Here is a 56,482-nt window from a genome sequence, read left to right on the forward strand (position 1 = left end):
GGAAACGCCCGGTCCCATTCCGAACCCGGAAGCTAAGCCCTCCAGCGCCGATGGTACTGCACTCGACAGGGTGTGGGAGAGTAGGACACCGCCGAACACAACTTGAACCAAACAACCCCCGACCATCACGGTCGGGGGTTGTTTGCATTCGAAACCACCACCCACGCAACAGTATTCGCCGCTTTCGTTGACCTGAACGCGCAGGCATCCACACGTGCACCCCCCAGTCCCATCATCGCCATACGGACCGCCCCGTCCCCTCGCGTCGAGTCGCGAACGCGCGCCTGATCGCCGGACGCGAGCAGAACAGCGACACCAGACCGCGCGCACCTGACAAACGCGCGCGCATTCGCATAGCACCAGAGGTGCCGGCACCACGTCGCCTCCGACAGGGCCGGACGCTCACGCGCAACACCAAACCCCCGTCGCATACGCGAGCGCATCGCGCAGACAAAGGGGATCGGTGATCCCCAGCCGTGTCGGCCGCTGAGACGCCACCCCCACCCCGTTCGCACACGCGAGCGCGTTTGCCACACGCGAGCAGAACAGCGACACCGGACTGCGCGTACCTGACAAACGCGCGCGCGTTCGCGTACACCGGGAAGGCCTACCGACCGATCGAATCGAAGTAGTCGGGCCACACTCCACCACTCGTTCGAGTGCGCCCCTAAAAAGTCCAGCTGCACAACAATTCTCGAGCGCGGAATTTAATCAGTGGAGTTCGATGCCTCGGCAGTGCATGATCGTCGTACGGGTACATCGCATCGATCGTGGAGGTGGACAATGGCAGCAAATTTCGAGCTCGCAGGCCGGGGCGTCGTCTACACGCGATCCGCGGCTATTGCCGATTACGCTCTCTGAGTAGAGCTTTCGCGGATCGAGGCCGATGAGCCTCGACAACGACGCGTCGACTATTTTGCGCCGCACGGCTGTGCTCCGTGTGAGGCGTCCATTCTTTCTGTAGGAGAACAGATGTACTACGAACATGTCTTGAGTGAACATCGACAACGGGTTGCCCGGGGTGTCGAGAACTACGAACGGCGTCGCGTAGCAGCCGAGCGGGCTGCGGAAAGTGTTGCGGCACAGGAACGAATCGAACCCGTTCAGGAATCGGTCGGGAAAGCCACTTGGGACGACGAGGAAACACCCGGAAACGGTGACAGTTCTGAATCCGGTATCGGGTCCGGATTCGTCTCGGCACATCGCTGACCGGTCATCGTTTGACCAGATGTGAATATCGATCGCCGGCTGCGTCGATGAAGTCGCGCACGAACCAGCATGCAGGGACCACTTGGAGGCCCTGCGTGCTGGTGTCGTCGAGGGCGTATTCGGTGAGCGCGGCGGCCAGCCCTCGGCCGCGGAACCGAGGCAGTGTCACGGTGTGGTGGAAGGTTCGGACGCCGTTCGACTCGAAGTACTCGGAGTACCCGGCCGGCTCGGAGTCGACGTGAATCTCGAATCGGTGGGCGGCGGTGTCATGGGTGATCGTCACCGGCATTGCGGTACCTCCTGGCAGTATTCGATGTCTCCACGGTAACCGGCAGCCGAACGGCGATCTTCCGGTAGTTACTCGAGCACGCATCGACGCAGTAGGCTGAGGGAAACCGAGTCGTGCGAGCGCCACCCGTCGCAACACCTCTCTTCATAAGTACGGGGCGCTCGAGGCTTAAGGCGGCAAACCGTGGAAGACACATCCGACCGGGGAATCAAGGCTTTCATCAGAACCGTCGCGCAGCGCGGTGGACGCGCGGAGCGTCTGACCACCTCGCGTCGCAATCCCGTTCAGGTCTGGTCGATGGACGGTAAGTCCTCGTGCATCGTGCGGGTGCGATCGAAGGTGACGGGCGACTGGAAGGCCCGCAGGCAGGACGAGTCGCTCGAGAGCGACGACACGGGGTCGTCGTACTGGGTGTTCGTGGACCTGGCAACCGAGGAACCGCGGTTCTACATGGTGTCCTCCGAGGAGATGGCGTCGGATATTCGCGGAGAAGTGGATCTGTGGGTACAGGATTCACCGCTGCGGACGCGAACCGGGCATCACGCCATTGCAGTCGACAGGGTGGCTCACGGCAGTGAACGCTGGGAACTGCTGGGACTGAGCGCCACCCTGGACACGTCCGTCGACGTCGGACCCGAGCAGACGTGGGTTCGCACGCCCAGGGTCAAAGCAACGCGGAAGTCCAAGGTCGTCGTCGAAGAGGAAGTGATCGACAACCGGGTACGGGTGGTGGCCGATTGCGAGGGATACCGGCTCAGCGGGCGATTCGACCCGCACACTCAGCGCCTGGAAATCACGGCCGGGCCGATGGAGGGTCGACGCTTCGACAACCCGTCCGTCGCCGCCAGTGCCGTCGCCACGCATATCAGTGGAGATGTCGAGGAGCGGGACGGCTGGCAGTTCTGGCAGTTGGACACTCCCGATCGCGCCCCTCTCGGTTCCTTTCAGTAAGAACTAGCAGGTGAACGCGGTGATTTTGTGAGCTTTCACCAAGTTCGCGCAAGGTGCGGAAACCGTCGAAGTGTCTGATTAACCTGGCGCTTGTACGACGAGCTCCCTGTTTCAATCGCTGGGTCGAATCGATGCTCGAGAGTTCGTCTGTGCATCGGGTTTCGGGTCTCAGCGAGCTCGACGGTCGACAGTGCGAGGGGTGCTGTCGACCGTGGGGAGAGGTATTCACCATGGAGCAGTCATACCGAGCGGCATCCGCTCATTCGTCCCGCTTCCTTTTTCTCATCGCACAGTTCGTCGATCGGAGAATTCCGGCGGAGTTCTTCTCGACGCAGTTTCGAGAACTCCAGAACACGCGGGTGACGTACCTCGATGCAGAGGTGTCGTCGGTGATCGGGATGCTGTCGGTCGACGTCGGGGCGTATCTGGGAGACGTCGACCTTCGCGGCGTGGACTACATCGATGCGGAACAGCTGTGGCGTGCAGCCGGCCACGCGTTTCGTGACCTCATGACATTGCAGTCCGAGCAGTTCGAGCGCGAGGCCGGCTGATCGGCCGCCGCAGCCCGTCAGCGAAATCGATCACGGTGTCGCAGAAGGTCTTCCAGCCGGAAGCGTCGGTGGGTGCCTCGCATTTCGATCGGTAGGTCTCCGGCGTCTGCCAAGCGCCGGACGTAGGTGTCGGAGACACCGAGTACCTCTGCCGCTTGCGAGGTCGTCAGCAGTTCTTCGACGGTTCCGATGGCCACAGCCCTGGCGGTGGCCAGCTGGGTGAGCAGTTCGAGCACCGCAGCGCGCGCGGGGTCGTCCAGGTCCACCGACACTCCGCCGAGACGGACATCGACGTCCGTGTCCGTGTTCTCGTGCAGTGCCGTCGTGATTCGTGCGGCGGAGCGCGAACTCAGCGCGCGGGTGACGAATCGGAAGTCCATCCGACCAGGATAGGAGCGTCCGGTTCGCCTAGGCTCGGGACACCCACCATCCGAGGAGTGTTTCAGTGCCGCAGTTGTTGCACCTGGATTCGTCTGCCGACCTGTCCCGTTCGATCAGCCGTCGGGTGACAGCCCACTTCTCGGACGCGTGGCACACCATCGGAACCGATCATTCGGTGATTCGCCGTGATCTGCACGTCAATGCATTGCCACATCTGCCGACCTCGGCACTGCATTGGGCACCGCACCTGCGGACTGCCGACGAGACCGTGGACGCGGCAGCCGAGGCTCTTCAGGTCGAGCTGATCGAGGAACTGATCTCCGCGGACGTCGTACTGATCGGTGCGCCGATGTACAACTGGTCGATCCCGTCGACGCTGAAGGCGTGGATCGACTACGTGCACGTTCCAGGAATCACGGTGCCGTTCGACGGCGACACAGCACCACTCGTCGGCAAGCCTGCGGTTGTGGTCACCAGTCGGGGGAACGAGTACACCCCGGGCTCGGAGGCAGCGTCGATCGACCACACCACGGGGCAGCTGCGGCAGGTTCTCGGCGTTGCACTGGGCATGGACGTGCATTTCGTCCCGATCGACCTGACCCTTGCCGAGCGGGTTGCTGGTCTGGCACCGAAGATTCCGCAGGCTCGGGCCAGCCTCGACGCGGCATTCTCGGCCGTCGACGAGCTCGCGCGGCGTCTGGGCACGATCTCGCCCGTGTGAGAGCCGAGTAGCCTGTCAGGGTGCAACCGAACGGCCCTGGTAGCGGCATCGAACGTGGACCAGGACGCCACCGGTTGGCGCGTCCGTCCGGCGACCACGCTGTTGCGCTGCGGATCGGCCGGGTGCTCGTCGCGACGGCGGCGGTGGCGTCCGTCGCAGTCAGTGGCGTCGGATTCGCGGTGTACCGGGAGGCAACCACCGGACTGACCACCTCCGATGCGCTCGACGGTATCGCGAACAACGATCCGGATGTCAACGGTGCCGACACCAACATTCTGCTGATCGGGCTCGACAGTCGTAAGGACATGGACGGCAACGATCTGCCGGCCGCGTTCGTCACCGACACCCTGCATGCCGGTGACAGCGACGTCGGGGGATACAACACCAATACGCTTCTGCTGGTGCATCTTCCGGCCGGCGGTGGACGAGCGACAGCGCTGTCGATACCGCGCGACGACTACGTCGACGTTCCCGGGTACGGCAAGCGCAAGATCAAGGAGGCCTACGGGCTCGCCAAGGCCGATGCCGACACCCAATTGCTCGACGAGGGTGTCACCGACGCGGCCGAGCGTGAGCGTCGAGCACGCGAGGCGGGGCGCCGCTCCACGCTGACGGCCGTTCGCGATCTCCTCGATGTGCCCATCGACCATTTCGCCGAAGTCAATCTTCTGGGGTTCTACGACGTGGCGACGGCAGTCGGCCCGATCCAGGTCTGCCTGAACAACCCGGTGCACGATACGTACTCGGGTGCGGACTTCCCTGCGGGTGCGCAGGAATTGAGCGCGACTCAGGCATTGTCCTTCGTGCGTCAACGGCACGGACTCGACAACGGTGACCTCGACAGAACCAAACGGCAGCAGGCGTTCGTGGCCGGGGTGATGGCCAAGCTCAGCGCATCCGGCGTGCTGGCGAACATCAGCGAATTGCGTGCGCTGATCGCGGGTACCAAGAACGACATCGTCATCGACGCGGGCCTCGACCCGATCGGCCTGGCCGGGGGAGCCGGTGCCGTCATGAAGGGTGATATCGACTTCTACACGCTGCCGATCACGGGCTACGACACCGTCGACGGTCAGGACGTCAATCTCGTCGACGTCGACGCCATCAGAGCCGAGGCAGCGCGATTGATCGGTCCTGCGCAGCCGACGCCCGCAGCCCTCGATCCGACGTCGGATCCGGCACCACCACCGCTCGAGGTAGCCGTACCCGCGCCGTCCCAGGATCTACCGGCCGCCCCGGATCAGGGTGTGCACAGCAACGGCGGCATCCCCTGCGTCGACTGAGCCCTGCATCGGTCAATGGTTCGGGGTGCTCGACAGAACTTCGATCAACTGCTTCTCGACGGCGGCGAACTGTGGCGTCGTGACGATCTCGAGCTCCCGGGGTCGAGGCAGCGGTACGTCGACCTGCCGTCGAACGTGGGCGGGTCGTGGCGAGAGGACCACCACCCGATCGGACAGGTAGACCGCCTCGCGGATGTCATGGGTGATCATCAGCACCGTCCACCTGAACTCCGACCAGACCTGCTGCAGCCAGGCCTGCATGTCACTACGGGTCAACGAGTCCAATGCCCCGAAGGGCTCGTCCAACAGCAACACCGACCGTCCCTGCACCACGGTGCGCAGCAGTGCTGCTCGTTGCCGCATGCCACCGGACAGTTCGGACGGGCGAGCGGACTCGTACCCGTCGAGACCGAACACCGGGAACAACTCGCGTGCCCGAGCTCGTGCCGCCTTCTTTGCGACGCCTTGTACTTCGAGGCCGAGCGAGGTGTTGTCGAGCACCGATCGCCACGGGAACAACAGGTCCTTCTGCGGCATGTACGCGCACGGCGGGACTCTGACCGAGCCCGAATCGGGTGTATCGAGGCCGGCGAGCATGTTGAACACCGTGCTCTTACCCGAGCCGCTCGGACCGATGATCGACACGAATTCACCGGGCCGGACGCCGAACGACACGCCGTCGAGTACCGGTTTTCCGCCGAACGATTTTCTCAGAGCCGAGATGTCGATGCTGTGCTCGAGTTCAGACATTGTGGCCCGCCGACCCCTGACGTGCCCACGGGGCGACGACGCGTTCGACCACGAACGTCGAGACGAACAGGAGCACGCTGATCACCGCGGTGACGGCAACGGCTGCAAGTACCAAATCGGTACGGAACGAATTCTTCTGCTGACTCATGTAGATACCGAGCCCTGCTGTAGCTCCCGCGTATTCGGCAAAGATCGCACCGACGACGGCGTAGGTGATGCCGATGCGAAGCGAGGTGAAGAATCGAGGAAGTGCCGACGGTAGCCGCACGTAGCGGAACTGCTGCCAGCGGCCGGCCCCCATGGTGGACAGGAGGGCTCGCGCGTCGCGATCTGCGGCGGCGAACCCCTCGATGAGCCCGATGGCCATGGGAAAGAACGTCGCCAGTGCGATCACGAGAATCTTCGGTAACAGGCCGAACCCGAACCAGATGATGAGCAGCGGTGCGATGGCGATGATCGGCAGTGTCTGCGAGACGACGAACAAGGGTACGAACGCACGGCGCAGCCACGGCGAGAAGTCCACGGCGATGGCGAGCAGCCAGGCCAGCACGAGAGAGACTGCGAACCCGACGAGTGTCACCTGCAGTGTCGCTGCGGCATTCTCGGCAATCGCCTCGCGTTGGGCCCAGCCTTGCGTGAGAACGCGGCCGGGGGAGGGCAGTACCTGTGGCCTGATGCCGCTCACCTCGACATAGATCTGCCACACCGCGATCGACAGGACGACGACGGTCACCGCGGGCCACGCCCACCGCAACGAAGCTCGGACACCGCTGAGCGAGAACGTATCTCGCTCGGCGGTCACCGGCTCATCGATCGCCGAGGTAGTCATCGGTGAAATAGGTGGACCAGTCCGGTTCGGCGCTCAGCGGCGCACCGTTCTGATCGGTGAGTACCCCGCTGTCGTAGAGAAACTTCGAGTACGCGGTCCACGTGTCGATACTCTGTCGTCCGACCTCGCCCGCGGAATCCTTCATGTACTTCTCTGCGAGCATCTTCTGACTCTCGAACACCAACGACTCGTCGGTGAACGTGCCGGGATTGGCGTCGATCAGATCCTGAGCCGCCCTGTCCGGATCGTCCGCTGCGAGTTGGTAGCCACGCTGCAGCGCCTGCACGAACTTCTTCGCCTCGTCCGGATGCGCAGCCAGCCACGGCTCGTTCCCGCTGATGGTGATGGCGTAAGCGTCGGGGAACCCGTAATCGGTGTAGTCGAAGTACTTCATCGGCGTTCCGCTGTGCTCTGCCTCGATGCCCTCCCACGCGAGGTAGGACACGGTGAAGTCCGCAGTGCCGGAGTACACCGCCTCGTAGGCAGATGTGCCGAGCACTACGGTCTCGTATTCGCCTGTGCCACCGTCGTTCTCGATGACCTGCCGGAGCCCGGCCTGCTCGCCGGATTCACCGAAACCGGCGTAGACCTTGCCGTCGAGTGCGCGTGGGCTCGCGATGTCGTCCCGATCCGCACGCACTCCGATGCCGGTGGCCCAGTGCTGCAGTGGTGCGAGGACGGACACGGTCCGGGCGCCGGCCGATCTTGCGAAGACCGTCGAACTCTGGGTGCTGATACCGAACTCGGCGTTACCTGCATCGACGAGCGTGTCCGCGGCGGTGTTGTTGTACGGCAGTACTTCCACATCGAGCCCGGCGTCGGCGAAGTAACCCTCCTGAAGGGCGACGTAGAGGCCGGTGTGATTGGTGTTGGGAGTCCAGTCGAGGGCGAAACGGATGGTGTCGGAATCCGTCGACTGCGAGCAGCCGGCCATCACCGTAGTCGCGAGGACCGTCGCCACCATCACCGTGAGCAATCGAGACGTTCTCATGCGTGCACCGCGCTCTCGGTCGATGGCCACGGAGTGGGGTGTAATGCGCTGTCCCAGAACATCAATTCGTACCTCGACGCAACGACGAAGGCGTCGATCATCTGCTCACGCTGCAGTTCCGTCGCAGAGTCGGCCGCGTCGTCGACGAAGCCCTTTGCGGCATCGACGATGGCATGGAATTCGGGTGCGTCGTAGTTGGCCACCCACTGTGCGTAGGGATGACCGGGATCGCGTGCCAGCACGGCTTTCGCCGCTCCGGCGAGCGAGCGGCCGACGTCGGCGTAGATCCAGAAGCACGGCAGAACAGCAGCCGCCGCAACGGGATACGGCTCGGTCGCGGCGACGGCCGTCAGGTAGGAGGTGTAGCCGAGGCATGCCGGTGAAGGCGTCGGCGTCTCGGCGGAGGGCGGGAGAACGTCTCCGGTGAGCATGGCCTCGTGCGAGGCGGCCTCGTCCATCGCACTCGCTGCAGCGCCGGCCCAGAAGGCTCCGGCCACCGGTGTCGGCGCGTGCGCTGCCAGCAGGGACAGCGACTTCACGTAGCCACCGAGATACAGCGAATCCTGTTCCAGATATCGACGGAACGCGTCGAGTGGAAGGGTTCCCGCACCGAGTAGGCAGAGAAATTCGAGATCGTCGATCGCGCGTCTGATGTGCGCGGATGCGTCCCAGAGTCGATCGGTGAAGCGGACCGGGTCCGCAGATACAACAGGCGTCATCGCCTTGACATCCCTTCGTCAGTATTACCTGCATCAGGTTCGGCGGGTTTGATCTCAGCATCCGCATCGGCGGACACACCCCGTGTCAGAACGTCAGTGACAGTAACACCGGTCACCATGTGCCGGTGTTACTGCCCCTTCACCTCGGCCTGGGTCTAGCCCAGCATGTCCTCGAGCTCCATGCCCTTGGTCTCGCGGATGTTGGACTTGACGAAAAGGAACGACAACGCAGCGAAGAGCGCGAAGCCGGCGTAGATGACCCACAGTCCGACGGACGACGTCAGTGGTGGGAAGGCAAGCGTGACAGCGAAGTTGGCGATCCAGTTCGCAGCCGTACCGATACCGAGAGCCATGGCACGCATCCGGTTGGGGAACATCTCGCCGAGCATGACCCACATGATCGGTCCCCAGGTCGATGCGAAGAAGATGACGAACAGATTCGCCCCGACCAACGCGATCGCACCCCACGGCGACGGCAGACTGACCTCGTCGCCGCTGCCGGTCGCCTGCGAGAAGGCGACGGACGCCATGACGAGTCCGACGAACATTCCGATGGACCCCGCCATCAGCAGCTTGCGCCTGCCGATGCGATCGACGAACAGAATCGCCACGAACGTCATGGCCACGTTGATGACCGCGGTGATGACCGAGGTGGTGAACGACTGGTCCTCGGTGAACCCGACCGACCGCCACAGCGTCGTCGAGTAGTAGAAGATCGCATTGATGCCGACCAGCTGTTGCAGGACGGCCATCGTGATGCCCACCCAGACGATCGGCTGCAGACCGAACTTGGGGCCACGGATGTCGGCGAACGACGATCGGGCCTCCTTGCGCAGCGTCAGCCTGATCTCGTGCACTCGCTCGTCGGGATGCAGCTCGCCGGTGATGTTCGCCAGAACCGCGGCGGCTTCCTCGTCCAGATGCTGACCCACCAGGTAGCGGGGTGACTCCGGGATCAGGGTGGCCAGGATTCCGTAGACCAGAGCGGGGACCACACCGACGAGGAACATCCAGCGCCACGCCTCGACACCGAACCACAGGTCGTTGGAGGCTCCGTCGGCCGCACCCGCGAGAAGGGCGTCGGACAGCAGGGCAGCGAAGATACCGATGGTGATCGCCAATTGCTGCAGCGAGGCCAGCGCGCCACGCCATTTGGCGGGCGCGATTTCGGCGATGTAGGCCGGTGCGATGACCGACGCGATACCGATGCCGAGACCGCCGAGCACACGCCAGAGCATGAGATCGGGAACGCTGAACGCGAGCCCGGAGCCGACCGAGGAAATGACGAACAGGGCCGAGCCGAGCAGCATCACCTTCTTGCGGCCCCAGCGATCGGCGAGGCTACCGGCGAACCAGGCACCGATCGCGCAGCCGATCAGGGCGATCGCAACCACGAAGCCGGTGGTGAACGAGCCGAGAGAGAAGTGGTCTTCGATCGAATCGACAGCTCCGTTGATGACCGAACTGTCGAAGCCGAACAGGAAGCCGCCTACAGCGGCGGCGACGCTGACGCCGATGACCTTCGCTGTGTGACGGTCCGAGGTCTGATTCATGTGTGATGCACCTTCTGGCCGCGCGCGGGCGCCGGCCGCTGGGGAGACCGTACGGCAGGGATTGTCGTACCGTCCTGGGACATTACGCCTGGTCTTTCGCCGCGCGAACGACGCCGTCAGCGAAGGTCGAAATCGTCGTCCGAGACGGTGAATCCGTGGCCGACCTGATCGGTGCAGGTGACTCCGGTCTGCTCGTCGACGCTGCATCGAAGCCCGTTGGTGGATCCGCTACCCGCGACGGTGAGTTCTTCGCCGTACGGGAGTGCCGCCGCGGGTCCGTCGAATCGGTGGAACTTGGGATCGCCCAGGCTCTCGAACTTCGCCGGGGAGCCGGCGATGATCTGCACGGAATTGGGTTTCACCCGGTCGGAGGATGCACTGTCGGTCACCTCGGGGGCCGAGTCGGGCAGCGAGCCGTGGCAACCGGCGATCGACGTCTCTTGTACGGCTATACCGCACTCGAACTTGCCGCTGGGGCTCGTGAAGTAGTACCAGCCCGGAGCCTTGCCCGCGTACTGTGTCGGGTTCGCTTGATGCGCAACGGCACTCGGCGTGGTCTTCGCGGTGCTGGACGGTGTGGTGCTGGACGGTGTCGCGGAGGACGGCGTGGAAGGCACACTGCTCGACGGCAGGCCACGGTCGGTGGTCGGAACCGCGGTGATCGGCTGGGGGCGGTCGGTGATGACCGTCGCCATGGGTCCGTCACCTCCGCCGCTCGAACCGCAGGCAGACAACAGACACACTCCGACGACCGCCGCCAGGGCGGATCCAATTCTCTTCATGACTCGTTCCTCGGTTCGATGGGAGCGCTGGCGGGGGTTTCGAGGAGGCCGGCGTCGGGGATGGAGTTGGTACGTTGAGCAACGACCCGAAGGGAGGTGCGATGGACACGTCCGACTCCACCGTGCGTGTGAGCACGCCGTACGGCGACGTTCTCGGCTACCCGGTTACGGGCGATGCATCGCCGACCGTCGCCTGGAGGGGTATTCCGTACGCGACGCCGCCGGTGGGTGAGTTGCGGTTTCGAGCACCGCGTCCCCTGCAGCCGTGGAACGGCGTGCTCGACGGTCTGCACTTCGGTGCGATGGCACCTCAGGGCCGCGACAGCCCGGTCCCGATCGATCCGTCGTTGTCGATCTCCGAGGATTGCCTGTCGCTCAACGTGTGGGCGCCACGGCCCGACGGCGAACTGCGTCCGGTGCTGGTGTGGATTCACGGCGGCGCGTATTCGCTCGGTTCGTCCGCGCAACAGGTGTACGACGGGCGACATCTGAGCGAGAACGGCGACGTGGTCGTGGTCTCGATCAACTTTCGTCTCGGCGCATTCGGCTTTCTCGATCTGTCGTCCTTCTCCACCGACGAACACGTCTTCGAGACCAATCTCGGTTTGCGCGACCAGATTGCGGCGCTGCAATGGGTCCGGGAGTGCATCTCCGCCTTCGGTGGGGACCCCGACGAGATCACCGTCTTCGGCGAGTCCTCCGGGGGCGCGTCGGTCACCACTCTGATGACCTCGCCCAAGGCCGAGGGGCTCTTCCATCGAGCGATCGTGCAAAGTGCCCCGGCCACGTCCGTGTACGGTCCCGAACGCGGCGCTGCGGTGGCCGCCCGGTTCCTCGAGCTCGTGGGGGTCGACCGCGAGGACGTCGGCGAGTTGCTCGAGATGCACTTCAGCAGACTGGTCACCGCGGGGGACACTCTCTGCTACGAGATTCCGACCACAGTTCCTGGGACACTGGGACTTTCGCCCGTCGTCGACGGAGACATCGTGCCCCGCTACCCGGTCGCGGCCTTTCAAAAAGGTCTCTCGCACAGAATTCCGTTGATCATCGGTACCAACCACGACGAGCCCTCGATCTTCCGGTTCATGAAGTCCCCGTTGATGCCGATCACATCCGACACCGTCTCGGAGATGTTCCGGGCCATCGCGCACGATCACGCGGACATGCCCGCCTCGCGCATCGCAGAAATCATGGCCGCCTACCCGGACAGGAACAAACCTGCTGGGGCTCAGGCCATCTCGCGTGACGCAGGCTTCGTCATGCCGAGTCTGTGGATCGCCGACGGGCACAGTAGGCATTCGCCGACCTGGATGTACCGTTTCGATCACGCGACGCCGATGCTCAAGGCCGCGCGAGTAGGGGCCGGCCACGCGACCGAACTGCCGTACGTGTTCGGCAATTTCGGAACTCTCAACCGAGATCCCACCTTCTGGCTGGGGGGTCGGAAACCGGCGATGGCGGTGTCGGCCCGGATGCAGCGGCGGTGGCTGGCCTTCGCGCGGTACGGAGTACCGGCCGCGCTGGACGCGTCCAAGCACTGGGCCCCGTACACCGAGAAGAATCGATGGACTCTGGTGATCGATACGTCCGACACGCTCGTCGACGATCCCGACGGAGACATGCGCGCTGCCTGGGGCGACCGGGTGGTGGGATTCAGCTGACCCGTCGCCGGCCCGCCGCCGGGTCGTTCCGCAGGCTTCACTCCTGCTCGGGACGTCACAGGCATGCATCGAACGTAACAGCAAGAACACCGGCCGCTGGAGTCACAGCGGTAACAATTGAATGTCAGGCAGGAGTGGAGCCTGCGGAATGACCCGGTTGGGTAGGCCAGTCGGTGGGTGCGGTTATGTTCGATGAGTGCTGATGTCCAGGATTGTCGAAACCTCTCGGGCCGTGGCCGCGACGCGTTCGCGCAAGGTCAAGATCGAGGAGCTCGGTGCTGTGCTGTCCGAGGCACAGGCGGGTGACATCGAACCGGCGGTGTCGTGGTTGTCGGGCGAATTGCCGCAGGGACGGATCGGGGTCGGCTGGCGCACACTCGCAGATCTGGATGTCCCGTCCGCCTCGGAGTCGACACTGACGGTTGCCGAGGTGGACGAGAAGTTGTCCGAGGTGGCGGCGACGTCGGGCGCTGGTTCGGCTGCGCGACGTTCGGCCCTGCTGCTGGACTTGTTCTCGCGGACCACTGCCGACGAGCGTGCGTTCGTCATCAGGTTGGTCACGGGCGAGCTGAGGCAAGGTGCGCTCGAGGGCATCATGGTCGACGCTGTCGCCGCTGCCACAGCTCTGCCGCAGGCGTCGGTGCGGCGCGCGTTCATGCTGTCCGGTCGATTGTCTGCCACTGCCGTCGCCGCCATGACCGGTGGTGTCGAGGCATTGAACGCCTTTCGACTCGAAGTCGGTCGGCCGGTTCGCCCGATGCTGGCGTCGCCGGCGGAGTCTCTTCGGGGTGCGTGGGAGCAGCTGGCGGGGGATGTGACGGTCGAGTACAAGCTGGACGGTGCCCGAATTCAGGTGCATCGCTCGGGATCCGACGTGAGCATCTACACCCGCACCCTGCGCGATATCACCGCCGGTGTGCCCGAGCTGGTGGAACTGGTCCGTGCACTTCCCTGCGAGTCGGTGGTCCTCGATGGCGAAACACTCGCACTGGACGACAGTGGCAGGCCGCGTCCGTTCCAGGAGACGATGAGCCGGTTCGGTGCCGAGAGCGCACACGAATTGTTGCTGCAGCCCTATTTCTTCGACTGTCTGCATCTCGACGGCGTCGATCTGCTCGACGCTCCACTCGAAGAGCGTCTCGCAGCGCTCGACAAGGTGGCACCGGGCCATCGGATTCCGAGTGCCGTACGGCCCGACGCCGACGGGGCGGCTGCCCACTTCGATGCTGCGCTCGATGCCGGGCACGAGGGAGTCATGCTCAAGGCTCTGAGCGCCCCGTATGCGGCAGGCCGGCGCGGAAAGAGTTGGCAGAAGGTTAAACCCGAACACACTCTCGATCTCGTTGTTCTCGGCGCGGAGTGGGGATACGGCCGACGGACGGGCTTTCTGTCCAACCTGCATCTGGGGGCCCGCGATCCCGACGGCGGTGAACCGATCATGGTCGGCAAGACGTTCAAAGGCCTGACCGATGTGCTGCTGCAGTGGCAGACGGAGGAATTCCCGAAGCACGAACGCGAGCGAGATCAGCACACCGTGTACCTGCGGCCCGAGTTGATAGTCGAAATCGAACTCGACGGAGTGCAGGTCAGCTCGCGCTATCCGGGCGGGGTGGCCCTGCGTTTCGCCCGAGTGTTGCGATACCGACCGGACAAGAACCTGGCCACCGCAGACACCATCGATGCCGTCCGCGCGTTGTTGCCCAACTCGAACTCGTGAGTTCGCCGAGAACTGTGCACGATTAATACATACGAAACCGGACGAACGATCCCGTAACACGGCGCAAAATACCTTGAGGGTGCAAGCCAGCGAGAGATGGAGTGCCGATGATGTCCACAGTTCGAGCTGCGTTGGTCCAGAGCACGTGGACCGGTGACAAAGAATCGATGATCGAGGCACACGAGGGGTTCGCTCGGTCTGCCGCCGAGCAGGGCGCGAAAGTTGTCTGCTTTCAAGAGCTTTTCTACGGTCCGTACTTCTGCCAGCTTCAGGATGCGAAATTCTACGAGTACGCCGAATCCGTACCGGGCCCGACGGTCGACCGGTTCGCGGCGTTGGCGAAAGAGCTCGGGATCGTCATGATCCTGCCCGTCTACGAGCAGGAACAGCCCGGGTTGCTGTACAACACCGCTGCTGTGGTCGACGCAGACGGCACGTATCTCGGTAAATACCGCAAGCATCACATTCCCCACGTCAACGGATTCTGGGAGAAGTTCTATTTCCGTCCCGGCAACCTGGGGTGGCCGGTGTTCGATACCGCCGTCGGCCGCATCGGCGTCTACATCTGTTACGACCGGCATTTTCCCGAAGGCTGGCGTGCTCTCGGACTTGCCGGTGCCGAGATCGTCTTCAATCCCTCGGCAACCTCACGGGGTCTGTCGAATTATCTGTGGAAACTCGAGCAACCGGCCTCGGCCGTCGCGAACGAGTACTACGTGGGTGCGATCAACCGCGTCGGAATCGAATCCGAGTACGGCGACGACGATTTCTACGGCACCAGCTACTTCGTGGACCCCGAGGGCAAATTCGTCGGCGAGGTGGCGTCGGATTCCAAGCCCGAGATCGTCGTTCGAGACCTGGACATGGACCTGATCAAAGTGGTTCGTGACCGATGGGCGTTCTACCGCGACCGTAGACCCGACGCCTACGGCCCACTGGTGCAACCCTGATGACCACCACCTTCGTGCACGGCGGCACTGTCGTATCCACCACCGGCGCACAGGAACTGGATGTGCTCATCGACGGTGAGACCATCGTCGCAGTGCTGGCACCCGGCTCGGTGTCCTTGGCCGCAGATCTGAAGACATCGGCGGACGTCGTCATCGATGCCACCGGGAAGTACGTGATTCCGGGCGGCGTGGACGGACACACGCACATGGAGATGCCGTTCGGGGGCACGTTCGCCTCCGATACCTTCGAAACCGGGACGCGCGCAGCGGCGTGGGGTGGTACGACGACCATCGTGGATTTCGCCATCCAGACTCCCGGCCAACGCGTCCAGGACACTCTGGCGCAGTGGCACGACAAGGCCGCCGGTCGGTGCGCGATCGATTACGGGTTTCATCAGATCATCGGCGACGTCACCGATGATTCGCTGAAAGCCATGAGCGAGTTGGTCTCCGAGGGTGTCACCAGCTTCAAACTCTTCATGGCGTATCCGGGGGTCTTCTACTCCGACGACGGCAAGATCCTGCGAGCCATGCAGTCGGCGGCGGAAACGGGTGCGCTGTTGATGATGCACGCGGAGAACGGGATTGCCATCGATGTCCTCGTGGCCCAGTCCATCGCACGCGGCGACACGGCCCCGTACTTCCACGGGACATCGCGTCCGTGGCAGCTGGAGGAAGAGGCGACGCATCGAGCGATCATGCTGGCCGACGTCACCGGAGCGCCGCTGTACGTCGTGCACGTATCGGCAAAGCAGGCTCTCGAACAGATTGCGCAGGCTCGGGGCAACGGGCAGAACGTGTTTGCCGAGACGTGTCCGCAGTACCTTTATCTCTCGCTCGAAGAACAACTCGGTGCACCCGGCTTCGAGGGGGCCAAATGGGTCTGCTCGACGCCCCTGCGGTCGCGGGCCGAGGGCCATCAGGACGAACTGTGGCGCTACCTGCGCACCGGTGACGTGGCAACCGTCAGTACCGACCACTGCCCGTTCTGCATGAAGGACCAGAAAGAAATGGGAATCGGCGATTTCTCCAAAATTCCCAACGGAATCGGTTCGGTGGAACATCGCATCGACTTGATGTTCCAGGGGGTCAAGAGCGGCAAGATCACCCTCGAGAAGTGGGTCGACGTCTGTTGCACCACCCCGGCCCGGATGTTCGGTATGTATCCGAGAAAGGGCGTCATCAGCCCCGGAGCAGATGCCGACATCGTGATCTACGACCCGAACGGGCACACCAGCATCGGGGTCGAGAAGACCCACCACATGAACATGGACTATTCGGCGTACGAGGGTTTCGAGATCGACGGCCACGTGGACACCGTGATGTCTCGCGGGCGCGTCATCGTCGACAGTGGATCCTATTCCGGCACTGCGGGACACGGCCGCTTCGTTCGCCGCGACCTGTCACAGAATCTGATCTGAGCCATGGACATCGGGGTGGTGCTGCAGTGCAATCCGCCGGCGTCGCGGGTGATCGATCTGGCCAGACAGGCCGAGACGCATGGGTTTTCGCACGTATGGACGTTCGATTCGCATCTGCTGTGGCAGGAACCGTACGTCATCTACAGTCAGATTCTGGCCGCGACCAGGCGTGTGACCGTGGGTCCGATGGTCACCAATCCGGCTACCCGCGATTGGACCGTGACGGCGTCGACGTTCGCGACACTCAACGACATGTTCGGCAATCGAACCGTCTGCGGCATCGGTCGGGGTGATTCCGCGGTGCGCGCTCTCGGAGGGAAGCCGACAACGCTTGCCTCGCTTCGAGACTCGATCGAGGTGATCCGAAATCTGGCCAACGGGCGCAGCGCCCGGGTGGGTGAGACGACGGTGCAGTTCCCGTGGGCGGAGCATTCGACGCTGGAGGTGTGGGTCGCGGCGTACGGACCGAAAGCCCTCGAGCTCACCGGGCAGGTAGCGGACGGATTCATTCTGCAATTGGCAGATCCGGATATCGCTGCGTGGACGATCGGCCGGGTGCGTGCTGCGGCCGAGCAGGCGGGCCGAGATCCGGATTCGATCTCGATCTGCGTGGCAGCTCCCGCCTACGTCACCGACGGTACCGAGGCCGGTCTCGAACATGCCCGCGACCAATGTCGTTGGTTCGGTGGGATGGTCGGCAATCACGTCGCCGAGATCGTCGCACGCTACGGCGGTGACGGCGGCGGTGTTCCGCAGGCACTCACCGACTACATCGCGGCGCGCAAAGGGTACGACTACAACGAGCACGGTCGAGCCGGAAACTCGCACGCAGAATTCGTTCCGGACGAGGTGATCGACAGGTTCTGCCTACTGGGCACCCCGGCCGATCACATCGCCAAGCTGAAGGAGCTCGAGGCGCTCGGCGTCGACCAGTTCTCGGTGTACCTGCAGCACGACGCCAAGGCAGCGACGCTCGAAGCGTACGGAGAGAGCATCATCCCGCAGATTCGCACATCTGTCACGGCTACGTCGTGACGGGCGACGGGACTGTTGCCGTCGGCCAGTCGTACGCTCCGGTGAGTGTCACACCGAAGAAAGGCGGCAAGTAGATGGATCACGTGTTCTACTCCTGGTCGGCGCAGGCCGAACTGAACCCGATCACCGTCGAGGGTGCCGAGGGGTCGTGGTTCTGGGACGACAAGGGCAATCGGTACCTGGACTTCTCGTCCCAGTTGGTCAACGTCAATCTCGGGCATCAACACCCCGACGTGGTGGCCGCCATCGTCGAACAGGCCCAGGTTCTGACGACCATCTCTCCGACCGTGGCCAACAACAAGCGCAGTGAACTCGCTGCTCTGATCGCCGAACGCGCTCCGGGTGATCTGAACCGGGTGTTCTTCACGACGGGCGGTGCCGAAGCCGTCGAGCATGCGGTGAGGCTGGCGCGCCAGCACACCGGACGCACGAAGATGCTTGCCGCCTACCGCTCGTACCACGGCGGAACCGGAGTCGCTATCGGTCTCACCGGCGAGCCGCGGCGATGGGGTACCGAGCCGACCAACGTCGACGTCGTACGCTTCTTCGGGCCGTACCCGTACCGGTCGCCCTGGGGCACAACGACTCCCGAGGACGAGACAGCGGCAGCGCTGGCGCACCTCGAACAGGTCATCGTGCTCGAAGGCGCGCAGAACATCGCCGGACTGATCCTGGAATCGGTCATCGGTACCAACGGTGTGCTGATCCCGCCGCCCGGATATCTGGCCGGCGTTCGGGCACTGTGCGACAAGTACGGGATCGTCTACATCGCCGACGAAGTGATGGTCGGGTTCGGGCGAATCGGCGAATGGTTCGCGTGCCAGGCCTGGGATGTGACACCGGATCTGATCACCTTCGCCAAGGGCGTCAACTCCGGATACGTGCCCCTCGGCGGGGTCGTGATCTCGGAGAAGATCGCCTCGCAGTTCGACCACAAGCCGTATCCGGGCGGCTTGACCTACTCCGGTCACGTCCTCGGGTGTGCCGCGGGCGTCGCATCCATCGGGGTGTTCGAGCGCGACAAGATCCTTCCTCACGTGCGTCACGTCGGCGAGGACGTACTCGGTGCGGGCCTGTCCAAGCTGGCCGAATCGCATCCGAGCGTCGGTGAGGTGCGCGGCAAGGGATTCTTCTGGGCCGTCGAGCTGGTCAAGGACGGCACGACGCGGGAGCCGCTGGTGCCCTTCGCCGCGTCGGGCAAGGACGCGGCGGCGATGGGCAGCGTGACCGCCGCGGCGAAGTCACGGGGTCTGTGGCCCTTCGTCGCAGGCAATCGTCTGCAGATCGCACCGCCACTGACGACGACCGAGGACGAGATTCGTCAGGGACTGGAAATCCTCGACGAGGTATTGACGGTGGCGGACGGGTTCACCGTCTGACTCGGGGTCGTGCGCGGAAACTCGACTCCTGCTACGAGGCAGGAGTGGAGCCTGCGGAACGACCCGAAAACACTGCGTGCACGTGCGGCGTCAGCCGCTCTGATCAGAGCACAGCACCGGGGTTGAGGATTCCGGCCGGATCGAGAGCGGTCTTGATTCGCCGGGTCAGTTCCATGACGTCTTCGCCGACTTGATCGGGCAGCCAGGCCTTCTTGAGGCGCCCTACGCCGTGTTCGCCGGTGATGGTGCCGCCCAACGAAATTGCCAGATCCATGATGGCTCCGAATGCGACGTTGGCCCGGCGAGTCATGTCGGCGTCCTCGGGGTCGAACACGATCAGCGGGTGGGTGTTGCCGTCTCCCGCGTGCGCGATGACGGCAACCAACACGTCGTATTTCTTCGACAGTTCGGCGATCCCGTCGACGAGAGCCGGGAGGGCAGGCAGCGGAACACCGACATCCTCGAGCAGCAGGCTGCCGAGTCGTTCGACCGCCGGAATGGCGAATCGCCGTGCGGCAGCGAAGGCCTCACCCTCGTCGGGGTCGTCGGTGGTGAAGACATCCGAGGCGCCGGCCTCGGTGCACGCTGCGGCCATGATCTCGATCTCTCGCCCTCGATCGGCACCGGGGGAGTCGGACCGAGCGATGAGCATCGCAGCTGCCTCGCGGTCGAGTCCCATGTTCATGGCATCTTCGACGGCACCGATGGACGCACGGTCCATGAACTCGAGCATCGACGGCCGCAAGGTACGGGTGATGGCCAGAATGGCAGTCGTCGCATCGTGCACGGAGGCGAACGAGGCAACCACGGTGCTGGCCGGAGGTTGGGCCGGGATCAATCGAAGAGTGATCTCGGTGATTATGCCCAGGGTGCCCTCGGATCCCACGAAGAGCTTCGCAAGGGACAGTCCGGCAACATCTTTCAGGCGTGGTCCGCCGAGTCGGACGGCAGTCCCGTCGGCGAGGACGACCTCGAGTCCGAGAACGTAATCGGTGGTGACGCCGTACTTCACGCAGCACAGCCCGCCGGCATTGGTGGCCGCATTGCCGCCGATGGAGCACATCTCGAACGACGACGGATCCGGTGGGTACCACAGACCGTGTTCGGCGACTGCTTTCTTGACTTCGGCGTTGAGCAGTCCGGGTTGTACGACGGCTATGCGGGTCACCGGGTCGACGGTGATCTCGCGCATCAGCTCGGTGGTGAGCACGATTCCGCCGTCGACGGCCGTGGCGCCACCGGACAGGCCCGAGCCGGCCCCACGCGGGACGACCGCCACCGCGTGTTCGGTGGCCCACCGCATGACGGCTCTGACGTCGTCGGTGGACTGCGCGCGGACCACGGCCAACGGGGTACCCGCGTCGGGGTCCTTGGCCCAGTCGCGTCGGTATCCCTCGGTGATGTCGGGGTCGGTGACCACGGCACCGGCGGGAAGCAGCGCTTCGAGCTCGCTCAGGTGGGCATCTGCATCGGTAGTCACCGACATCCGGTTCTCCTCACGTCGTACATGTGACCGTCGCCACTCGAGTCTGTCACGACTCGCAGTGGGGCGTGAACGAGGACGCCGCTGGGATTGTCCGAGTCACATCAGTAACACCAGCCTCAGGCGTTACCAGATCGATGCGTCGTCGACACGCAATGTTGTAGTTCGCAGCGCTAGCGTCCAGCGCAGCGCATCTCGCACCCCATGCGGTGCGGGTCGACAAGGAGGCTGCACGATGATCGATCCCGGAAGTGACTCCTGGAACTATGTGGCGGCGATGTTCTCGTACGAATTCCTCGGGGGCGGAGTCGAATACGACACCATCGAGCGCATTCACCGCGGCGAGGTCGACGAGTGGGTGCACGCGTTGCTGCAATCCGGGATGTTCGAGAGCGCGACCGTCGCGGCCATCGCCGACTCGTGGCGTGCAGCACCCCGCCGACTGTTCGACATGCTCGTCCTCGATGCCGACGAAATGACTGCTCGGCGTTGCTCTCTCGCGTGGTCGTCCCTCGATCGGCTCGCGCCGCTCGCTCGGCTGGGCTGATCACGGGTCGCACATTCACAAATCACGGGTCACGCACCCAGAATTGTCGTCCCGGAGTCGTCGACCACGATTGCCTGGCTGTCGGTCAGTCCGTGAGTTTCGATTCCCTCGCGTCGCAGACGGCGCAGCGTCGCCCATCCCGCATCCTGCTCGTCCAGTACGGAATCGAGATGCGGGACGACGGAGAAGTCGACGAGACCGAGCCCGCTCCACACCGGATCGATGCCTGCGATCGGCCGTACCTCGTTGGGGTCGTCGGCATCCTCGACTCCGGCCAGTGACGGCGCAGCGACGCACGCTCCCGCGCTGTACCCGCCGTAGGCGATGGTGTCGGCCCGAACGCGCCCGCGGATGACCTCGTCCGCACCGGAACGAGCCATCTGAGCGCGCAACACGAACGTGTTGCCACCGCGGACCCAGATTGCGTCGAACGCTGCCAGGGCGCGCTCGAATGCGGCCGGTCTCCCGGCGAAATCGCGCAGATCCAACTCCGACGGCCGGTATCCCAACGCGCGCAGGGGTCCGAACTCGCTGCGGAGCGAGGATTCGCGGGCGGTGGCGGGCCAGGCATCGGCCGCATTGGCGATGACCGCGAGATCGGCGGGCGGGCCGGTGAGGCGGGCGAACTCGTCGGAATGGCCGCCGAATCGATACGAAGACAAGAACAACCTCACGAGGTCTGCTCCCCGGCGACCCTGGCCATTCCGGATCGGATTGCCTCGGCCACCCGCTCGGGTTCACGCAGGCGACGGGTGACGAACCCCGCCGCGAACTTCAGTCGGTCGCGGTCCCAGCGCGGCACCACATGCAGATGTAGGTGAAAGACGGTTTGGAATGCGGCGACGCCGTCGTTGATCACCAGATTTGCACCGTCGGCGCGGAGGTCGGACTCGCGCACTGCGCGCGCCAGCGTGTGCCCGACGCGGAAAACCTCGGCAGCCGTGTCCGGGCCGGTGGAGGTCAGGTCTGCGGAATGCTCGCGCGGAACCACCAGAACATGGCCCCTGCTGATCGGTCGAATATCGAGAAAAGCGACGGTGTGCTCGTTCTCGAACACGCGGTGGGCAGGTGCGTCGCCGGCGACGATGGCACAGAAGATGCAAGATTCCACGATTGTCACTGTAAGGTCCGATCATCACGGATAGACCTGTATGGCGTGCATCACAATTGCTCGCCCTGTAGTCGCGAAATGTCGAAACGGACTCGATTCAGAACGAATCGGACTGTGTTCTGGGTTACCCGCGCTCCATTACCTGTGGCTACTATCAGGAACCTCGTGCCTTGTCGCATGGGTTCGTCCACTCGTCGCAGATTTCGAGCCATTGGCCGATCGGTGGGCACCATTCAACGCAGGAAGACGGAGATTTGGATACATCGCAGAGCACTGAAAAGGGTTCGGGATCCACGACGGTCGTCGGTGTGGTCCGCGAATCGGGGGAAGGTGAGCGACGTGTCGCTCTGGTCCCGAAGATCGTTGCCGCGCTCACGGGCAAGGGCGTCGAGGTCGTCGTGGAATCGGGTGCCGGACTCGGCGCTCTGATCCCGGACGAGCTCTATGTCGCAGCCGGGGCCACGATCGGCGATCCCTGGGGCTCGGAGGTCGTGGTCAAGGTCGCACCGCCCACCGACGTAGAGATCTCGAGGCTGAAGTCGGGCTCGACGCTCATCGGATTCCTCGCCCCACGCAATGCCGAGAACAGTATCGGCGCGCTGAAGGCCGCCGGAGTACAGGCGTTCGCGGTCGAAGCCATCCCGCGTATCTCCCGCGCTCAGGTGATGGACGCCTTGTCTTCTCAGGCGAACGTCGCCGGGTACAAGGCCGTTCTGCTGGCCGCGTCGGAGTCCACGAGGTTCTTCCCGATGCTGACCACCGCCGCCGGAACGGTCAAGCCGGCGACTGTGCTCGTTCTCGGTGTCGGTGTGGCCGGTCTGCAAGCCCTGGCCACCGCGAAGCGTCTCGGTGGTCGACCCACCGGCTACGACGTGCGACCGGAGGTAGCCGACCAGGTCCGTTCCGTCGGCGCGCAGTGGCTCGATCTGGGGATCGATGCTGCCGGCGAAGGCGGCTACGCGCGTGAGCTGACCGAGGACGAACGCGTCCAGCAGCAGCGTGCCCTGGAAGAGGCGATCAAGGGATTCGACGTCGTGATCACCACGGCGTTGGTGCCCGGCCGTCCCGCACCGCGTCTGGTGACGGCCGCGGCCGTCGAGGGCATGAAGCCCGGCAGCGTCGTCGTCGACCTGGCCGGCGAGACCGGCGGAAACTGCGAACTCACCGAGCCCGGCCAGACCGTCGTCAAGCACGACGTCACCATCTGCTCGCCGTTGAACCTGCCTGCCACGATGCCCGAGCACGCCAGCGAGCTGTACTCGAAGAACATCTCGGCTTTGCTCGAGCTCATGCTGGTCGACGGCGCACTCGCTCCGGATTTCTCCGACGAAGTGCTCGCCGGTGCCTGCGTGACACGTGAGAAGGAGAACTGATGTACACCCCGCTTCTCGCGAACATCGCGATCCTGGTGTTATCCGGGTTCGTCGGTTTCGCGGTGATCTCCAAGGTGCCGAACACCTTGCACACCCCGCTGATGTCGGGAACCAACGCCATCCACGGCATCGTCGTGTTGGGCGCGTTGGTCGTCCTCGGGAAGGTGCACGACCCGTCCATCGGACTGCAGGTCATCCTGTTCGTCGCGCTGGTGTTCGGAACCGTCAACGTCATCGGTGGCTTCGTGGTCACCGACCGCATGCTCGGCATGTTCAAGTCCAAGCCGGTGCCCGCCAAGACCTCGAAGGGTGCTGACTCCTGATGGACAATCTCGTCAACATTCTCTACATCGTCGCCTTCGGCATGTTCATCTACGGTCTGATGGGTCTGACCGGACCGAAGACCGCCGTGCGGGGCAACCAGATCGCCGCGGTCGGCATGTTCATCGCCGTGGTGGCCACGCTGATATCCATTCGCGACACCGGTAACTGGATCCTGATCATCGTCGGACTCGTCGTCGGCGTCGCGCTGGGAATCCCGCCTGCGCGACGGGTGAAGATGACGGCGATGCCGCAGCTGGTGGCTCTGTTCAACGGCGTCGGCGGCGGCACGGTCGCACTGATCGCGTGGGCCGAGTTCCTCGACACGTCCGGATTCTCGAACTTCAACCACGGAGAGTCGCCGACGGTGCATATCGTCATCGGCTCACTCTTCGCGGCGATCATCGGTTCCATCTCGTTCTGGGGCTCTCTCATCGCCTTCTTGAAGCTGCAGGAAACTCTGCCCGGCTCGCCGATCACCATCGGTAAGTTGCAGCAGCCGCTCAACGCTCTGCTGCTGATCGGCGCTGTGGCCGCTGCAGTGGTCATCGGCATCAACGCCACTCCGGGCGGCGGCGTGTCGCAGTGGTGGATCGTCGCGGTTCTCGTACTGGCAGGCATCCTCGGTCTCACGGTGGTACTGCCCATCGGCGGCGCGGACATGCCGGTCGTCATTTCGCTGCTCAATGCTCTGACCGGTCTGTCTGCTGCGGCTGCGGGTCTGGCGCTCAACAACACCGCGATGATCGTGGCGGGCATGATCGTCGGCGCGTCTGGCACGATCTTGACCAACCTCATGGCCAAGGCCATGAACAGGTCCATTCCGGCGATCGTCGCAGGTGGATTCGGCGGCGGCGACGCGGCTGCAGGCCCGGCCGGTGCAGGTGGGGGAACCGCCAAGGCGACCTCGGCGGCAGACGCAGCGATCCAGATGGCCTACGCCAACCAGGTCATCGTCGTGCCCGGCTACGGCCTTGCCGTCGCTCAGGCACAGCATGCCGTCAAGGACATGGCCAAGTTGCTGGAGTCCAAGGGCGTGGAGGTCAAGTACGCCATTCACCCCGTCGCCGGTCGCATGCCGGGACATATGAACGTGCTGCTCGCCGAGGCCGACGTCGCGTACGACGCGATGAAGGAAATGGACGATATCAACGACGAGTTCTCTCGCACCGACGTCACGTTGGTCATCGGAGCGAACGACGTGACCAACCCGGCGGCGCGCAACGATCCGTCGAGCCCGATTCACGGGATGCCGATTCTCAACGTCGATCAGTCGAAGTCGGTCATCGTCCTCAAGCGGTCGATGTCGTCCGGCTTCGCCGGAATCGAGAACCCACTGTTCTTCGCGGAGGGCACGTCGATGCTGTTCGGCGACGCAAAAAAGTCGGTGTCCGAGGTGACCGAGGAGCTCAAGGCCCTCTAGTCGGTCGCCTTCTCGGCCCGGATGGGACGCTTCCGTGTCAACGGAAGCGTCCCATTCTGCGTTGGGCTACGAGGGCAGCGGTATCGAACGGGTTCTGAGCCTCGCGGGCAGCGGCTGCGGGTGAGAAGAGCATCACCACCGAGCACGCCGGCCACCACACGCCCGTGATCAGCAGTGCGCTGACAATCCCGACGGGGGAGACGGACCCGACGGCCAGTTGTGCCACTCCGACAGCGAGGGCGGCGACGGTCCCGAGTCCGAAGATCATCGGCCGCCACGTGGCCGATGCCACCATCGACGCGGCCCCCAACAGCGCTGTGACAGCGACGAGCTGCCCGCTCGGAAGGTCGGTGGCCGTTGTCGACGACGCCGCGAGGTGACGCACCAGAGCTGTGGTCACTTCCGCGCCGACGACGCAGGCAATCACCACCCCGATGCCGTAAGGCAGTTTTCGGACCAGGGCGACAACGGTGAGGGCGGCGAGGACGGTCAGCACGGCGGTGACGTCGATCGTGCTCAGCGCTCGCGAGGCCAGGGCGGCAGCCGGGCTCGTGGAGACGGGCCACACCGGTGCCATGTTCGGCGCCCATATCAGTAGTACCGACAAGAGCACCGCGCAGAGGCCCGACACCGTCAGCCGGGTGCGGATCGCCCGTCGGTGCGCCCGCTCGCTCGTGTTCGCCGAACGGCTCTCGTTGCCGGCTCCACGGGGTGACCGGATCGGTCCGCTGTCGAGACTCGGTGATCGCATGGACGCCAGACTGCCGCAGTCGGCTGAGCGTGAGGTGTGAGCATCGTGGGAGCCGGCTGAGCATCTGCGGTAACGGTCGGATCACGACGAAGAAGCGTCGATTCCTTGTTGTAGCCGCAACCTAGTAAAGGTGATCTGTCAAATTCCTGGAGTCTGCAAACAGCCGAAAAACCGAACCAGAAGTAGAATTTGACCCTACAACCAACCGATCGGTCGGAGTGTCTGGTCCAGTGCGGTGTAGAGGAGGCTACTCGACTGCGGCTCCGAGTAGTTGCTCTCGAGTGTCGCACCTCGCCTACCTGGACTTTTGTGCGGAGTTTGTCTCCTGTCACAGTATTTTGAAATGCGAACTATGAATTCGTTGCAAGTCGTTGATCGGATGGGCCGATCTGTGTGACTATGGTCACATAGTCCAGTTCACCCTGGGCGAGACCGTCGAAAAGGGCGTAGTTTCAGCCGCATCGGAAAACCGTATTCCCCCGTTACGGCCAAGTTGGTAACGATCTGAACACGGTCTGGTCGGCTCATCGCAACTCGTGAACGGGCATTCGGCACCAACAGAAGTCGGAAACTCGAAGGAGAAGAACATGACCACAATGTCGCAGGGGCAGCTCGATATGGTCCGCGCGTTCTTTTGCAACGAGTTCCAAGCGGACTCGCTGGACCGTACGGTGATGCCGGAGCCCACGGCCGATGCCGTTGCCGAATGGATCGACGCGCTGTCCACCAGTGGACTGTTCGCACCCGCGGAGGTGCACAACATCTCGTCCGTCTGGTGTGCCGAGCCCGAGTCGATGACCGCACTGCTCGTCGGCGAAATCGACGAAATCGCTGTCAAGCGGCACGAGGCCGCTGCCGTTGCTACTCCGGCGCTGATCTCCGCGTTCGGTCGCGCCAGCTGACCGTCTGTGCTCGTGCCACCGGCATCCGTTGGCACCGCTTCGTTACGATCACCCGAACCGGTGATGTCCGTCGGCAACGGTGCCGCACAACGAAGTGAGGGTTTTGTATGGGCGTGGTGGGCTTGGACGAAGATGCAGTGTCGACGTGGATCGCGGAGCTGGGGATAGGCGCAACATCGCCGCTCTCGTTTCAGCGCATCGGTAACGGCCAGTCCAACCTCACGTATGCGGTTCGCGACGCCGGCGGCAGTGCGTGGGTCCTTCGCCGGCCGCCGTTGGGCAAATTGTTGGCGTCGGCTCACGACGTCGTGCGCGAGCACCGGATTCTCTCCGGTCTGCAGAATTCGCCGGTCCCTGTGCCGAAAATGATTGCGATCACGCAGGATCCAGCCGTTTCCGAGGTCCCGTTGGTCCTGATGAGTTTCGTCGACGGGGTCGTCGTCGACTCGGTGTCGGCTGCCGAACAGTTGGACCCCGATCAGCGTCGACGTGTCGGACTCGGTCTGACCGCGGCGTTGTCCGACATACACCGTGTCGACCTAGAGTCGTCGGGTCTTGCCGACCTCGCCGGCCGCAAGCCCTACGCTGCGCGTCAGATCGCGCGGTGGACCACGCAGTGGGACTCCTCCCGAACCCGGGAGGTTCCTGGAATCGATTCGCTCGCAGCACGATTGACGGCCAAGATCCCCGAGCAGCACGAGGTGACGCTGGTTCACGGCGACTTCCATCTGAGCAACGTCATCACCGCTCGAAACGACGGCCGCGTGGTTGCCGTCGTCGACTGGGAGTTGTGCACGCTCGGAGACCCGTTGGCGGATCTGGGTGGTCTGCTCGCCTACTGGCCTCAGGCGGACGACGGGGTTGCCGGTCCTTTCATGGCATCGACTCTGCCCGGTTTCCCTACCCGGGCGGAGCTGGTCGAGTCCTACGCGCACAACACGGGCCGCGATGTGGCCGATGCCGGATTCTGGGAAGTGCTGGCGCTGTGGAAGTTGTCGATCATCGCCGAAGGCGTCATGCGCCGGATGGAAGCCGATTCACGCAACCGCGCCGTGGGCGGCGCGCCGACCACCACGCTGATCGACGACATCGTCACCCGAGCGCTGCAGCGCGCCGACGAAATCGGGCTCTAGATTCAGGCGTCTACTGACGTTCCGATCACCAAAGTGCGTGCTGCGGTTTCGATTTCGGAGGGAATGGGGACGGGACGGCGGGAGTTCGCGTCGACGTAGACGTGAACGAACCGTCCCCGAGCGGCCAATGTCAGTGCGTCGTCCTCGGCTTCTCGGAACAAGGCCAGCGAGTAGACGATGCTGCGGGTGCCCAGCTTCTCCACCGCCAGACCGACCTGGAGGCGATCGGGAAAACTGAGCTCGGACAGATAGCGGCACGAGGTCTCGGCCACGACGCCGATCGCGGGCAGAGTCCTGATGTCCACACCCGTCGTTTCCATGAGCCACCCGTTCACTGCGGTGTCGAAGTATGCGTAATACGTCACGTTGTTGACGTGGCCGTAGTGGTCGTTGTCGTCCCATCGGGTCGACACCGGCCACAGCGCCGGGAAATCCGACGCATTCGACAATTCCACGCTGTCCTTCGGCGACTCCGTCATGGCACGACGCTAACCCGTCGCCACGTCGGCAACAAACGCGACCGGATTCGAGGCATCGGAGAGGCTGAGTCCGGGCGAATGCTTCCTCGGTATCGCCGTTGTGACGTAGTCTTTGGTTGGACCGGACCAGTCCGTACCGCTGGTTCTGCGAGTGATCGAAAGGCCGGCGCAGTGGTGATGCCCGTACACCTGAGGGACAGTCAGATCCCGAAGCACGAACAGCTACGCGCAATACTGTTGCACCGCTGCACCAAGGAGCTTTCGCCGGGGGATCTGATGCCGAGCGAGCGTCGGTTGATGGAGGACTACGGCGTCAGTCGCATCACGGTACGCGAGGCGATAGGACAGCTCGTCAACGACGGACATCTGGTTCGGGTACGTGGGAAAGGGACGTTCGTTGCTTCTCGTACCGTGCAGTCGCGGTTGCACCTGGCGTCGTTCTCCGAGGAGATGCGTGCCCAGGGGCTGACGCCGACGACGGTGGTCCTGTTCGCGCGACTCGAAAAGCCCTCGGCAGCAACGATTCGTGCTCTGGGCCTGGTCGACGGTGATCGGACGTACCACATCAAACGGCTACGGCTGGCCGATGCCGAGCCGGTCAGTGTCGACGACGGGTGGTACCGGGCCGAACTCCTTCCGGGGCTGATCGACCACGATCTGAGTCAGTCGGTGTACGAGGCCGTGCGCAACCACTACGGCCTGACCATCGATCGAGCCGAGCAGACCGTCAAAGCGACAGCCGCCGACAGTGACACCTCCACGCTGCTCGGGACCAAACGCGGCGCACCGGTGCTGTACTTCGACCGAGTGTCGTTCAGCGGCGACGAACCGATCGAGCACACGGAGAGTTGGTACCGGTGCGACCGGTACCAACTCTCGATGGAGGTGCAGGGGGAGCGGCGCGCCACGCAGCGCCGCTAGGCTCAGGGCAACACGAACAGCGAGTCACCCTGTGCCACCGAGGTTCCGACGGCCGCGCTCCTGACGGCATCGGGCTCGGAGTCCATCAGAACCACGGGAATCACGTCGGAGTATCCGGCCTCCGCGATCGCCGCAGGGTCGTAGGTGATCACGAGATCGCCGGACTGAACCCGATCGCCCTCTGCTGCAACGAGTTCGAAACCCTCGCCCTTCATCTTCACGGTGTCGATGCCGATGTGCACCAGCACTCCCGCCTTGTCGTCGGTGAACACGACGAACGCATGTGGGTGGAGTTTGAGGATCTTGCCGGCTATCGGAGACCGCACCTCGACGGGCCCGCTACCGGCCGCCGGGCGCACGGCGACCCCGGAGCCCACCATCTGCGAAGAGAAGACCGGGTCGGGGACGTCGGCGAGCGAGATGACCTGGCCGGCAACAGGACTGGAGATCGTCGAGGTCCCGCTCACAGAATGTCGCCGATGTCCTCGGCGAGGGTGTCGGCCTCCGGGCCGACGATGACCTGCACGGCTGTCCCCTTGTGGAACACTCCGTGCGCACCGGCTGCCTTGAGAGCAGCCTCGTCCACCAGCGACCCGTCCTTGACCTCGGTACGGAGCCGGGTGATGCACGCTTCGATCTCTACGATGTTGTCGGCACCGCCGAGGCCCTTCACGATCGCGTCCGCCTTGGCCATGTTCTGTTCCCGCTTCCTTCTCGTGTGCAGTGGTGTCGGCGAGGTCACATCTCCGGGTTGACATGTGGTCGTCACCTGGCCAAACTACAACTGGTAATGACCGGACAGTACCCCTGATGTCATCCGGTCACAACAGTAGAACTCCCTTGCCGGACCAGCCTCGAAGAGAAGGTCGCCATGACCCTGAAGAAGACGGACTCGGCCGAAGCCGAACCGAAGAAGGAATCCAGATCTCTCGCCGGGTTGCAGCGATTCGGGCGCAGTCTCATGCTGCCCATCGCGGTTCTTCCCGCGGCGGGAATCCTGTTGCGGCTGGGCCAGGACGACCTCCTCGGCAGATTCAGTGCTCTGGGCACCGCGGCGGCCGTCATCTCCGCTGCAGGACAGGCGGTGTTCACCTGGTTGCCCTTGATCTTCGCCGTGGGCATCGCCATCGGCTGGGCCAAGAAGTCGGACGGCTCGACCGCCCTCGCCGCCGTCGTCGGCTACATGGTGATGAACGGTGTCTTCACCGCGATGTCACCGGTGGTACTGGAAGGCAAAGTCGACGCGAACGGCGATCCGGCCGTGATCGACTACGGCGTGTTGGCCGGCATCGTCATCGGCTTGCTCTCCGCCATTCTGTGGCAGCGGTTCTACCGCCAGAAACTGCCGGATTACCTCGGCTTCTTCAGCGGACGACGTCTGGTTCCCATCCTGACCGCTGTCACCGGCCTCGTCGTCGCCGTCGTCATGTCGTTCGTCTACCCGCTCTTCTACAGCGCACTGAACTGGGTCGGAAACACCGTTGCCGACCACAGTGTGGTGGGTAGCGGAATCTACGGTTTCGCCAATCGCATGCTGATTCCGACGGGACTGCACCACATTCTCAATTCGGTCGTCTGGTTCCTCGTCGGCGATTATCAGGACGCGAGTGGTCAATTGGTGCGTGGCGATCTCAACCGATTCTTCGCCGGGGATCCGTCCGCGGGAGTCTTCATGACCGGCTTCTTCCCCATCATGATGTTCGCTCTGCCTGCCGCTGCATTCGCGATCTATCGCAACGCCAAGCCGTCGCAGAAGAAGATCGTCGGCGGAATCATGTTGTCCACCGGTCTGACTGCGTTCGTCACCGGCATCACCGAACCGCTCGAGTACTCGTTCATGTTCGTCGCCTGGCCGCTCTACATCATCCACGCCGTGCTGACCGGAACCTCCATGGCACTGACCAATGCCCTGGGAATCCATGACGGCTTCTTCTTCTCTGCCGGCGGTATCGACTATCTGTTGAACTACGGAATCGCCACGAAGGCATGGCTTCTCATTCCTATCGGCCTGGTGTATGCGGTGATCTACTACTTCCTGTTCAGCTTCGTCATCAAGAAGTGGAACCTGCGCACCCCCGGCCGCGAGGACGACGCGGTGCTCGAACCCGACCGGGCATGAGCGAATCCATCACGACGACGCTCCGGGGGCGGGTCGTCACACCCGACGCGGTCATCGAGGATGCCGTCGTGGCGTTGTCCGGCGATCGAATCTCCTGGGTGGGTCCGGTGTCGGCGTGGCCCGACGAGGCCCCACCACAATCGAACTCGACCATCCTGCCGGGGCTGGTCGACGTGCACTGCCACGGCGGCGGCGGGGCGTCGTTCCCGGATTCTGCCCGTGCCGATCTGATGACCGCGGTACGGCACCACCGTGGCCGCGGAACCACCACGATGCTCGCATCGCTGGTGTCGGCATCCCCTGGGCGACTGGTCGAGCAGACGTCGATGCTCGCCGATCTGTACGAGTCGGGGGACATCGCCGGGGTCCACCTCGAAGGGCCGTTCCTGTCTGTTGCCCGCTGCGGGGCGCAGGACCCCGCGTCACTCCGTGGCGGCGACACCGGTCTGCTGGCAGACATCATCGACGCCGGGCGGGGATCGGTACGGTCGATGACACTTGCTCCCGAAGTCGACGGCTTCACGGCCGTCGGACACATGTTGCGAGAGAACGGCATCGTCCCCAGCATCGGGCACACCGACGCCGACGCACGCACCACTCGCAGCGCAATCGACGCCCTCGGAGAGGGTGCCATCGGTGCCACGCACCTGTTCAACGGGATGCCCACCTGGCATCATCGGTCGCCGGGGCCGGTCAGCGAATGCTTGGCTGCCGCGGCGCGAGGGTCGATGGTGCTCGAATTGATCGGCGACGGAGTACATCTCGCCGACGAGACCGTGCGAGCGGTGTTCGATCTCGTCGGCGGTGGGAACATCGCGTTGGTGTCCGACGCGATGGCTGCAGCGGGAATGGCCGACGGCCGCTACCGGCTCGGGCCGCTGGATGTCACCGTGCACGATTCGGTCGCTCGCCTGTCGCGGGAGAACGATCCCGAGTCGGCCCCGATCGCGGGCGGCACGTCGAGTGTGCTCGACCTGGTACGCCGCGCAGTGCTCGACGCCGGCGTGCCATTGCTCGACGCAGTGCGTGCCGGGGCAACCACCCCGGCAGCATTGATCGGGATCGGGGCCGAAACCGGTTCTCTCGTAGCCGGATCGAGAGCGGACGTGTTGGTGGTCGACGCATCCTTCGAGCCGGTGCAGGTCATTCGCGGCGGACGCGCGATCGAGGAGGAAAGTTAGATGGAGATCGTCGTACTCCCCACAGCTACCGACGTGGACCGAACCGCGGCCGACATCGTCGAGCACGTCGTGCGAACCGACTCGGTCCCGGGATCGGGCCCCGTCCTCGGGTTGGCGACCGGGTCGAGTCCCGTCGGCACGTATCGCGAGCTGGCCCGCCGACATCGCGAGGAAGGGCTGTCCTTCGCTGGGTGTCGAGCGTTTCTGCTCGACGAATACATAGGGCTACCCAGAGCTGCTGAGCAGTCGTATTTTTCGTTCATTCGCGAGAACTTCGTGGACCTCGTCGACCTGGACGATTCCGCGGTGTTCTCGCCGGACGGTGAAGCCGTCGACATCGCTGCCGAAGCGCGACGATACGACGCCGCGATCGGGGAGGCCGGTGGTATCGATGTGCAGATTCTCGGCATCGGCACCGACGGACACATCGGCTTCAACGAGCCCGGATCGTCACTTCGGTCGAGAACCCGGGTCAAGACGCTCACCGAACAGACTCGGGTCGACAATGCGCGCTTCTTCCCCTCGCCGGAGGAGGTGCCGCACCACGTGCTGACGCAAGGCCTCGGCACCATCGACGAGGCGGGTCATCTCGTGCTCATCGCTACCGGAGAATCCAAGGCAGACGCGGTGGCCGCGGCCGTCGAGGGGCCGTTGTCGGCACGCTGTCCTGCGTCCGCGATTCAGTGGCATCCACACGTGACGGTACTGGTGGACGAGGCAGCTGCTGCGTCCCTCGCTCTCACGGACTACTACCGCCACGCCTACGCGAACAAGCCCGCGTGGCAGCGCCTGTGAGTCAGCGACGGGAGAATTCCGACGCCCGCTGGATCTGATCGTCGGACGGGCGAACTCCGGTGTAGAGAACGAACTGTTCTGCTGCCTGCAGGGCAATGACCTGTGCACCGGTGATCACCGGTTTGTTCGCCGCACGCGCCGCGGTGATCAGCGGCGTCTCCGACGGCATCGCGACCACGTCGAACACTGCCTGTGCCGCATGGATCTGCGACTCGCTGAAGGGAGTCGAATCGGCAGCGGGGCCGCCCGCCATTCCCACCGGGGTGACGTTCACCAGCAAGTCGGCTCCGACGGACTCGGCCGACCAGTCGTATCCGTACGCCTCGGCGAGAGCCGGACCGGTCGACGTGTTGCGAGCAACCACGGTGCCGCGGGTGAAACCCGAATCCCGCAGTGCGGCAACGACTGCCTTGGCCATACCGCCGCTGCCGGTCACGGCCACCGAACAATCGGTCGAGATACCGCTGGACGCGAGCAGATCGGCCACAGCCTGGTAATCGGTGTTGTAGGCGTGCAGCACGCCCGCCTCGTTGACGATGGTGTTGACCGATGCGATCGCGCTCGCAGATTCGTGCATGACGTCGACCAGCTCGATCACGTCTTCCTTGAACGGCATGGAGACCGCGCATCCCCTGATACCGAGTGCACGGACTCCACCGACCGCGGCCGCGAGATCGGTGGTGGTGAACGCCTTGTAGACGAAGTTCAATCCCAGTTCGTCGTACAGGTAGTTGTGGAAGCGGGTTCCGATATTGCTCGGCCTTCCCGACAGAGACATACAGAGCTGGGTGTCACGGTCGAGAAAGCTGCGCGACGACGTCGTTGCCATTGGCCCGACTTTACCGCCCGCGTTCGCATCGCTGGATCAGCAGCTGGGGGCCACCGAAGCGAGGGCGCGGCGGTCGGCCTCGGTGATCGGCAGCTCGTACTGGGCCGCCACCGACAGATATTTGCCCGCGTAGAAACAGTGGTACGCCGCGTTCGGCGGCATCCACTGCGACGGCGTCTTGTCGCTCTTGCTCTGGTTGTCCGGCCCGTTGACCGCCAGCAGATTGAACGCGATGTCGTTCGCGAATCGAATGCGCTTGTCCGCTGCCCAGCTGTCGGCACCCATGTCCCAGGCGGCAGACAACGGATAGACGTGATCGATCTGGATCTTGCCGGCGTCGGACTTGGTGAACTGCAACCGTTCACCGGAGTAGGGGTCGTCCAGGGAGCCCGAGAGCACCACGCAGTCTCGGGTGCCGGCCTTGAACTCGACTTCGGTCATCGACAGTGCCAGCACGTTGTCGCGGGTTCCACACCCGTCGTGCCCGCCCGGTCCGTCGTAGTCGTCCGTCCACGCCGGTCCGAACACGCACCCTTCACCGCTCTTGCATCCGCGCTCGTACCCACGAGGATCGGGTCGTGCGGCGACGACGGCCACCCGATCCAACAGCGTTTCGATCTGGGCGCGGGTGGGGCTGCCCGGAGCCGGGGGTGGGGGAGCCAATCCCGGTATGTCGGACCGGTCACAGGATTCGAACGTCGCCATGACGATCGCGGCGATCACCAACGCCGCCGCTACCCACAGCTTCTTCACACACGCCCCATCGTGAAACTTCGATCTTGCCGACTCTCGTACCTCGCGACAGCAGTGTGCCGGACGGTACCGACACCGCCCGACACGGTCGGGGTGTCAGCGGACCTCGATGACGACCTTGCCGAGTGCGTGCCCGTTCTCCACGAGCGCAAGAGCCTCGCCTGCGCGGTCGAGTGGAAACGTGTGATCGATGCGTGGACGAAGGACGCCCGTCACGACCAGATCGGCCAATCGGGTGAACGCCGCAGTGGTGCGCTCGCGCACTGCTCCAGACCCACCCCACTGGGCGGCGAGCACCGGGTCGGCCACGCTGACGATCGGAGCGCCGGTCTTCACAGCGGCCGCGCGAAGAGTGTCCCCGCCGACCAGATCGACGATGCCGTGCACCGGCCGCGATATCGAACCGACGTACTCGGGTCCGGACTCGACGAACTCCGCACCGAGGCTCTCGATCCACTCCCGCTTGCCCGAGCTCGCCACCCCGAGAACGTCGATACCGTCGGCACGCGCCAGCTGCAGAACCGAAGAACCCACACCGCCGCCTGCGCCGAGAACGAGAACCGTGTTGCCTGCAGTCAGCGCCAACCCTCGCAGTGCGTCGAAGGCGGTCCCGGCCGCCACCGGCAGTGTCGCCGCGACCGACCAGGACACGGCCTCGGGCTTGTGTGCCGTACCGGCCGCGTTGAGCAGCGTGTACTGCGCATAGCCGCCGTGACCCGACGCCGTCGCCCCGAAGACCTCGTCACCGACCGAGAACCCGTCCACTCCCGAGCCGACGCCCACGACAGTGCCCGACACCTCCCGCCCCAGCACCGCAGGCAAAGTGATCTGCACGGTGTCCTTGCGATTACCCGCCCGCACCTTCCAATCTGCGGGATTCACCCCCGCGGCATGTACCGCCACGAGAAGCTGCCCCGATCCCGGTTCCGCCACGGGGAGGTCCAGAAATGTCTCGGTGTCGGGGCCGCCGTATTCGTCGAAGCCGTACGCGATCATGGGACCACTGTGCCTCATCGGTGCCTCATCGAAGACACATCGGCGCCGGGTATGTCGGTGCGTGCTGGTTGGATGGACCGATGCTGCACGGTCTCTGGTCTCCCGGTGCCGGATTGCTGCTCTGGGACGACGAGATCAGCACCGGAGACGAACCCGACCTACCGGCGACACACTCGCACGTGCTCACCCGCACGTTCCGGCATCGCGCCCGAGTGACGTTTCCCGACTCCACTGGACGCGCCACCCCTCGGGATCCGGTCGAACTGCCGGCGATCGCGCTGGCTCCGCACGATGCGGCCGACCTGTTGCTCCGCACCCCGTCGACCCACCCGCTGATCTCCGGCGACCTCCGGTTCCTGGGTCACGTCGCCCAGGGCATCGAACGGTGGGTCCGGGCCGGACGAGTGGTGCCGGCACTGAAATTGATGGACGGCCAGTGGTGGCCGCGTTGGCGGCTGGTCGGCGGCGAGCGTCAACGCGCCTGGCTCAGCGAGCTCGCTGTTGCGATGCCGTCGGTGCAGCGAGCGAACGAACGACCGAAGAAGCTTCTGGACGACATGGTCGAGGAGCTCACCGACCCGATCGTCAGATCGGTGCTCGGCAAGCCCGACTCCGAGCACCCGTTGCTGTCGGCCCTCGTGCGTGATGATCCGTATCTCGATGGGACGCAAAAGATCTCGACGCTGTTCGACAATTGGCGCGCCAGCCTCACCGTCGACGAACCGGCGCTGGTGCTGCGCCTGCTCGAACCGGACGACCAGGACGGCGAGACGGGTGATGCCGACGGTGCCCCGGACGATGCCGTCGAGTCGTTCTGGATTCTTCAGGTGTGCCTGCGCGCGGACGGGGAGGCGCCGCGTCCGGTCCCGATGAGCCGCAAGGTCGACGCGACCTTGCTGTCGACGGCAGTGCGCAAACTCGGCGAGGCCGTCGCTGCCTACCCGAGGCTGCGTGATCTGCCCACCCAGGAGGGCACCCTCGACCTGTTGTTGCCGACGTCGGTGGTCATCGATCTCGTCGAACACGGTGCCACTGCATTGCAGGCCACCGGCACGACGGTCCTGCTGCCGAGGGCCTGGACCAGGTTGGATCCGTCGATGCGATTGCGGGTCGAGTCACCCGCGGTGACCAAAGCTGCGGCCGATCGTGCCGTCGGTATGGACGAGCTGGTGTCGTACGACTGGCAACTGCAGCTGGGCGACATGGTGCTCACCGAGGCGGAGATGAACCGGCTTGCCGTCTCGAAGGGCGACCTCGTCCGGCTGCGCGGGCAATGGGTGCTCGCCGACGGGGGACAGCTGGCGCGGGCCGCGAAGTACGTCGCCGAGCATCACGGTGACGGGACTGCGCTCAGCACGTTGATGCGTGAGATGACGTTGGCCGATCCGCCTCCGGCTCCGGTCCAGGACATCCGCGCCACCGGCTGGGCGGCAACGTTGCTCGAACCCGGGGCGGTTCCGGAAACCATCCCGGTGCCCGACGGTGTCCGGGCGACTCTGCGGCCCTATCAGCAACGCGGTCTCGACTGGCTCGCGTTCATGAGCCGGCTCGGTCTCGGTGCCGTGCTCGCCGATGACATGGGCCTGGGCAAGACACTGCAGGTGCTCACGCTGCTCGCTCACGAGAACAGTGCGACTCCGACGCTGTTGGTGGCCCCGATGTCGGTGGTCGGTAACTGGCAACGTGAGGCCGCGAAATTCACTCCTGCACTGCGTGTTCTGGTGCACCACGGTCCGACGCGGTTACGCGACGAGGCGCTCGATCGAGCGATCGCGGAGCACGACCTGATCGTCACCACGTACGCATTGATGGCCAAGGACCGCGCGCAGTTGGCCGCACAGACGTGGCGTCGCGTGGTTCTCGACGAGGCGCAGCACATCAAGAATGCAGGCACCGTGCAGGCGAAGGCGGCGCTGGCCATTCCGGCCGATCACAAACTGGCGCTCACCGGGACGCCGGTGGAGAACCGGCTGGACGAGCTGAGGTCCATTCTGGATTTCGCGAACCCGGGCATGCTGGGGCGGCCGTCGGACTTCCGGAAGCGGTTCTCGGTCCCGATCGAGCGGGAGAACGACGAGAACGCGGTCTCGCGGCTGCGTGCCATCACGTCTCCGTTCATTCTGCGTCGCGTCAAGACCGATCCCACGGTCATCTCTGATCTGCCGGAGAAGAACGAAATGACCGTGCGCGCCAACCTCACTGCCGAGCAGGCGGCGTTGTACAAGGCCGTCGTCGACGAGATGATGGCCCAGATCGCGGACGCGAAGGGCATGAAGCGCAAGGGTGCGGTGCTCTCGGCCCTCACTCGCCTCAAACAGGTGTGCAATCACCCCGCGCATTTCCTGTCCGACGGTTCGGCGGTACTCAAGCGAGGTCAGCACCGTTCCGGAAAGATCGGATTGGTGGAGGACATGCTCGATTCCGTTCTCGGTGACAACGAGAAGGCGTTGTTGTTCACGCAGTTTCGAGAGTTCGGTGAGCTCGTGGCACCGTATTTCGCCGAGCGTTTCGGAGTTCAGGTGCCGTTCCTGCACGGCGGCGTGAGCAAGGGCAAGCGCGATGAGATGGTCGAGAAGTTCCAGAGCGACGACGGTCCGCCGATCATGATGCTCTCGCTCAAGGCCGGTGGTACCGGGCTCAATCTCACTGCCGCCAATCATGTTGTGCACCTAGATCGTTGGTGGAATCCGGCGGTGGAGAACCAGGCGACCGACCGCGCTTTCCGTATCGGCCAGCGCAAGAATGTGATGGTGCGCAAGCTGCTGTGTGTGGGCACCGTGGAGGAACGCATCGATTCGGTGCTGGTGTCGAAGCAGGATCTGGCGGATCTGGCGGTGGGCACCGGTGAGAGCTGGGTGACCGAGATGGACACTGCGGAACTGCAGGAACTGTTTCGTCTCAGCGAAGACGCGGTGGGGGAGTGATGGCCGACTTCTCGCAGTACGGCAAGCGTCGACAAGCCAAGGGCGGCATCGAGTCTCGTAACAAGCGGGGTGCCTTCGGGCAGACGTGGTGGGGCAGGCACTTCGTCGCCGCGATGGAAGATCTGGCCGATCCGGGCCGGATCGCACGGGGCCGGACCTATGCCCGCCAGGGGCAGGTGCTCACTCTCGGCGTCGAACGCGGGCAGATCTACGGTGAGGTGCAGGGCAGTCAGCTCGAGCCGTTCTCGGCGTCGGTCAGCGTGGAGCCGCTCACCGAAGGCGAGGTGGCCGCGCTCGTCGGCCGAGTGCGATCCAACCCCGGCATGCTGGCGGAACTCGCGTCCAACGCGATTCCTCAGGCGCTGGCGTCGGTGCTGCTTCCCCACGACAAGGGGCAACTGGATTTCGACTGTTCGTGCCCCGACGACGGGTGGCCGTGCAAACACGCGGCAGCGCTGATGTACATCGCCGCCGAGCACATCGACGCGTCCGCGGGGACGATCCTGACACTGCGCGGTGTCGATCTGGATCAGTTGATCGAGGGGGTCGGCGACAGCGACGAGGAGTTCGACCCGGACGACTGGTTCGGCGATCGTGCGGCGTTCCCCGAACTCCCCAAGGTGTCGTTCGCTCCGGCGACGGACGATCTCGATCCGCTGATCCTGCGCAGAATCTTTCGCGCCGACGGTTCGACGGAGGCGGAAGTCAGCCGGGCCTGCGCTGATCTGCGCGCGTTCTACGACCGGATGTGACCGCTCCTGGACTTACATGGACATCCGACTATAGGATGAGCGTACTTAATTCCACGCTCGAGGACGGACACCCATGGCTCGCGAACTCACGCACTTCATCGGCGGCAAGCATGTCGCCGGCACCTCCGGACAGTTCGGGGATGTGTTCGATCCCAATACCGGTGAGGTGCAGGCCCGGGTGCCCCTGGCCGACGTATCCGAGGTCGAGGCCGCCATCGCCGACGCCGAGCAGGCGCAGCGTGAGTGGGCGAAGTGGAACCCGCAGCGGCGCGCTCGGGTGCTGATGAAGTTCCTCGCGCTCGTCACCCGCGACACCGAAGAACTCGCGCGGCTGCTCTCGTCGGAGCACGGCAAGACCATCGCCGACGCCAAGGGCGACATCCAGCGTGGCGTCGAGGTCGTCGAGTTCGCCGTCGGTGTTCCGCACCTGCTCAAGGGTGAGTACACCGAGGGTGCGGGTGGCGGTATCGACGTCTACTCGATGCGTCAGCCGCTCGGTGTCGTTGCCGGTATCACCCCGTTCAACTTCCCGGCGATGATTCCGCTGTGGAAGGCCGGCCCGGCCATCGCCTGCGGTAACGCCTTCATTCTCAAGCCGTCCGAGCGGGATCCGTCCGTGCCCCTCAAGCTCGCCGAGCTGTTCCTCGAGGCAGGTCTGCCGCCGGGCGTGTTCAACGTCGTCAACGGCGGCAAGGATGCCGTCGACGTGCTGCTCACCGACGATCGCGTCAAGGCGATCGGCTTCGTCGGATCGACGCCCATCGCGCAGTACATCTACGAGACGGCGGCGCAGCACGGCAAGCGCGCACAGTGCTTCGGTGGAGCGAAGAACCACGCATTGGTGATGCCCGATGCCGATCTCGACGAGGTCGCCGACGCTCTGCTCGGAGCCGCATACGGTTCGGCCGGCGAGCGATGCATGGCGATTTCCGTCGCGGTTCCCGTCGGTGAGGAGACCGCCGACGCGTTGGTCGCCAAACTGACCGAGCGAGTGGCGAAACTGAAGATCGGCCGCAGCGACGACGAGACCGCGGACTTCGGCCCGCTCGTCGGTAGCGATGCGTTGAAGCGCGTCAACGACTACACCCAGATCGGTGTGGACGAGGGTGCCGAGTTGGTCGTCGATGGACGCGGATTCAGTCTCGAGGGCCACGAGGGCGGATTCTTCGCCGGCGCAACGCTGTTCGACAAGGTGACCACCGACATGCGCATCTACAAGGAAGAGATCTTCGGACCGGTCCTGATCGTCGTGCGCGCGAAGGACTACGAGGACGCGCTGCGTCTGCCGTCCGAACACGAGTACGGCAACGGCGTCTCGATCTTCACCCGCGACGGCGACACCGCTCGCGACTTCTGCTCCCGCGTCCAGGTGGGCATGGTGGGAGTCAACGTGCCGATTCCGGTGCCGATCGCGTACCACACGTTCGGTGGCTGGAAGCGTTCGGGATTCGGCGATCTCAACCAGCACGGACCGGATTCCATCCGCTTCTACACCAAGACCAAGACCGTCACCCAGCGTTGGCCGTCGGGCACCAAGGAAGCAGCTGCGCAGAATCACTTCGTCATTCCGAACATGGACTGATCGACGATGTTCACGTTGAACGAGGACGAGCGTGCCATCAACGACACAGCTCGTGATTTCGCGGACGAGTTCCTCGCACCGAACGCCGTCGAATGGGATCAGCAGAAGCACTTTCCGGTGGACGTGCTGCGCAAGGCTGCTGCTCTCGGGATGGGTGGCATCTACATTCGTGAAGACGTGGGCGGATCGGGCCTGACCCGCGTCGACGCGGTGCGCATTTTCGAGCAACTCGCCACCGGTGACCCGTCCATCGCGGCCTACATTTCCATCCACAACATGGTCGCCTGGATGATCGACACGTACGGCGACGACGAGCAACGGCAGCGCTGGCTTCCAGGGCTGTGCTCGATGGACCAGCTCGGTAGCTACTGCCTCACCGAACCCGGCGCTGGATCCGATGCGGCAAAGCTCGGTACCAAGGCCGTCCGCGACGGTGACGAGTACGTGCTGGACGGCGTCAAGCAGTTCATCTCCGGCGCAGGCACTTCCGAGGTGTACGTCGTTATGGCCCGCACCGGAGCGCCGGGTCCCCGCGGCATCTCGGCGTTCATCGTGCCGAAGGACACGGCGGGACTGTCGTTCGGAGCGAACGAGAAAAAGATGGGATGGAACGCTCAACCCACCCGCCAGGTGATCTTCGAAGGTGCCCGCGTTCCGGCTGCCAACCTGCTCGGCGGCGAGGGCGACGGATTTCGGATCGCGATGAACGGGCTCAACGGCGGACGCATCAACATCGCCGCGTGCTCGATCGGCGGCGCACAGTCCGCTCTCGACAAGGCCGTGTCCTACCTCGCCGACCGCAACGCATTCGGCGCCAGGTTGCTCGACTCGCAGGCCCTGCAGTTTCGACTGGCGGATTTCAAGACCGAGCTCGAAGCTGCGCGAACTCTGCTGTGGCGAGCAGCGGACGGGTTGCAGAACAATGCAGCCGACAAGGTCGAGATGTGCGCGATGGCCAAGCGTTTCGGTACCGATACCGGCTTCGAGGTCGCCAACGGGGCGCTGCAGTTGCTCGGCGGATACGGTTATCTCGCCGAGTACGGTGTCGAGAAAATCGTTCGCGACCTTCGGGTCCACCAGATTCTGGAAGGTACCAACGAGATCATGCGCGTGGTCGTAGCTCGCTCCATCGTGGGTGCAGCATGAGCGATGTCCTACTGGAGGTTTCGGGCGGGATCGGTCGCATCACTCTGAACCGCCCCAAAGCCATCAATGCACTCTCGCATGCGATGGTTCAGCAGATAGCTCCGGCGTTGACGCAGTGGGCAACCGACGACAGAGTCGACGTCGTCCTGCTGACCGGAGCCGGCGAGCGCGGATTGTGCGCGGGCGGCGACATAGTCTCGATCTACCACGACGCCAAGGACGGCGGCAGCGGAAGCAAGGACTTCTGGCGCGACGAGTACGTGCTCAACGCCGCGATCGCCCGCTTTCCTAAGCCCTTCGTCGCGATCATGGACGGCATCGTCATGGGCGGTGGCGTCGGGCTCTCGGCCCACGCGAACACCCGTATCGTGACCGAACGTTCGAAGATCGCGATGCCCGAGGTCGGCATCGGATTCATTCCCGATGTCGGTGGCACCTACCTTCTTTCGCGTGCGCCCGGCGAAACCGGTACCCACTTCGCGCTCACCACGGCCCGGATGAATGCGGCCGACGCCATCGCGGTCGGATTCGCCGATCACTACATTCCGTCGGACAAGCTCGAGGAGTTCTACACCGCCCTCGAGACGGTCAGCGTCGGGGAGGCCGTCGACACGTTCAGCGAGTCGGCTCCGGAATCCACCGTCGCGACTCAGCAGGAATGGATCGACGAGTGCTACGCAGGTGACGACATTCAGGGCATCGTCGACGCTCTGGCTGCATCGCCGGTGCCGGAGGCGCAGCAGGCCGCAAAGGACATCGCGTCCAAATCGCCGGTGTCTCTTGCGGTGACGCTGCGGTCGCTGCGACGGGCGGCGACGCTGCCCTCCCTCGAGGCCGTGCTCGACGAGGAGTACCGCGTGTCGGTCGCGTCGCTGAGCAGTCACGATCTGGTCGAGGGAATTCGGGCGCAGGTCGTCGACAAGGATCGCAACCCCCAGTGGCAGCCGGCCACGTCGGCGGATGTCACTGCCGAGGATGTCGACCGATACTTCGCGCCCCTGGGCGACGCCGAACTCGGTCTGTCGAAAGCACTTACAGAAGGTGAGCAGTCATGAGCGAGAAGACGATCGGATTCATCGGCCTCGGGCACATGGGTGGACCGATGGCCGCCAACCTGGCTGCGGCCGGGTACACGGTGCAGGGCTTCGATCTTGTTCCCGCGGCGCTGGAGCAGGCCACGAAGGACGGCGTCACTGTGGTGGAGTCCGCGGTTGCGGCCGTCGCCGGAGCCGACATCGTGATCACGATGTTGCCGAACGGAAAACTGGTACTCGGGCTGTACGGGGACCTGCTTCCGGCCGCGGCACCGGGGACGTTGTTCATCGATTCGTCGACCATCGACGTCGCCGACGCGCATGCCGCGCACCGGCTGGTGCACGAGGCCGGACACCGTAGCCTCGACGCTCCGGTCTCGGGCGGTGTCGGGGGAGCGGCCGCAGGCACGCTCACGTTCATGGTCGGTGGTTCGGAGGACGATTTCGCCTCCGCCGCTGCCGTTCTCGACGTCATGGGCCGCAAGGTCGTGCACTGCGGGCCGGCGGGCAACGGTCAGGCCGCCAAGATCTGCAACAACATGATTCTCGGCGTATCGATGATCGCCATCAGCGAGGCCTTCGTGTTGGGCGAGAAGCTCGGCTTGAGCAATCAGGCGCTCTTCGACGTGGCATCGACTGCGTCCGGCCAATGCTGGGCGTTGACGACCAATTGCCCGGTGCCCGGTCCGGTTCCGACGAGCCCGGCGAACAACGAGTACAAGCCCGGATTCGCGGCGGCCCTCATGGACAAGGATCTGGGTCTGGCTGCGAATGCACTGCGCGACAACGGGGTCGAGGGAGTACTCGGACTTCGCGCAGCCGAGCTCTACGCTCGGTTCAAGGAAACGTCCGGCGGCGGAACCGACGTGGACTTCTCCGGCATCATCAACGACATCCGCGAACGCTCGAACGGAGCTGCTCAGTGACCGACTACGAAACCATCCTGCTCGAACGCCGGGGACGCGTCGGCATAATCACGCTGAACCGTCCGAAAGCATTGAACGCGCTGAACTCTCAGTTGATGCGTGAGGTCGTTTCGGTGGTCGAGGAACTCGATGCAGATTCCGAGATCGGTGCCATTCTGATCACCGGATCCGAGCGGGCTTTCGCAGCCGGGGCCGACATCAAGGAAATGCAGCCCAAGTCGTACATGGACGTGTACCTCGACGACTTCTTCGCGGCGTGGGATCGACTGGCCGCCGCGCGGACGCCCCTCATCGCCGCGGTCTCCGGTTATGCACTCGGTGGCGGGTGTGAACTCGCGATGCTGTGCGACGTTCTGATCGCCTCGGACACCGCGGTATTCGGACAACCCGAGATCAAGCTCGGCGTCATTCCGGGAATCGGTGGCTCGCAGCGCCTGACGCGTGCGGTGGGCAAGGCCAAGGCCATGGAGATGTGCCTGACCGGCCGGAACATGAAGGTCGAGGAAGCCGAGCGAGCAGGATTGGTCTCGCGCATCGTGCCGGTCGCGGATCTCCTCGACGACGCCATCGCAACCGCGACCACGATCGCCGAGATGTCGCTACCGGTTGCCATGATGGCGAAGGAAGCAGTGAACCGATCGTTCGAGTCGAGCCTTCGTGAGGGAGTTCTGTTCGAGCGCCGCGTGTTTCATTCGACGTTCGCCACGGAGGATCAGAAGGAAGGCATGTCGGCTTTCATCGAGAAGCGCACGCCCAACTTCCAGCACCGGTAGTGCTGGCCGCTCTTTCGGGTCGTTCCGCGGGTTCCACTCGCGTGCTTTCGGGTCGTTCCGCGGGCTCCACTCCCACCCCGACCGGGCGTTCCGCAGGCTCCGCTCCCGGGGCCGTCCTACCTGTCGGGGGACAGGAGGGCGGCCCCGCGGGCCGAGACCAGCTCGGGCATGGTCGGCACCAGGGTAGTCAGGCCGGTCCGTAGTTCGAGAGACCGCGCTATCGAGGTGATGTTCGCGCCGCCGCCGACCACGACGATGGACTGCGGCCTGGCACCGGACAATTCGATGGTCTGCTCCACCAGCATGCCTGCGTAACGGACGGGTCCCGCGATCAGATCGTCGAAGTCGCGCCGTGTCAGCACATGCCGTGCAGTGCCGGCTGGGTCCGTGGTGCTGACGACGGAATCGATGCTCAGTTGCTCCTTGATGGACCGGCTGGCGTCGATTCCGACGCGAACGCCGTTGGACGAGAGCAGCCGGCGCACCGAGTGATCGAGATCGTCGCCGCAGAACGTGGCAGTGCGCCGCGTCATGAGCGTGCGTGTGGACGCGAGATCGATGACGGTGACCGTGGTCCCGGTACTACCGATGTCGCACAGCACGGTGACGCCGTGATTGGGGACCAGCCCGATGAATCGTAGAAACCTCACTTGCGCAGCGGTTTCCGGAACGAGTGAGGCAGTGCGAGCGGTACCTCGGGTGGCGACCGTGCCGGGATCGGTGGCCACCCGGTAGGCAATGGCGGAGAACTGGACCGGGAGCGACATCATCGCGGCGATGGCATGGATGGCGTCGACGCCGGTGGCGATCGTGGTGGCCAGCGACTGCCCGGGAGCGCGGCGCACCGTCCGCGACACGATGGGTGTGCGGTGGGGGCTGTCCAGATACGTCAGAATGGCGCGTGCACCGTGCGCACCCGCTCCGACCCCCAACACCAGCACCCCGCCCCGCCCTTCAGCAGACCGACTCCGACCTGTTCCCGGAGCAATTGGACCACGAACGGTACGGCTGTGCCATTGTCTTGTGACGAGTCACCATCGAACTCAGAACGATGTGGTGATGTCATCACTGTCGAAATCGCCTGCATCCGAACGCAGTTCCGCGAGGATGCGCACCAGCGCCATCAGCTTGTCGCGCGCGAGCCCGGGCTTGGCGAACACCAGCGTGTTCAGGCGCTCGGTGGCTTCGACCGCCAACGTGCGCCCCTGCTCGGTGATTTCGACCAGGGTTGTCCGTCGATCGCTGGGATGGGGAATCCGGCGCACGTAGCCGACCGATTCGAGGCGGTCCACCGCGTTGGTCACACTGGTGGGGTGCACTTGCAGTCGGGCACTGGCTTTCGCCATCGGTAGCGCGCCGTTCTTGGTGAACGTCAACAACGTCAACAACTCGTAGCGCGAAAACGTCAGTCCCGTCGGCTTGAGCGCTTCCTCGACCCGGGCCAGCATGATCTGCTGCGCGCGCATCAGCGAGGTGACCGCGGCCATACCGTCGGCGGCATCGGACCACCCGTGCTTGGTCCACTGACGGTGGGCCTCTGCAATGGGGTCGAGGGGAAGCGGCGACGGTGCTGGCATACACACCATCCTCCCACGGTGCCCGGTTCGAGCGTCTACCGAATGACGGTGCGAAGTACCGCGAGTGGTACCCGAGCGGTGATCGCTGCTCGAGTCCGCGAAATCTGCTCGCGGGCATCGGCTGTGCGCGCGCTGTCGGTCTCGTCGACGGTCAGGGCGGCGTCCAACAGGCTCAATTGCGCCAGCACGGCGTCGACATCGTCGGTGGAGCGCGCCGCGCGGCCGACCCTCTCGGCGAGACGAATTCCGGCCTGGACCACCATGGGACTGCCGGTCCCGTAGATGCGCACCGCATCGAGCGCATGGTCGATCAAGATCGAGACGGCTACCCGCCGCACGATCAGTCGCACCTCTCCGTCGGTTCCGCGCCGTCCGCGTGACGGTGCCGGCCGTTGGACCAGGGCAACGAGTCCGACGGAAAGATCGTCGATGGCGTTACGTGCCGTGTAGGGATCGTTGACCCCGGTGGACAGCGCCCGGACCGCCATTTCCGTCATCTGCTCGACGGCGAACGCGATGTCGTGGCGCGGCGTCCTACTGGTACCGATGTCGACAGAAGAGCGGACTCGGTCGATCGATGCGTCGGAGATGTCGGCCGAGCGGTCGGCGAGAATGTCGACGAGCGGCTCGCCGGAGACGATGTGCTCGCCCGGGACCCGATGAATCTCGATCAGCGTGCCGTTGTCGCTCGCGATGCCCAGCAGTGCGTCCTCGTCGATGTCGATGATCACCCCGGATGTCTCGGCCAGGACCGTCACGTAGACAGGTGGTTTCGAGATGCCGTCGATCGAAGCGGCGTCGTCGGGACGATCGGTCGGGTAGAGGGAGTCGACGGATTCCGACAACTCGTCGCGGACTCTCGCGGACAGGGTGGCCACCTGAATCGACTGCGCGATGTGGTGGATGAAGTAGACGAGCACGCCCACGTCGACGACGGCGAGCGCGACTGCCACGTTGACGGCGATGTCCGGGACGAACACCGAACCATCGGATCCGATCGAACGAATCGACCGCAGCACCATCAGCGAGTACAGGAACGTCGCCCCGAAGATCCCCAGAACCACCTGATTCCCGCGGTCCGCCATGAAGTTTCGCACCAGACGGGGGCCGTACGAGGAGCTGGCCGTGGCGAGGACGGAGATGGTGATGGAGAACGACGTGGCAGCCACCCCCAGCATCGAGCCACCGATCGCCCCGAGGATGTCCCGGCTGCCACTCGCCCCGACGTGATAGAGCAACGAGCCAGTTAGGTCCACGCGGGTGTCGAGCAGGTAGCGATCGAGGCTGACGAGCGCCTGCGCCATTAGGAGTGCGAGAACTCCGAGGACGGCGGGAATGAACCAGAACGACTCCCGCAACCGCGCTATGTGTTCCTTCATGAGCGACAGTCTTCCCGCCCAGGAACGAATCGACACCCGCACTTGGAATCGCGGCGCTCGCTTCGTTCGAACGAGGCCTGCCGACACAGGCCGGTCTCGTTTCGTCTCAAGCGAGCAGAGCAGGCTTTCGTGCCACGGTGACGGCCCAGTCCGCGTCGGCGCGCCAGGGCCGCAGGTCCCAGGTGGAGAACCGATGTTCGACGAAAAATCCGACGGCAGTGAGATCCTCGTGGAGTTCGTCGGCTGTGTATGCCCGGTCGGTGGCGAAGCCGGTGACGAACACTCCGCCGTCGTTCAGATGTGCCCAGATGCGTTCGAGCGCAGCACGTTCGGTGCCGGGCTCCAGAAAAACCAACACGTTGCCGGCCGCGACGACCGCGTCGAACGTGCGATTCAACTCGAGCGTGGTCAGATCCGCGAGATGCACGTCGAGTTCGGGGTGACTACGCGCCTTCTCGACCAGAATCGGATCGAGATCCACAGCGGTGACGTGGTGGCCACGTCGCGCCAGTTCGGCACCGAGTCTGCCCGTACCGCAGCCGGCGTCGAGAATGTCCGACGCGGGGGAGACCACCGCGTCGACCATGCGTGCCTCACCGTGTAAATCCACGCCGCGTTCGGCCAGACGATCGAATCGCTCGATGTACCGGGCGGAGTCGTCGGCGGAGTTGTCGGCTTGCCAGCGCGTGGTCATACCGCCAGGGTAGGTCAGCTCGGTTCGTCGAGGGCCGACCGGGCTTCGGCCACGCGTGCCCGGGCCGCCTCGAGCGCCTCCGCCGTCGACTCTGCCTGTTCGACGCTTTTTCTCTCCGCGGCCCGCGCTGCCTTCGCTGTGGCTCTCGCGGCCTCCAGCTCGGCTTCGAGTCTCTCGACTTCTGCTGTCGCGCTGCGTCGTTCGGACGCAGCGCGCTCTGTGCCCTGGTCGGCAGCGTCGGCCGCATCACGTGCGGCATCGAATGCGATTTCGGCAGAGTCGAGTTCGGCGACCAGCCGATCATGTTCGGCCTGGCGCAGCCGCTCGGCTTCGTTCTCGGCATCGGATTCCGCTGCGGACTCGGGCACGTCATCGGCAATGTCCGGTTCGCCGTCGTCCTCGGTCTCGGTCTCGGGAGGATCCGGAACGAGCGAGAGCAGCGCGGGGCCGAAGCCGCTGTATGTCTCGGCCACCACCGTTCGGCCCGCACGAACCCGGTCGCGGATCTCCGGATCGGCCATTGCGGCATTGAGGGTGTTGGAAACCTCGCGCGCCGCGTTGTCGCCGACGGTCACGCCACGTTCGCGACCCAATGCCACGGCTCGATCGGTGAGCGCGCGTATCGAAGCGCTTCGAGCGGTGGACAACTCACGCAGTCGATGACCGTCGCCGCGTTGCTGAGCCCGTTCGAGTTCGGCACCGAGGTCGAACAACTCGGCGACCGCGGATTCGTCCTGACGAGCGAGTGTGTTCACCAACCAGGCCACGACAGTGGGTTTACGGAGTCCGCCGATACGCGTGGCACCGGACTTGTCTCCGGCCTTCTTGAACCGGGTCACAAACGCCGATCGGTGCGACACGAAGTCGGCGGGTGCCAGTGAATACAGCTCGTCGATGACGGTGTCGATATCGGGGAGATCCTCGGACATGTGAACAGTCCGTCTCGTTCGAGCAGTCACCTCGGAGAAGTGACATGCGTGAAAGATGTGTGCCCCCGGCAGGATTCGAACCTGCGGCCTTTCGCTCCGGAGGCGAACGCTCTATCCCCTGAGCTACGGGGGCGCACCGGCTTCAGCCGGCGTGCCTGTTGGGCTGTACGAAAGACTAGCGCATGTGCGACGCGAGTCGAAATCACCCCTCGGGCAGCGGCTGCGCACCCTTCGCCGCGAGCATCTGCTTCATCAGAGTCGACTCACTCGTCTGCGTTGCGACCATGGACTTCGCCAGGTTGATCACCGTAGGAGACTGCGCGTGCGTCTGGGCGTATTCCATCATCGCCAGTCCGCCCTCGTGGTGACGCAGCATCAGCTGCAAGAACATGACGTCGACGTCGGTTCCGGTCGCTTGGCGTAGTGCGGCGAGCTCCGCGGAGCTGGCCATGCCGGGCATGGCTCTGGTGGGATCGGAGGATCCCGGTTCCATCGACATGCCGCCCATCGAATGGCCGTGAGAGTCGTCGGCCGTCATCCAGGTCATGTAGCCGTCGGTCGAGATCGGCGCGCGGTCCCACAATGCGAGCCAGCCCTGCATCTGGCCCACCTGATTCTGTTGCGAGGTGAGCATGTCGAACGCCAGGCTCTTGACGGCCTGATCGGGCGCGTTGGTCAACGCGACCGCGGCCATTTCGATGGCCTGGTTGTGGTGCACCGTCATGTCCTGGGCAAATCCGACGTCGACCGAATCTGCTGCGGGGGAGTTGTCACCGTTGCGGAACGGATTCTGCGCCAGGAAGCCCAGCGCGAATCCGATCGCCAGCACGGCGATCACGGCCAAGGCGACCAGCGCAGTGCGCTGGCTCCGCTTGGTTTCGGGGACGCCGTTGACCGAGTCGACTGTCGATTCGGTCATCAGCTCGCGGGCACCTGGAGATCGCTGGGCAGCTGTGCTCCGCCGGGCAGGCCGCTCGGCATTCCGCCTGCGCCGCTGGTCTCGCTGGCGTCGGGAGTGATGCCTGCGCCGTCCATCGGAACGGCGTCCGCACCCGGGGCCGAAGCGTCGAACAGCGGCGGGTTGTCGGGATCGAACGCGTTGTCACCGACTCCGGGCACGGATGCGCAGCTGGCACCGACCTCCGGGTAGGCAAATCGATTGAGGCGCAGAGCCGAGATGAACTGACCGATGCGCTCGTCGTCGACGCTGTCGAGCTTGAGCTGGTGACCCCAGGACTGCAGCGAGACGGGAGTGTCGAGGCCCGGGTACGGCGACATCATCATCTGCGTTTCCCCGTCGACGCGGTCGGCGAGGGACTGAATCTGGTCTTCGTTGAGGTCGTCGGGGTTGTACGTCACCCAGACCGCTCCGTGTTCGAGGGAGTGCACGGCGTTCTCGGTGCGGATGGCCTCGGGGTAGACGATGCCGGTGCAAGTGGCCCACACCGCATCGTGCGGTCCGCCGAACGGCGGCGTCTGGTCGTAGGCGACGCGTTGCGCGCGCCCGACGTGCAGGGCTGCCGGGTATTCCTTGATGGTGACGCCGTCGATTCCCGTCGACGGATCCTGATTGCTCTCGCTGGGCGCGAATTTCTGCGCCTCGGCGCGGTCCTGGTACTTGGGGTAGAGGTTGACCCCGAGGCCCACGACGAGTCCGACGACCACAACGACACCGGCAACCGTCAGCCAGGGAATCTGTCTGCCCTTGGCGGCGGGGACACCGCCCTGCTTCTTGCGAGCTGACTTCTTGTTGGCTGCACTGATGGCTTTGTCTGCCTTCGCAGCCGACTTGTTCTGACTGCCTTTGTCGGGACCCGTTGGCATCGCTGTGGTTGCTCTCTCAGTCGAGGAAAAGTGGGTGGTCGGTAGCGCTGGTGGTACGTATCTGCAGGTGACGGCCGTGCTCGACGGTCGTCCGCGCAGAGCGCCCCTACTGTACGTTCTCTGTCTGAGAGCGTGCTCAGAGCCCGTGTGGACCGCATCGGCCAGGTGGCCCCGCGCTCGGACGGGCAGTGGATGCGAGTATGCCGCACACCAGCCAATAGGATGGCTACCTGTGACTCCCGCCGATCTTGCCGAATTGCTTCACGCGACCGCCGCCAAGGTGCTTGCCGACCGCGGCCTGGACGCATCCGTTCTCCCTGCGAAGCTCACGGTCGAGCGTCCCCGCAATCCCGAGCACGGTGACTACGCCACCAACGTGGCGCTGCAGGTGGCGAAGAAGGCCGGAGCCAATCCCCGTGATTTCGCCGGCTGGCTCGCCGAGGCGCTCGCGGCCGACGCCGCGATCGCCAGTGCCGACGTCGCGGGCCCCGGCTTTCTGAACATCAGGCTGGCTGCCGCAGCGCAGGGCGAGATCGTTGCCCGCGTGCTGGCCGCCGGTGCCGAGTTCGGCAACGGATCCTCGATGGCAGGCAAGAAGGTCAACCTCGAGTTCGTCTCGGCCAACCCCACCGGACCGGTGCACCTCGGTGGAACCCGATGGGCTGCCGTCGGCGATGCCCTCGGACGCATCCTGACCGCGCACGGAGCCGAGGTCACTCGCGAGTACTACTTCAACGATCACGGCGCTCAGATCGATCGCTTCAGCCGGTCGCTCATCGCCGCGGCCAAGGGAGAGCCGGCACCGGAGAACGGCTATGCGGGCGAGTACATCGCCGAGATCGCACAGCAGGTGCTGGCGAAGGAGCCCGAAGCGCTGGCGCTGGCACCCGAGGCGCAGGACGAGATCTTCCGGTCGATCGGTACCCAGCTGATGTTCGACCGCATCAAGGCCAACCTGCACGAATTCGGTGTCGATTTCGACGTCTACTTCCACGAGAACTCACTCTTCGAGTCCGGTGCCGTCGAAAAATCGGTCGACTACCTCAAGGGCTCGGGGAGCCTGTACGAGGAAGACGGTGCATGGTGGCTTCGGTCCACCGAGTACGGCGACGACAAGGATCGCGTCGTCATCAAGAGCGACGGTAATGCTGCCTACATTGCAGGCGACATCGCGTACTTCCAGAACAAGCGTCAGCGCGGTTTCGACCTGTGCATCTACATGCTCGGGGCAGACCACCACGGTTACATCGGTCGACTCAAGGCCGCCGCCGCTGCATTCGGCGACGACCCCGAGACCGTCGAGGTACTGATCGGGCAGATGGTCAACCTCGTTCGCGACGGCGTCGCGGTGAAGATGAGCAAGCGGGCAGGCACCGTCATCACGCTCGACGATCTGGTCGAAGCCATCGGCGTCGACGCGTCGCGCTACGTCATGATCCGGTCGTCCGTCGACTCGAGCATCGACATCGACCTCGCCCTGTGGGCCAGCGCCAGCAACGAGAACCCGGTGTACTACGTCCAGTACGCCCACGCCCGGTTGGCATCGCTCGCGCGCAATGCCGCCGAACTGGGGATCTCGGCCGAAGATCCCGATCTGAGCCTGCTGACGCACGAGCAGGAGGGCGAGTTGATCAGGACGATCGGCGAGTACCCGCGGGTGGTGGCCAGTGCCGCCGAACTACGCGAACCACACCGGATCGCCCGCTACCTCGAAGAACTGGCGGGGGCCTACCACCGGTTCTACGGCGCGTGTCGAGTACTTCCCCAAGGAGACGAGGAGCCCGGACCTGTGAACACCGCACGACTGGCATTGGGCAACGCAACCCGGCAGGTTCTGGCCAACGGCCTCGAACTGCTCGGTGTCAGCGCACCGGAGCGCATGTGAGCGCACATCCGGCAGGGCCCAAGCACGCCGATGCCCCAGCCAAGCAGTCGATGTCCGAGCGTCCGAGCGCCGCGTCGGACATGACGACGCTTCCCGAACAGGTGTGGCCACGCAACGCGGCACGCGGCGACGACGGCACGGTTCGGCTCGCGGGGGTGTCGGTCACCGACCTCGCGGCGCAGTACGGCACCCCACTGTTCGTCGTGGACGAGGACGACTTCCGCGCACGCTGCCGCGAGATGGCCGCTGCGTTCGGAGCACCCGAACGAGTTCACTACGCCTCCAAGGCATTTCTGTGTGGAGAGATCGCTCGTTGGGTGGCCGACGAGGGTCTCTCGCTCGACATCTGCTCGGGCGGTGAGCTGGCCATCGCCCTTGCTGCCGGATTCCCGGCGGATCGAATTGCGATGCACGGCAACAACAAATCCGTGGCCGAGCTCGAGGCCGGAGTGAGTGCCGGAGTCGAGCACGTCGTACTCGACTCCAATATCGAGATCGACCGTCTCGACGCCGTGGCCGGTTCGGCCGGTGTGGTGCAGGACGTGCTGATTCGTATCACCGTCGGCGTCGAGGCACACACGCACGAGTTCATCGCGACCGCCCACGAGGATCAGAAGTTCGGCTTCTCGCTCGCCGACGGCTCGGCGATCGAAGCCGTCCGTCGGGTGTTCGCCGCAGACAACCTTCGTCTCGTGGGGCTGCACAGTCACATCGGCTCGCAGATCTTCGAGGTCGACGGTTTCGAGCTGGCTGCGCACAAGGTCATCGGGCTGCTGCGCGACATCGTCGCCGAGTTCGGCGTGGACAAGACCTCGCAGATCTCGACGCTCGATCTCGGTGGCGGCATGGGTATTTCGTACGTACCGAGTGACGATCCGCCGCCCGTCGACCAATTGGCGGCCAAGCTGGCGAGCATCGTCGAGACGGAGTCGGCCGCGGCCGGTTTGCCGGTTCCGACCATTGCCGTCGAGCCGGGTCGAGCCATCGCCGGTCCGGGCACCGTGACGCTCTACGAGGTGGGCACCGTCAAGGACGTCACCGTCGACAACGCCACCCGCAGGCGGTACATCAGTGTCGACGGCGGTATGAGCGACAACATTCGTACGTCGCTGTATCAGGCCGAGTACGACTGCCGCTTGGTCTCGCGTACCAGCGACGCCGACGCCGTGATGGCTCGCGTGGTCGGAAAGCACTGTGAGAGCGGCGATATCGTTATCAAGAACACGTGGATGCCGGCCGACGTCGGGCCCGGTGATCTGCTCGCCGTCGCAGCCACCGGTGCTTACTGCTACTCCATGTCCAGCCGCTACAACCTGCTGACGCGGCCCGCTGTGGTCGCGGTCAAGGACGGGCGTTCGCGCCTGATCCTGCGGCGGGAAACCATCGAAGATCTGCTCAGCTTGGAGGTTCAGCCATGACATCGAAGCCGATAGGCGTCGCCGTACTCGGACTCGGAAACGTCGGTAGCGAGGTCGTCCGGATCCTCACCGAGAATGCAGCGGACTTCGAGGCCAGAATCGGTGCGCCACTGGAGATTCGGGGAATCGCGGTACGTCGGATCGACGGCGATCGAGGAGTACCGGCCGAGCTGCTCACCGACGACCCGGCCGAATTGGTCGGTCGCGACGACGTCGACATCGTCGTCGAGGTGCTCGGCGGTATCGACATCCCACGCAAGCTGGTGTTGTCGGCGCTCGAGAACGGCAAGTCCGTCATCACTGCGAACAAGGCCCTGCTCGCCGAATACACCGGGGAGTTGGCCGACGCGGCCGAAAAGTCGCGCGCCGACCTGTATTTCGAGGCAGCTGTCGCCGGAGCCATTCCGGTGGTGCGGCCGTTGATGCAGTCGTTGGCAGGCGACCGCGTGAACAAGGTCGCGGGCATCGTCAACGGCACCACCAACTTCATCCTCTCGGCCATGGACGAGACCGGTGCCGATTACGCCGAAACCCTCGCCGAGGCAGGGCGACTGGGATACGCCGAGGCCGATCCGACCGCCGATGTCGAGGGCTACGACGCCGCGTCCAAGGCGGCCATCCTCGCCTCGATCGCATTCCACACTCGGGTCACGGCCGGCGACGTCTACCGCGAGGGCATCAGCAAGATCACTGCAGACGACCTCGAGACCGCGAAGTCTCTCGACTGCACCATCAAGTTGCTGGCGATCTGCGAGCGCATCACCACGCCCAAGGGCAAGGAGCGCATCTCGGCCCGGGTCTACCCGGCACTCGTTCCGCTCGATCACCCGTTGGCATCGGTGAACGGCGCATTCAACGCCGTCGTCGTCGAGGCCGAGGCCGCAGGCCGGTTGATGTTCTACGGCCAGGGTGCGGGCGGCGCGCCGACGGCGTCCGCCGTGCTCGGCGACCTGGTGATGGCCGCGCGCAACAAGTTCTACGGTGGCCGCGGCCCACTCGAGTCCAAGTACGCCAAGCTCAAGGTGGCCCCGATGGGTGACATCCTGACCCGGTACTACGTCAGCATGCAGGTGGCCGACAAGCCCGGCGTTCTCGCTACCGTGGCCGCCGAATTCTCCAAGCGCGACGTCAGCATCTCCACCGTGCGCCAGCACGGCGCGGGTGACGGGGCCAGGCTCGTCGTGGTCACGCACCTCGCGGCCGATTCCGCACTGTCCGACACCGTTGCATCCCTCGAGCAGTTGGACGTGGTCGTCCACGTCGCCAGCGTTCTCAGATTGGAAGGCACCACAGTATGAGCGTCCACACCCCCTGGCCCGGTCTGATCGAGGCGTACCGGTCGCGTCTGGC

The 56,482-nt window shown here is 64.5% G+C and carries 56 protein-coding genes, 1 tRNA gene, 1 rRNA gene and 1 riboswitch (1 of these 59 cut by a window edge); of the genes, 32 read left to right on the forward strand and 26 right to left on the reverse strand.

Features of this window, described 5'->3' with window-relative positions; genetic code table 11:
* Positions 1-97 (forward strand): 5S ribosomal RNA (gene rrf / locus CH281_RS25065); the annotation flags it as partial.
* 1,116 nt (positions 98-1,213) lie between these two features.
* Here rrf and CH281_RS25075 read toward each other — a convergent pair.
* Positions 1,214-1,498 carry a GNAT family N-acetyltransferase gene (locus tag CH281_RS25075; RefSeq protein ID WP_027497965.1) on the reverse strand — a complete coding sequence of 95 codons (285 nt, stop codon included), beginning with the start codon at positions 1,496-1,498 and terminating at the stop codon, positions 1,214-1,216.
* A gap of 183 nt (positions 1,499-1,681) precedes the next feature.
* On the opposite strand from CH281_RS25075, the gene CH281_RS25080 reads away from it, so the two are divergent.
* Positions 1,682-2,449 carry a hypothetical protein gene (locus tag CH281_RS25080; protein ID WP_032365542.1) on the forward strand — a complete coding sequence of 256 codons (768 nt, stop codon included), beginning with the start codon at positions 1,682-1,684 and terminating at the stop codon, positions 2,447-2,449.
* A gap of 230 nt (positions 2,450-2,679) precedes the next feature.
* Complete coding sequence (locus CH281_RS25085; RefSeq protein WP_027497963.1) at positions 2,680-3,000, forward strand: colicin immunity domain-containing protein; 321 nt, start codon at positions 2,680-2,682, stop codon at positions 2,998-3,000.
* Between the two features lie 17 nt (positions 3,001-3,017).
* Here CH281_RS25085 and CH281_RS25090 read toward each other — a convergent pair whose 3' ends face one another.
* Positions 3,018-3,380 (reverse strand): helix-turn-helix domain-containing protein, encoded by a 363-nt coding sequence (locus tag CH281_RS25090; RefSeq protein ID WP_032389982.1) that lies wholly within the window; start codon positions 3,378-3,380, stop codon positions 3,018-3,020.
* Between the two features lie 65 nt (positions 3,381-3,445).
* On the opposite strand from CH281_RS25090, the gene CH281_RS25095 reads away from it, so the two are divergent.
* Together CH281_RS25095 and CH281_RS25100 are read left to right on the forward strand one after the other, a co-directional pair.
* Positions 3,446-4,102, forward strand: a complete 657-nt coding sequence (locus CH281_RS25095) for an FMN-dependent NADH-azoreductase (protein ID WP_094695822.1) — start codon at positions 3,446-3,448, stop codon at positions 4,100-4,102.
* Positions 4,103-4,122: 20 nt separating this feature from the next.
* On the forward strand, positions 4,123-5,385 hold the full coding sequence (locus CH281_RS25100; RefSeq protein WP_094695823.1) for an LCP family protein: 1,263 nt from the start codon (positions 4,123-4,125) through the stop codon (positions 5,383-5,385).
* 12 nt (positions 5,386-5,397) lie between these two features.
* On the opposite strand, the gene CH281_RS25105 is transcribed toward CH281_RS25100, so the two are convergent.
* From CH281_RS25105 to CH281_RS27075, 6 genes are all read right to left on the reverse strand, one after another.
* Positions 5,398-6,135, reverse strand: coding sequence for an ABC transporter ATP-binding protein (locus CH281_RS25105; protein ID WP_094695824.1), 738 nt, complete (start codon positions 6,133-6,135; stop codon positions 5,398-5,400).
* Positions 6,128-6,964 carry an ABC transporter permease gene (locus tag CH281_RS25110; protein WP_032385082.1) on the reverse strand — a complete coding sequence of 279 codons (837 nt, stop codon included), beginning with the start codon at positions 6,962-6,964 and terminating at the stop codon, positions 6,128-6,130. Before CH281_RS25110 ends, CH281_RS25105 begins: the two co-directional genes overlap by 8 nt.
* On the reverse strand, positions 6,942-7,928 hold the full coding sequence (locus CH281_RS25115; protein WP_045840965.1) for an ABC transporter substrate-binding protein: 987 nt from the start codon (positions 7,926-7,928) through the stop codon (positions 6,942-6,944). Before CH281_RS25115 ends, CH281_RS25110 begins: the two co-directional genes overlap by 23 nt.
* Before the next feature lie 23 nt (positions 7,929-7,951).
* Positions 7,952-8,674: a TenA family protein gene (locus CH281_RS25120; RefSeq protein WP_032383717.1), complete on the reverse strand. Its 723-nt coding sequence runs from the start codon at positions 8,672-8,674 to the stop codon at positions 7,952-7,954.
* Positions 8,668-8,767, reverse strand: a riboswitch (TPP riboswitch). Its footprint overlaps the gene before it by 7 nt.
* A 62-nt stretch (positions 8,768-8,829) precedes the next feature.
* Positions 8,830-10,227: a sugar porter family MFS transporter gene (locus CH281_RS25125; protein ID WP_027497956.1), complete on the reverse strand. Its 1,398-nt coding sequence runs from the start codon at positions 10,225-10,227 to the stop codon at positions 8,830-8,832.
* A 116-nt stretch (positions 10,228-10,343) separates the two neighbouring features.
* Entirely contained in the window at positions 10,344-11,009 is a 666-nt protein-coding gene (locus CH281_RS27075; protein WP_179274290.1) for a hypothetical protein, read from the reverse strand.
* 101 nt (positions 11,010-11,110) lie between these two features.
* Here CH281_RS27075 and CH281_RS25135 point away from each other — a divergent pair, with 101 nt between their 5' ends.
* The 6 genes from CH281_RS25135 to CH281_RS25160 all read left to right on the forward strand — a co-directional run bounded on the left by CH281_RS25135 (position 11,111) and on the right by CH281_RS25160 (position 19,172).
* The gene (locus CH281_RS25135) at positions 11,111-12,670 is read left to right on the forward strand and encodes a carboxylesterase/lipase family protein (protein ID WP_094695825.1); all 1,560 of its coding nucleotides are present in this window, start codon (positions 11,111-11,113) and stop codon (positions 12,668-12,670) included.
* Positions 12,671-12,866: 196 nt separating this feature from the next.
* Positions 12,867-14,387, forward strand: a complete 1,521-nt coding sequence (locus CH281_RS25140) for an ATP-dependent DNA ligase (RefSeq protein ID WP_027497953.1) — start codon at positions 12,867-12,869, stop codon at positions 14,385-14,387.
* 110 nt (positions 14,388-14,497) lie between these two features.
* Positions 14,498-15,337, forward strand: coding sequence for a nitrilase-related carbon-nitrogen hydrolase (locus tag CH281_RS25145; RefSeq protein ID WP_204848030.1), 840 nt, complete (start codon positions 14,498-14,500; stop codon positions 15,335-15,337).
* Positions 15,337-16,758: a dihydropyrimidinase gene (gene hydA / locus CH281_RS25150; RefSeq protein WP_094695826.1), complete on the forward strand. Its 1,422-nt coding sequence runs from the start codon at positions 15,337-15,339 to the stop codon at positions 16,756-16,758. The genes CH281_RS25145 and hydA overlap by 1 nt, the downstream gene beginning before the upstream one ends.
* 3 nt (positions 16,759-16,761) lie before the next feature.
* The gene (locus CH281_RS25155; RefSeq protein WP_094695827.1) at positions 16,762-17,793 is read left to right on the forward strand and encodes a TIGR03842 family LLM class F420-dependent oxidoreductase; all 1,032 of its coding nucleotides are present in this window, start codon (positions 16,762-16,764) and stop codon (positions 17,791-17,793) included.
* 74 nt (positions 17,794-17,867) lie between these two features.
* A complete protein-coding gene (locus CH281_RS25160) occupies positions 17,868-19,172 on the forward strand; it encodes an aspartate aminotransferase family protein (RefSeq protein ID WP_094695828.1) in 1,305 nt (434 codons plus the stop codon).
* A gap of 103 nt (positions 19,173-19,275) precedes the next feature.
* Here CH281_RS25160 and CH281_RS25165 read toward each other — a convergent pair whose 3' ends face one another.
* Positions 19,276-20,658 carry an FAD-binding oxidoreductase gene (locus CH281_RS25165; protein WP_032365554.1) on the reverse strand — a complete coding sequence of 461 codons (1,383 nt, stop codon included), beginning with the start codon at positions 20,656-20,658 and terminating at the stop codon, positions 19,276-19,278.
* A gap of 232 nt (positions 20,659-20,890) precedes the next feature.
* Between CH281_RS25165 and CH281_RS25170 the strand changes: the two genes are divergently transcribed.
* The gene (locus tag CH281_RS25170; protein ID WP_032401262.1) at positions 20,891-21,202 is read left to right on the forward strand and encodes a hypothetical protein; all 312 of its coding nucleotides are present in this window, start codon (positions 20,891-20,893) and stop codon (positions 21,200-21,202) included.
* A 29-nt stretch (positions 21,203-21,231) separates the two neighbouring features.
* Here the strand turns inward: CH281_RS25170 and CH281_RS25175 are convergent, their stop codons facing one another.
* Both CH281_RS25175 and CH281_RS25180 read right to left on the reverse strand, forming a co-directional pair.
* Complete coding sequence (locus tag CH281_RS25175) at positions 21,232-21,876, reverse strand: Type 1 glutamine amidotransferase-like domain-containing protein (protein ID WP_094695829.1); 645 nt, start codon at positions 21,874-21,876, stop codon at positions 21,232-21,234.
* Complete coding sequence (locus CH281_RS25180) at positions 21,873-22,313, reverse strand: HIT family protein (protein ID WP_032365556.1); 441 nt, start codon at positions 22,311-22,313, stop codon at positions 21,873-21,875. Before CH281_RS25180 ends, CH281_RS25175 begins: the two co-directional genes overlap by 4 nt.
* A gap of 254 nt (positions 22,314-22,567) precedes the next feature.
* On the opposite strand from CH281_RS25180, the gene CH281_RS25185 reads away from it, so the two are divergent.
* The 3 genes from CH281_RS25185 to CH281_RS25195 are packed head-to-tail and all read left to right on the forward strand — an operon-like array spanning position 22,568 to position 25,430.
* Entirely contained in the window at positions 22,568-23,686 is a 1,119-nt protein-coding gene (locus tag CH281_RS25185) for a Re/Si-specific NAD(P)(+) transhydrogenase subunit alpha (RefSeq protein WP_032385072.1), read from the forward strand.
* The gene (locus CH281_RS25190) at positions 23,686-24,009 is read left to right on the forward strand and encodes an NAD(P) transhydrogenase subunit alpha (protein ID WP_027497943.1); all 324 of its coding nucleotides are present in this window, start codon (positions 23,686-23,688) and stop codon (positions 24,007-24,009) included. Before CH281_RS25185 ends, CH281_RS25190 begins: the two co-directional genes overlap by 1 nt.
* Positions 24,009-25,430, forward strand: coding sequence for an NAD(P)(+) transhydrogenase (Re/Si-specific) subunit beta (locus CH281_RS25195; protein ID WP_027497942.1), 1,422 nt, complete (start codon positions 24,009-24,011; stop codon positions 25,428-25,430). Before CH281_RS25190 ends, CH281_RS25195 begins: the two co-directional genes overlap by 1 nt.
* A 37-nt stretch (positions 25,431-25,467) precedes the next feature.
* Here CH281_RS25195 and CH281_RS25200 read toward each other — a convergent pair whose 3' ends face one another.
* Positions 25,468-26,181 carry a hypothetical protein gene (locus CH281_RS25200; RefSeq protein ID WP_143544882.1) on the reverse strand — a complete coding sequence of 238 codons (714 nt, stop codon included), beginning with the start codon at positions 26,179-26,181 and terminating at the stop codon, positions 25,468-25,470.
* 587 nt (positions 26,182-26,768) lie between these two features.
* Between CH281_RS25200 and CH281_RS25210 the strand changes: the two genes are divergently transcribed.
* On the forward strand, positions 26,769-27,083 hold the full coding sequence (locus CH281_RS25210) for a hypothetical protein (RefSeq protein ID WP_141214498.1): 315 nt from the start codon (positions 26,769-26,771) through the stop codon (positions 27,081-27,083).
* Positions 27,084-27,190: 107 nt separating this feature from the next.
* Positions 27,191-28,216, forward strand: coding sequence for a phosphotransferase family protein (locus CH281_RS25215; protein WP_094695832.1), 1,026 nt, complete (start codon positions 27,191-27,193; stop codon positions 28,214-28,216).
* Positions 28,217-28,218: 2 nt separating this feature from the next.
* Here CH281_RS25215 and CH281_RS25220 read toward each other — a convergent pair whose 3' ends face one another.
* Complete coding sequence (locus CH281_RS25220; protein ID WP_027497940.1) at positions 28,219-28,695, reverse strand: acyl-CoA thioesterase; 477 nt, start codon at positions 28,693-28,695, stop codon at positions 28,219-28,221.
* Between the two features lie 174 nt (positions 28,696-28,869).
* Between CH281_RS25220 and CH281_RS25225 the strand changes: the two genes are divergently transcribed.
* On the forward strand, positions 28,870-29,616 hold the full coding sequence (locus CH281_RS25225; protein WP_094695845.1) for a GntR family transcriptional regulator: 747 nt from the start codon (positions 28,870-28,872) through the stop codon (positions 29,614-29,616).
* 2 nt (positions 29,617-29,618) lie between these two features.
* Here the strand turns inward: CH281_RS25225 and CH281_RS25230 are convergent, their stop codons facing one another.
* A complete protein-coding gene (locus CH281_RS25230; protein ID WP_094695833.1) occupies positions 29,619-30,083 on the reverse strand; it encodes a PTS sugar transporter subunit IIA in 465 nt (154 codons plus the stop codon).
* A complete protein-coding gene (locus CH281_RS25235) occupies positions 30,080-30,310 on the reverse strand; it encodes a glucose PTS transporter subunit EIIB (RefSeq protein WP_027497937.1) in 231 nt (76 codons plus the stop codon). The genes CH281_RS25230 and CH281_RS25235 overlap by 4 nt, the downstream gene beginning before the upstream one ends.
* Before the next feature lie 177 nt (positions 30,311-30,487).
* Here CH281_RS25235 and CH281_RS25240 point away from each other — a divergent pair, with 177 nt between their 5' ends.
* Genes CH281_RS25240 through nagB form a run of 3 tightly spaced genes read left to right on the forward strand, consistent with a single transcriptional unit; the run spans position 30,488 to position 33,711 of the window.
* Complete coding sequence (locus CH281_RS25240; protein WP_032365561.1) at positions 30,488-31,735, forward strand: PTS transporter subunit EIIC; 1,248 nt, start codon at positions 30,488-30,490, stop codon at positions 31,733-31,735.
* On the forward strand, positions 31,732-32,916 hold the full coding sequence (locus CH281_RS25245) for an N-acetylglucosamine-6-phosphate deacetylase (protein WP_032365562.1): 1,185 nt from the start codon (positions 31,732-31,734) through the stop codon (positions 32,914-32,916). The genes CH281_RS25240 and CH281_RS25245 overlap by 4 nt, the downstream gene beginning before the upstream one ends.
* Positions 32,917-33,711, forward strand: a complete 795-nt coding sequence (gene nagB, locus CH281_RS25250; RefSeq protein ID WP_032401267.1) for a glucosamine-6-phosphate deaminase — start codon at positions 32,917-32,919, stop codon at positions 33,709-33,711.
* A 1-nt stretch (position 33,712) separates the two neighbouring features.
* Here the strand turns inward: nagB and CH281_RS25255 are convergent, their stop codons facing one another.
* From CH281_RS25255 to CH281_RS25265, 3 genes are all read right to left on the reverse strand, one after another.
* Complete coding sequence (locus CH281_RS25255; RefSeq protein WP_094695834.1) at positions 33,713-34,540, reverse strand: shikimate 5-dehydrogenase; 828 nt, start codon at positions 34,538-34,540, stop codon at positions 33,713-33,715.
* 36 nt (positions 34,541-34,576) lie between these two features.
* Positions 34,577-35,293, reverse strand: a complete 717-nt coding sequence (locus CH281_RS25260) for an HNH endonuclease family protein (RefSeq protein WP_032401268.1) — start codon at positions 35,291-35,293, stop codon at positions 34,577-34,579.
* A gap of 96 nt (positions 35,294-35,389) precedes the next feature.
* Positions 35,390-36,289, reverse strand: a complete 900-nt coding sequence (locus CH281_RS25265) for an NADP-dependent oxidoreductase (RefSeq protein ID WP_094643559.1) — start codon at positions 36,287-36,289, stop codon at positions 35,390-35,392.
* An 80-nt stretch (positions 36,290-36,369) separates the two neighbouring features.
* Here CH281_RS25265 and CH281_RS25270 point away from each other — a divergent pair, with 80 nt between their 5' ends.
* The 7 genes from CH281_RS25270 to CH281_RS25300 all read left to right on the forward strand — a co-directional run bounded on the left by CH281_RS25270 (position 36,370) and on the right by CH281_RS25300 (position 45,426).
* Positions 36,370-39,213, forward strand: coding sequence for a DEAD/DEAH box helicase (locus tag CH281_RS25270; RefSeq protein ID WP_094695835.1), 2,844 nt, complete (start codon positions 36,370-36,372; stop codon positions 39,211-39,213).
* The gene (locus CH281_RS25275) at positions 39,213-39,965 is read left to right on the forward strand and encodes an SWIM zinc finger family protein (protein WP_032368786.1); all 753 of its coding nucleotides are present in this window, start codon (positions 39,213-39,215) and stop codon (positions 39,963-39,965) included. The genes CH281_RS25270 and CH281_RS25275 overlap by 1 nt, the downstream gene beginning before the upstream one ends.
* Positions 39,966-40,038: 73 nt before the next feature.
* Positions 40,039-41,547 carry a CoA-acylating methylmalonate-semialdehyde dehydrogenase gene (locus CH281_RS25280; RefSeq protein WP_032406296.1) on the forward strand — a complete coding sequence of 503 codons (1,509 nt, stop codon included), beginning with the start codon at positions 40,039-40,041 and terminating at the stop codon, positions 41,545-41,547.
* A 6-nt stretch (positions 41,548-41,553) separates the two neighbouring features.
* Positions 41,554-42,693: an isobutyryl-CoA dehydrogenase gene (locus CH281_RS25285; RefSeq protein WP_032383699.1), complete on the forward strand. Its 1,140-nt coding sequence runs from the start codon at positions 41,554-41,556 to the stop codon at positions 42,691-42,693.
* The gene (locus CH281_RS25290) at positions 42,690-43,748 is read left to right on the forward strand and encodes an enoyl-CoA hydratase/isomerase family protein (protein ID WP_094621954.1); all 1,059 of its coding nucleotides are present in this window, start codon (positions 42,690-42,692) and stop codon (positions 43,746-43,748) included. The genes CH281_RS25285 and CH281_RS25290 overlap by 4 nt, the downstream gene beginning before the upstream one ends.
* Positions 43,745-44,653 (forward strand): 3-hydroxyisobutyrate dehydrogenase, encoded by a 909-nt coding sequence (gene mmsB, locus CH281_RS25295; protein WP_027497925.1) that lies wholly within the window; start codon positions 43,745-43,747, stop codon positions 44,651-44,653. Before CH281_RS25290 ends, mmsB begins: the two co-directional genes overlap by 4 nt.
* Entirely contained in the window at positions 44,650-45,426 is a 777-nt protein-coding gene (locus tag CH281_RS25300) for an enoyl-CoA hydratase (protein WP_027497924.1), read from the forward strand. The genes mmsB and CH281_RS25300 overlap by 4 nt, the downstream gene beginning before the upstream one ends.
* A 116-nt stretch (positions 45,427-45,542) precedes the next feature.
* On the opposite strand, the gene CH281_RS25310 is transcribed toward CH281_RS25300, so the two are convergent.
* From CH281_RS25310 to CH281_RS25345, 8 genes are all read right to left on the reverse strand, one after another.
* A complete protein-coding gene (locus tag CH281_RS25310) occupies positions 45,543-46,367 on the reverse strand; it encodes a hypothetical protein (protein ID WP_094643556.1) in 825 nt (274 codons plus the stop codon).
* Positions 46,368-46,469: 102 nt separating this feature from the next.
* The gene (locus CH281_RS25315) at positions 46,470-47,003 is read right to left on the reverse strand and encodes a MarR family winged helix-turn-helix transcriptional regulator (protein WP_032365573.1); all 534 of its coding nucleotides are present in this window, start codon (positions 47,001-47,003) and stop codon (positions 46,470-46,472) included.
* Between the two features lie 35 nt (positions 47,004-47,038).
* Entirely contained in the window at positions 47,039-48,382 is a 1,344-nt protein-coding gene (locus tag CH281_RS25320; RefSeq protein WP_143544884.1) for a DUF2254 domain-containing protein, read from the reverse strand.
* 106 nt (positions 48,383-48,488) lie between these two features.
* Positions 48,489-49,076, reverse strand: coding sequence for a class I SAM-dependent DNA methyltransferase (locus tag CH281_RS25325; protein ID WP_094695838.1), 588 nt, complete (start codon positions 49,074-49,076; stop codon positions 48,489-48,491).
* Positions 49,077-49,090: 14 nt separating this feature from the next.
* Positions 49,091-50,005, reverse strand: a complete 915-nt coding sequence (locus CH281_RS25330; protein ID WP_094695839.1) for a hypothetical protein — start codon at positions 50,003-50,005, stop codon at positions 49,091-49,093.
* 60 nt (positions 50,006-50,065) lie between these two features.
* Positions 50,066-50,138, reverse strand: a tRNA-Arg gene (locus CH281_RS25335).
* Between the two features lie 69 nt (positions 50,139-50,207).
* Positions 50,208-50,924 (reverse strand): DUF305 domain-containing protein, encoded by a 717-nt coding sequence (locus CH281_RS25340; protein ID WP_094695840.1) that lies wholly within the window; start codon positions 50,922-50,924, stop codon positions 50,208-50,210.
* On the reverse strand, positions 50,924-51,829 hold the full coding sequence (locus tag CH281_RS25345) for a DUF3105 domain-containing protein (RefSeq protein ID WP_057473213.1): 906 nt from the start codon (positions 51,827-51,829) through the stop codon (positions 50,924-50,926). The genes CH281_RS25340 and CH281_RS25345 overlap by 1 nt, the downstream gene beginning before the upstream one ends.
* 232 nt (positions 51,830-52,061) lie before the next feature.
* Here CH281_RS25345 and argS point away from each other — a divergent pair, with 232 nt between their 5' ends.
* The 4 genes in view from argS to thrC are tightly spaced (each overlapping or abutting the next) and all read left to right on the forward strand, a layout consistent with a single transcriptional unit that may run on beyond the window.
* Positions 52,062-53,714, forward strand: a complete 1,653-nt coding sequence (gene argS, locus CH281_RS25350) for an arginine--tRNA ligase (protein WP_032373974.1) — start codon at positions 52,062-52,064, stop codon at positions 53,712-53,714.
* Positions 53,711-55,132 (forward strand): diaminopimelate decarboxylase, encoded by a 1,422-nt coding sequence (gene lysA, locus CH281_RS25355; RefSeq protein ID WP_027497916.1) that lies wholly within the window; start codon positions 53,711-53,713, stop codon positions 55,130-55,132. The genes argS and lysA overlap by 4 nt, the downstream gene beginning before the upstream one ends.
* Positions 55,129-56,430 carry a homoserine dehydrogenase gene (locus CH281_RS25360; protein WP_032368776.1) on the forward strand — a complete coding sequence of 434 codons (1,302 nt, stop codon included), beginning with the start codon at positions 55,129-55,131 and terminating at the stop codon, positions 56,428-56,430. The genes lysA and CH281_RS25360 overlap by 4 nt, the downstream gene beginning before the upstream one ends.
* A protein-coding gene (gene thrC / locus CH281_RS25365; protein WP_027497914.1) for a threonine synthase crosses the window boundary here: on the forward strand, positions 56,427-56,482 show its beginning. 1,012 nt of this gene lie beyond the right edge of the window; only the first 56 of its 1,068 coding nucleotides appear in the window; the start codon lies at positions 56,427-56,429; its stop codon lies beyond the right edge, outside the window. Before CH281_RS25360 ends, thrC begins: the two co-directional genes overlap by 4 nt.

This window comes from Rhodococcus sp. 06-221-2 (assembly GCF_002258365.1).
Lineage (GTDB): Bacteria > Actinomycetota > Actinomycetes > Mycobacteriales > Mycobacteriaceae > Rhodococcoides > Rhodococcoides fascians.

Excerpts from the sequence above, each read along its gene's own strand:
- CH281_RS25280 (WP_032406296.1), top strand. The coding sequence starts at position 40,039 with ATGGCTCGCGAACTCACGCACTTCATCGGCGGCAAGCATGTCGCCGGC.
- CH281_RS25210 (WP_141214498.1), top strand. The coding sequence starts at position 26,769 with ATGACCACAATGTCGCAGGGGCAGCTCGATATGGTCCGCGCGTTCTTT.
- CH281_RS25200 (WP_143544882.1), bottom strand. The coding sequence starts at position 26,181 with ATGCGATCACCGAGTCTCGACAGCGGACCGATCCGGTCACCCCGTGGA.
- CH281_RS25240 (WP_032365561.1), top strand. The coding sequence starts at position 30,488 with ATGACCCTGAAGAAGACGGACTCGGCCGAAGCCGAACCGAAGAAGGAA.
- CH281_RS25330 (WP_094695839.1), bottom strand. The coding sequence starts at position 50,005 with ATGTCCGAGGATCTCCCCGATATCGACACCGTCATCGACGAGCTGTAT.
- CH281_RS25315 (WP_032365573.1), bottom strand. The coding sequence starts at position 47,003 with ATGCCAGCACCGTCGCCGCTTCCCCTCGACCCCATTGCAGAGGCCCAC.
- CH281_RS25090 (WP_032389982.1), bottom strand. The coding sequence starts at position 3,380 with ATGGACTTCCGATTCGTCACCCGCGCGCTGAGTTCGCGCTCCGCCGCA.
- CH281_RS25105 (WP_094695824.1), bottom strand. The coding sequence starts at position 6,135 with ATGTCTGAACTCGAGCACAGCATCGACATCTCGGCTCTGAGAAAATCG.
- CH281_RS25165 (WP_032365554.1), bottom strand. The coding sequence starts at position 20,658 with ATGTCGGTGACTACCGATGCAGATGCCCACCTGAGCGAGCTCGAAGCG.
- CH281_RS25345 (WP_057473213.1), bottom strand. The coding sequence starts at position 51,829 with ATGCCAACGGGTCCCGACAAAGGCAGTCAGAACAAGTCGGCTGCGAAG.
- CH281_RS25125 (WP_027497956.1), bottom strand. The coding sequence starts at position 10,227 with ATGAATCAGACCTCGGACCGTCACACAGCGAAGGTCATCGGCGTCAGC.
- CH281_RS25270 (WP_094695835.1), top strand. The coding sequence starts at position 36,370 with ATGCTGCACGGTCTCTGGTCTCCCGGTGCCGGATTGCTGCTCTGGGAC.
- CH281_RS25285 (WP_032383699.1), top strand. The coding sequence starts at position 41,554 with ATGTTCACGTTGAACGAGGACGAGCGTGCCATCAACGACACAGCTCGT.
- CH281_RS25075 (WP_027497965.1), bottom strand. The coding sequence starts at position 1,498 with ATGCCGGTGACGATCACCCATGACACCGCCGCCCACCGATTCGAGATT.
- CH281_RS25170 (WP_032401262.1), top strand. The coding sequence starts at position 20,891 with ATGATCGATCCCGGAAGTGACTCCTGGAACTATGTGGCGGCGATGTTC.
- CH281_RS25340 (WP_094695840.1), bottom strand. The coding sequence starts at position 50,924 with ATGACCGAATCGACAGTCGACTCGGTCAACGGCGTCCCCGAAACCAAG.
- hydA (WP_094695826.1), top strand. The coding sequence starts at position 15,337 with ATGACCACCACCTTCGTGCACGGCGGCACTGTCGTATCCACCACCGGC.
- CH281_RS25265 (WP_094643559.1), bottom strand. The coding sequence starts at position 36,289 with ATGATCGCGTACGGCTTCGACGAATACGGCGGCCCCGACACCGAGACA.
- CH281_RS25320 (WP_143544884.1), bottom strand. The coding sequence starts at position 48,382 with ATGAAGGAACACATAGCGCGGTTGCGGGAGTCGTTCTGGTTCATTCCC.
- CH281_RS25235 (WP_027497937.1), bottom strand. The coding sequence starts at position 30,310 with ATGGCCAAGGCGGACGCGATCGTGAAGGGCCTCGGCGGTGCCGACAAC.
- CH281_RS25160 (WP_094695828.1), top strand. The coding sequence starts at position 17,868 with ATGGATCACGTGTTCTACTCCTGGTCGGCGCAGGCCGAACTGAACCCG.
- CH281_RS25135 (WP_094695825.1), top strand. The coding sequence starts at position 11,111 with ATGGACACGTCCGACTCCACCGTGCGTGTGAGCACGCCGTACGGCGAC.
- nagB (WP_032401267.1), top strand. The coding sequence starts at position 32,917 with ATGGAGATCGTCGTACTCCCCACAGCTACCGACGTGGACCGAACCGCG.
- mmsB (WP_027497925.1), top strand. The coding sequence starts at position 43,745 with ATGAGCGAGAAGACGATCGGATTCATCGGCCTCGGGCACATGGGTGGA.
- CH281_RS25290 (WP_094621954.1), top strand. The coding sequence starts at position 42,690 with ATGAGCGATGTCCTACTGGAGGTTTCGGGCGGGATCGGTCGCATCACT.
- CH281_RS25325 (WP_094695838.1), bottom strand. The coding sequence starts at position 49,076 with ATGACCACGCGCTGGCAAGCCGACAACTCCGCCGACGACTCCGCCCGG.
- CH281_RS25245 (WP_032365562.1), top strand. The coding sequence starts at position 31,732 with ATGAGCGAATCCATCACGACGACGCTCCGGGGGCGGGTCGTCACACCC.
- CH281_RS25190 (WP_027497943.1), top strand. The coding sequence starts at position 23,686 with ATGTACACCCCGCTTCTCGCGAACATCGCGATCCTGGTGTTATCCGGG.
- CH281_RS25220 (WP_027497940.1), bottom strand. The coding sequence starts at position 28,695 with ATGACGGAGTCGCCGAAGGACAGCGTGGAATTGTCGAATGCGTCGGAT.
- CH281_RS25155 (WP_094695827.1), top strand. The coding sequence starts at position 16,762 with ATGGACATCGGGGTGGTGCTGCAGTGCAATCCGCCGGCGTCGCGGGTG.
- CH281_RS25085 (WP_027497963.1), top strand. The coding sequence starts at position 2,680 with ATGGAGCAGTCATACCGAGCGGCATCCGCTCATTCGTCCCGCTTCCTT.
- CH281_RS25215 (WP_094695832.1), top strand. The coding sequence starts at position 27,191 with ATGGGCGTGGTGGGCTTGGACGAAGATGCAGTGTCGACGTGGATCGCG.
- CH281_RS25145 (WP_204848030.1), top strand. The coding sequence starts at position 14,498 with ATGTCCACAGTTCGAGCTGCGTTGGTCCAGAGCACGTGGACCGGTGAC.
- CH281_RS25115 (WP_045840965.1), bottom strand. The coding sequence starts at position 7,928 with ATGGTGGCGACGGTCCTCGCGACTACGGTGATGGCCGGCTGCTCGCAG.
- CH281_RS25195 (WP_027497942.1), top strand. The coding sequence starts at position 24,009 with ATGGACAATCTCGTCAACATTCTCTACATCGTCGCCTTCGGCATGTTC.
- CH281_RS25110 (WP_032385082.1), bottom strand. The coding sequence starts at position 6,964 with ATGACTACCTCGGCGATCGATGAGCCGGTGACCGCCGAGCGAGATACG.
- CH281_RS27075 (WP_179274290.1), bottom strand. The coding sequence starts at position 11,009 with ATGAAGAGAATTGGATCCGCCCTGGCGGCGGTCGTCGGAGTGTGTCTG.
- CH281_RS25275 (WP_032368786.1), top strand. The coding sequence starts at position 39,213 with ATGGCCGACTTCTCGCAGTACGGCAAGCGTCGACAAGCCAAGGGCGGC.
- CH281_RS25120 (WP_032383717.1), bottom strand. The coding sequence starts at position 8,674 with ATGACGCCTGTTGTATCTGCGGACCCGGTCCGCTTCACCGATCGACTC.
- CH281_RS25360 (WP_032368776.1), top strand. The coding sequence starts at position 55,129 with ATGACATCGAAGCCGATAGGCGTCGCCGTACTCGGACTCGGAAACGTC.
- CH281_RS25255 (WP_094695834.1), bottom strand. The coding sequence starts at position 34,540 with ATGGCAACGACGTCGTCGCGCAGCTTTCTCGACCGTGACACCCAGCTC.